Below are 57,671 nucleotides of genomic sequence, written 5' to 3' on the forward strand. Positions count from 1 at the left end.
GCCACCAGCCGCCGCGCCAGATCCGGCGGCAGCGCCTCGCCGCCGCACAGCACCCGGCAGCTTGCGGGTAACGCAGGCCCCTCGTGATCGAGCAGCATCCGCCAGGTCGATGGCGTCGCCTGGATCAGGGAGACGCCGTGCCGCTGCACGATCGCCTTGAGCCGCGCGGGATCATGCGCCGCCGCACGATCGGCCAGCACCACGCAGGCGCCGATCGTCAGCGGCAGCCACAGCTCCATGACCGCGATGTCGAAGGACAAGGAGGTCAGGCCGAGCACGCGGTCGGCGGCCGTCATGCCCGGCTGCTCCGCCATGGTCGCCAGGAAGTTGGTCACGGCGTCGTGGCGGACCATCACGCCCTTGGGCAAGCCGGTCGAGCCCGAGGTGTAAATCACATAGGCGAGGCTCTCGCCGTGAACGGCGACATCGAGATTGCCGGCATCCCCGCCCTCGTCCTGCCCATCGAGCAGCCAGGCCTCGGCCCCGATCTCCGCCAGCACGGCGGCGAACCGATCGTGCAATTCCTGCTGCGTCAGCACCAGCGCCGCGCCGCTGTCGCGCAGCATGTGCGCCAGCCGCTCCGGCGGGTAATCCGGATCGAGCGGCAGATAGGCGCCGCCGGCCTTCAACACGGCCAGCAGCGCGACCAGCATCTCGGCGCCGCGCTCGAGCGCCAGCCCGACCACCACGTCGGCCCCGACACCGCGCTCCCGCAATCGCCGCGCCAGACGGTTGGCACGCGCATTCAGTGCGGCGTAACTCAGCTCCGTCTCGTCGAATACCAGCGCGATCGCTTCGGGTGACGTCCGGACCTGTGTCTCGAATTGCGCGACGATGCCCTTACACGGCACATCTCGGCCCGTGTCGTTCGCCCGTGCGAACAGGACGCCATCCGCGGGATCGCGGGCCGCGATCACGCCGACCGGTCGATCTGCATCGATGCTCAGCGCTTCGATCAGCCGCACGAAGGTCCGCTGTAACCGCGAGATCTGCGCCTCGTCGAAATGCTTGCGTTGATAGTTGAAGACGAGGCGCAGACGCTCATCCGCGCCGACGCTTGCAAACAACGGATAGTTGCTGGTCTCGACGATCCGGGTCTCTCCGACCTGGATCTGCCGGCTCTTTCCGATCAGCGCGTGGTCAACAGGGTAATTCTCGAACACCAGGATGGTATCGAACAGCGGCCGTCCGGGCCGCCCTGCCAAGCGCTGGATTTCGTAGAGCGGCGTCGCGCCGAATTCGCGCAAGGCCAGATTGCGGTCCTGCAATTCGCGCAGCCATGCTCCAACGGTCCGCTGCGGGCTGACGCCGTCGACAACCGGCAATGTGTTGATGAACAGGCCGACCATCTCTTCGGCGCCGGCAAGCTCGGGCGGCCTGCCCGACACGGTCACACCGAAGCAAACCGTGCTCTGCCCGGTATGCTGTCGCAGCAGCTGCGCCCATGCCGCTTGCACCAGCGTATTCATCGTGATGCGCTCGCGCGCCGCAAATTCCTGCAACCGTCCAGTCAATGCAGGATCCAGCTCAAGCGAAAGCGAGCCGTGGCCGGACGATTGCGCTTCTGTCCGTTCGGCCAGGCTGTCCGCCAGGAAACTCGGCTCGTCCAGCCCGGCCATCGCATTGCGCCAGAACCTTGACGGTGCGTCGCTGTCACGGCCCTTCAGCCACGCGATGTAGTCGCGATAGCGGTGCTGCAACGCTGGCAGATGCCCCTGGCCGGTATGCTGCAACACCTCGGCAATCAACCGCGCCGAGCTCCACCCGTCGAGCAGGATGTGATGATGCGTCCAGATTAGCCAATGCCGGTCGTCGCCGAGCCGGATCAGCCGGACTCGCTGCATAGGCGGCCGTGACAGGTCGAACCCGGCGGCCTGCTCCTGGCGTGAGACGTCGATCAGCGCCGCATCCAATTGCGCCTGGTCCCACGCCACCATCCGCGCCCGCCAGTCGTCCTCGACAAAGGGCACGTTAGCCCGCCGATAGACGATCTGCTGCGGCAGGCCGGACAAGTCACGCCAGACGAATCCGGTCCGCAGCACCGCGTGGCGATCACTGGCCGCCTGCCAGGCGCGGCGCAATTTTCCGGCATCCAGGCCGCGGATTTCCGCTGCGACTTGATTGACGTAGAGCCCTTTCTCGCCGTCATGCATCGCATGGAACAACATGCCCTGCTGCATCGGCGACAATGGATAGATGTCCTCGATCTCGCGCCAATCGAGCGCAAGCCTGTCGAGCTCGGCCTGAGCGAGCCCCGACAACTCCACGTCGGATGGTGTCAGGCCGCAGGCACCGCCGGCGCAATGATCGACCAGCTCGCGCAGTGCAGTCTCGTACAACGCGGCCAATCGCTCGACCGTCTCGCGCCGATAGCGCTTGCGGCCGAAACCGAGCGACAGCCGCAACCGGCCATCGCGGACCGAGCCGTTCACGCTCAGCCAGCGTCTCAGCGGGCTCGATGCATCGCGGGATGGACCGGCGCTTTCCGCCGCCATCGTGAACAGCACCGCATCAGCGTCACCGCCATCGATCTGGCCCAGATAGTTGAAGGTAATCTTCGCTTCGGCAACATCTAACAGCGCCGTGCGCTGCTCTTCCGAGCCGAGATACCGCAAGACGCCGTAGCCCAGGCCGCGGCCCGGAATGCCACGAAGCTCCTCTTTCACCGACTTGATCAACAGCGAGGACTCTTGCGAGCCACCGACCAATCGCACGGGAAAGGCCGTCGTGAACCAGCCGACCGTGCGCGAGAGGTCGAGATCGCCGGACATGTGTTCGCGGCCATGCCCCTCCAGCTCGACGAGGACCTCATCCTGTCCAATCCACCGCCAAACGGCGCGTGCAAGGCCGGCGAGAAGAAGATCGTTGATCTGCGTACGATAGGCCGACGGAGCTTCCGCGAGCAGCCGCTGCGTCCATTCGCTTTCGAACGTCAGCAGGACCTCATCGGCATCCGCAATGCGATCGATGCCGGCATGATCGTCATCGCAAGGAATCTCCGCATTCGCGCCGCGGCCGACCCAGTAAGGTAGTTCCGTCGCCAGTTCAGGCGATTTAGCGTGGGCCTGCAAGCGCTGTCCCCACAGCGCGTAGGCGTGGCTCTTCGGCGGTAACGTGACCGTGGCCTTGCCCTGCGCAAGCTGGGCGTAGGCGGACGCAATGTCCTCCAGCAAAATCCGCCATGATACGCCGTCGACCACCAGATGGTGGATCACGATCAGAAACCGCTGGTTGCCATCGGAGACATCGATCCCGACCGCCCGCAGCAGCAACCCGTCGGAGATCGCCAGGCTTGCCTGCGCCGACGATGCCAGCGCCGTCACGGCTTCGCCGTCGGCCGCATGCCGGACCCAGAACAGCGCGTCCGCCGTTGGAGCAGCGCCGTGCTCGGCACGCCAGCCTTCCTGGCCTTCTTCAAAGCGCAGGCGCAGCGCGTCATGATGATCGACCACGGCGGCGAGCGCGCGCCGCATCACGTCCCAGTCGAGGCGATCTCTCGGCTGCAGCAACACCGCCTGGTTCCAATGATTCCGATTTTCAATGTCCTCCGCAAAGAAGCGGGATTGTATGGGCAAGAGCGGATGCGGGCCGGTGACCTGTCCTTGGTCGGCGAGCATTTCCGGGCGCTGCTCGGTCCGCGCCGCCAGCGCCAGCGTTTCCAGCGTCTGATGCTGAAACACGTCGCGGGGCTCAATCAGATATCCGGCGCGCCGGGCGCGGCTCACCATCTGGAGCGAGATGATGGAATCGCCACCGAGTTCGAAGAAGTTGTCGGTGAGGCCGACGGCCGGCCGGCCGAGCAGCTCGGCCCAGATCGTCGCAAAGGCCATCTCGGCCGGCGTGCGTGGTGCCTGATGCTCCGCATGCGCGGAGGCCGTGTCGGGCGCCGGCAGCGCGTGACGATCGACCTTGCCGCTCGGCATCAAAGGCAGTCGCTCCAGCACCACGATTCTCGGTGGCACCATATAGTCGGGCAAGACGGTCGAGAGCGCGGTTCGTAAGCCCGGCTCCTCCAACTCACCCGAGCCGCTGACGTAGCCGACGAGCTGGCGGCCGGCCCCTACCTCTCGCGCCACCACGACTGCGGAGCGGACACCGGACTGCTCGAGCAGCCGCGCCTCGATCTCGCCGAGCTCGATGCGGAAGCCGCGAATCTTGATCTGATCATCCGCGCGCCCGACATAGTCGATCGCGCCATCGGCCCGCCAGCGCGCCAGATCTCCCGAACGATAGAGCCGCTCGCCCGCATCGCCGAAGGGATCGGGAATGAAACGCTCCGCCGTCAACTTCTCGCGCCGCCAATAACCCCGCGCCAATCCCGCCCCGCCTATGAACAACTCACCGGTCACGCCTTCCGGAACAAGGTTGAGATCGGTATCGAGGATACGAACCGTCACGCCGGGGATGGGCCGTCCGATCGGCACGCGCGCCGCACCCTCGTCACGACAGGTCCAGTAGGTGGCGTTGATCAGGGCCTCGGTCGGACCGTAGCGATTGTCGAACCGCACGTCCGGGAATGCCGCGAGGACGCGCTTCATCAGGTCGAGCGACAGCGCCTCGCCGCCGGCAAACAGGCGCTTGAGCGAGGTGCAGCGTGTCGCGCCGGGCTCGGTCACGAAATGCTCGAGCATCTGCGGCACGAAATGCAGCGTCGTCACGTCATGGGCGATGACGGCATCTACCAGAAGCCGCGGCTCGCGATGCGCTCCCGGAGCCGCGATCGCAAGCCGGGCGCCGGTCGCGAGCGGCCATAAAATCTCCCAGACCGAGACGTCGAAGCTGAACGGTGTCTTGTGCAGCAAGGTTTCGCAGGCATCGAGACGATATTCCGCCTGCATCCAGCCGAGCCGGGCCGCAAGCGCGCGATGTGAGCAGGCGACACCTTTGGGCACACCGGTCGACCCGGACGTGTACATCACATAGGCCAGGCTGTCCGGACAAAGCGCCGCGTCGGGATTCCCGGCGGGCTCCTCGACGCGAGCTTCGCCCTCTCTATCGATGGGCCAAGTCTCGGTTCCTGCCTCCACGATCACCGGCGCCAGATGCGGGAGCAACCGTTCCTGGGTCAGCAACAGGGCTGCTCCGCTATCGCGCAGCATGTGGAGGAGGCGATCGAAAGGGTAGTCGGGATCGAGCGGCAGATAGGCGCCGCCCGCCTTCAGCACGGCGAGGACAGAGACAATCAATTCGACACTTCGTTCGATCGCCAGACCAACCAGTCGGTCGCGCCCGATCCCATGGTCTTGCAACCGCCACGCCAGGCGATTGGCGCGCGCGTTCAGCTCGCCATAGGTGATCTGCTGGTCGCCGAAAACCAACGCGATGGAAGACGGCGAGGCCGCAGCACGGGCTTCGATCTGTGCGACAATGCTATCGCTAAACTGCGGAGCCCTTTCGGTACTACCGTTCCAACCGAGCACCTTCTGCGCCTCGTCGGCATCCAGGTCGTCGAGCGCGCCAAGTGGACGAGATGGGTCCACCACGATTCCGGCCAGCAGCCGCGACAGCGAGGCTTGCAAATACCTGATCTGCTTGTGATCGAAGCGGCCGCGGTCATAGCGAAAGCCTAGATTGATGCCGACGGACTTGGCGAACACCGCCACCGTCAGCGGATAATTGGTGATCGAAACCTGCTCGACGCGGCCGAGCCGGCGACCGCTTTCGCTCTCGCCCCGCAGCGCCTGATCGATCGGGTAGTTCTCGAACACGAGGATATTGTCGAACAGCGCGCGCCCGGAGCGGCCCGCGAGGCGCTGAATGTCATAGAGCGGCATCCAACCGTGATCGCGCAGATCGGTGTTGCGGGCCTGGAGTTCGCGCAACCACGCTCCCACTTCAGCTTGTGGGCTGGCCTGATCGACGACGGGCAGCGTGTTGATGAACAGGCCGACCATCTCCTCGGCCCCCCTGATCTCGGCCGGCCGGCCCGAGACCGTCGCGCCGAAACAAACCGCGCGCTGGCCGGTGTGACGGCGCAGCAGCTGCGCCCACGCCCCTTGCACAAGGGTGTTCAGCGTGACGCGCTCGCGCCTTGCGAACGCCTGCAGGCCAGCCGTCAGCTCGGCCGTGAGAAGCAGGTCCAGCGAGCCATTGCCGGGTGCCTCCTTGGGCGCCGGTCCTCCCAGCGCGTCCGCTAGGAAACCGGGCTCCTCCAGCTCCGCTAGCGCGGTGCGCCAGAACAACGCCGATGCCCCGTGGTTCTGCCTTTGCAGCCACTCGATGTAATCGCGATAGCGGCCCGCCACGGCCGGCAACCGCTCGCCACGTTCGTGCTGCAGGATCTCGGCCATCAGACGCGCCGCGCTCCAACCATCCAGCAGGATGTGGTGGTGCGTCCAGATCAGCCAGTGGCGTGCGTCGTCGAGCCGGATCAGCCGGACCCGCTGCAACGGCGCCTGCGACAAGTCGAATGCCTTGGAACGCTCAGCTTGCGAGACACGTGCCAGCGCGGTCCGAAGTCCTTCATCGTCCAAGGCGGCCGCCTGTGCGCGCCAGTCTTCCTCCTCAAATGGCAGATGCACATGACGATAGACCACCTGTTGCGCCGCACCCGACAGCTCGCGCCAGGAAAATCCGGTCCGCAACACGGCGTGCCGCGCGCTGATCTCGTGCCAGGCCGCGCGCAGTCTGCCGGCGTCGAGGCCGCGGACCTCCAGGCCGATCTGGTTGACGTAATTGCCGCTCTCGCCATCACGCAGGGCATGGAACAGCATGCCCTGCTGCATTGGCGACAGCGGATAAATATCCTCGATCTCACGACAGTCGGTCGTCGCGACCAGCGCGTCGAGATCAACTTGGTTCAGATCCGACAACGCGAAGTCCGACGGCGTCACGCCGCGGGCACCACCGGTGCAGTGGTCGACCAGCTCGCGCAAGGCCGCGGCAAAATGCTCCACAAAACGTTCGATCGTTGCCCGTCGGTAACGACCGCGGCCATAGCTGAACGACAGACGCAATTGTCCTTCGCCGACCTGGCCGTTGATGGTCAGCCAGCGGCCGAGCGGCGCGCTTTCGCTGCGCATCGGGCCGGCACTCTCGGGCGCGGGCCGGAATGGTGCGCTCTCGCCCATACTGGAATCGAACTGGCCGAGATAGTTGAAGACGATGCGCGGCTCAGGACATGCCTCCAGCGCGCTGCGCTGCGTCTCGGTGCCGAGATGACGCAGGACGCCGTAGCCCAGTCCGCGGCTGGGAACGGCGCGAAGCTCCTCCTTGACGGATTTGATCAGCGTAGCATCGTCGCTCGAACCACCCGGCAACCGCACCGGAAAAGCCGTGGTGAACCAGCCAATGGTGCGAGACACGTCCATTCCTTTGAAGACGTCCTCACGGCCATGCCCTTCGAGCTCGACAACGACATCCTCGATTCCGCTCCAGCGCGACACCGCCCGCGCAAGCGCTGCCAGCAGGAGATCATTGACTTGGGTGCGATAGGCAGATGGCGCTTCCTTCAGCAGCCGCGTCGTCAATCCCGCGTCGAATGCCAACAGGATGTCCTCACCGTCGGCAACCCTGTCAACGCCGCCATGATCATCGTCGCAGGGAAACTCGGCCCGCGATCCTCTTTCAAGCCAGTAGTCGAACTCGGCCGCCAACTCATCGCTGCCGGCATAGGCCTGCAACCTTGCGCCCCAAGATGCATAGGACTCGCTCCTCGCCAGTGCGATCGAAGCCTCGCCTTGGCGGAGCTGATCGTATGCCGTCGCAAAATCCTCGAGCAGCACGCGCCATGACACGCCGTCAATGACGAGGTGATGCACCACCACCAAAAGCCGCTGGCTGCCGTCCGCAAGCTCCATACCCACCACGCGCAGCAGCGGTCCGGCCAGCGAGAGGCTGGCCTGGGCTTCAGAGGCCACTTTCGTCACCGCGGCAGCGTCCCGGACGTCGCCGCGAATCCACAGCAGCTCCGACGTTGCCGGCGTTATGCAGTAGGTCGCGCGCCAGCTGCCCTCTGCTTCCTCGAAGCGCAGGCGCAGGGCCGCGTGATGAGCAACGAGACCGGCGAGCGTGCGTTCGACGAGTTCCCAATCGAGCCCCGATTTCGGCATCAAAAGGATGGCCTGGTTCCAGTGATGGCGCTCCCCTGCGTCCTCGCCGAAGAACCGCAACTGGATCGGCAGAAGCGGATGCTCGGCGCCCTCGATAGCGCGCTCGGGGACGACATCGCCCGCCTTGTCTTCACGCCGCGCCACCCGCGCCAAATCTTGCAAGGTCTGATGCCGAAAGACGTCACGCGGCTCGATCAGCAGGCCCGCCTGGCGGGCGCGGCCGACCAACTGCAACGAGATGATGGAATCGCCGCCGAGCTCGAAGAAATTGTCCTCGACGCCGATGACGGGCTGACCGAGCAGTTCTGCCCAGATAGCGGCGAGTGCCGTCTCGGTCGGCGAGCGCGGCGCGACGTATGCGGCGGTCGCCAGGAGCGTCTCGGGCGCCGGCAGGGCGTCGCGATCCACCTTGCCATGCGCGGTGAGCGGCAGCCGCTCGAGCCGCACAATGCGAGCCGGCACCATATAATCGGGCAGTTCCGCCGAAAGCGCCCCGCGCATTGCGACTTCGTCGAACGGACCCTCGCCGGCGACATAGCCGACCAGCTGGCGGGTGGTGCCGGCTTCGCGGGCAACGACCACAGCCGATTGCACGCCGGCTTGCCGCATCAACCATGCCTCGATCTCACCGAGCTCGATCCGGAAGCCGCGGATCTTCACCTGGTGATCGGAGCGGCCGACATATTCGATCACCCCGTCGGCGCGCCACCGCGCCAGATCGCCGGTGCGATAAAGCCGCGCGCCCGGCGCGCCAAAAGGATCGGGCACGAACCGCGCGGCCGTCAGTTCGGCGCGCCGCCAGTAACCGCGCGCCAGTCCCTCGCCGCCGATGAACAGCTCGCCGGTCACCCCGACCGGGACGATATTGAGATCTTTGTCCAGAATATAGGCCGAGCGGCGACCCACGGGACGACCGATCGGCGCGTAATTGCCCTCAATCTCTTCGCTGGCATCGACTTTCCAGACCAGGGGGGTCACCACGGTTTCGGTCGGCCCGTAACCGTTGATCAATGTCCGCGGCTTGAGCGCGCGCTTGACCTTGTCGAAGCCGGCCTTCGGCATCGCCTCGCCGCCAAACGAGTAGAGCTCCACGGGTGGCGGATCACCGCGCCAAATCGCGAAGTCGGCGAGCTGTTGGAGATAGGCCGGCGGAAATCCGGCATTGCTGACTCGCTGCCGGCGCAGAACATCGAGTGTCTGCTCGGCCGACCACAAATCAGCGTCGCGCATCACGAGCGCTGCGCCGCAGGTCAGTGCGGTCCAGAGTCGCTCATGGGCACCATCGAAAGTGAAGGACAGGAAGTGCAGTTCGCGCGACCGCCGGTCCATGTCGTAGAGCCCGGCCGTCACCTCGCAATGCATCGCGAACGGACCGTGCTCGACCGCGACGCCTTTCGGGATACCGGTGGAGCCGGAGGTGTAGATCACATAGGCAAGGCTGGTCGCAGCCAGCGCAATCTCCGGATCTCTTTCGCTCTCCCCCGCGAGATCGATCCCACCGAGTAGAACGACCTCGATGTCCGGGGGCGACGGCGTCAGCGCCGAACCATCTGTGTCAACCAGTACGATACGCGCGCCGGCATCGCGCATGGTGCTGACCTGCCGCCGGGCTGGGTGCTCGGGATCGAGCGGCAGATAGGCTGCACCCGTCTTCAAGATAGCGAGCAGCGCCACGATGAGATCCGGCGAGCGTCGTGCCGAGACGCCGACGAGGTCGGCGGGCCCGACACCCCGCCGCATCAGGTGGTGCGCGAGGCGATTGGCGCGACGGTTGAGCTCGGCATAGGTGATTTCATCGTCGCCGAAGATCAGCGCCGTCGCATCGGGCGTTTCGGCCGACAGCCGTGCTACCGTCCGGTGCACCGGCGTGAACGATGCTTCTTTCGTTCCGCCATCCGCATTGTTCCATTGGCGCAGCCTCTCCAGGTCACCTTCGGAGAGCAGCGTCACATCGGCGATCGATTGCGTGTCATCGGCAACCATCGCCTTCAGAATCGTGGTCCAATGCGCGGCCAGGCGCTCGATCGTCGCGCCTTCGAACAGCGCCGTCGCATAGGTGAGGATCGCGCGAATCTCGCCCGATGGCCCCTCGTCGGTATCGAGCGCGAGGTCGAACTTGACCGTATCGACCTTAGTGTCAAGAATCTCGATCTGGAGACCGGTCCGATCGCGCGGATTGTCCGACGCCCGGCGTCGTTGATGATTGTAGAGGACCTGGAAGAGCGGATTCTGGCTCAAGCTGCGCGTGGGCTGGAGGATCTCGAGCAGTCGCTCGAACGGAAGGTCCTGGTTCTCCTGTGCCTCGATCGTGGCCGCATGGACTTCCGCAATGAAGTCCGCCATCGCCGCCTGGCCGTCGACCTGTGTTCGGAGCACCTGGGTGTTGACGAACAAGCCGATCACGTCGCGCGTCTCGTCGCGGTACCGATTGGCAACAGGCACGCCGATGTTGATGTCGGACTGGCCCGTGTAGCGATAGAGCAGCAGCTTGAAACTCGCTAGCATGACAACAAACAGTGTCGTGCGGTGCCGCCGCGCCAGAGCGCGCACCCCATCGGCCAATGCCGGATCGAGCGCAACGCGGCGGGCCGCCCCCGCGAGGTCCGGGATCGCCGGACGGGCTTGGTCGATCGGCAGCTGGAGCACGGTCGGATCGGCGAGACGCCTGGTCCAGTAATCGACCTGACGGGCGCCATCGACCGCACTCATCCAGAGCCGTTGCCAGTCGGCGTAGTCGGCGTAATCGATCTCCGGCTCCGACAGGGCCGGCGTTTCACCGCGTGCGAATGCCGCGTACAGATTCCAGAACTCATCGACCAGCACGCCCATCGACCAGCCGTCGGTGACGATATGGTGCAGGCTGACGACGAGGAAGTGGTCACCCTCGTCCAGCGTCAGCAGCGCCGCGCGCATGAGCGGGCCGTCTTCGAGATCGAACGGCAACGACGTTTCCCGCCGTGCCAGCAAACGCGCCTGGCCTTCGCGGTCATCGCCAGCGAGGGACACCTGCCGCAATACGACGGGCTGTGGGTTGCATATCCATTGCTCGGCAATCTCGCCCTCCTGCCGAAACACGGTGCGAAGCGCAGTGTGGCGGGCGACGAGCGTGTCAAATGCCTGTTGCAGCGCGCCTGGTTGCAGCTTGCCGCGCACGCGCACCGTCGCCGAGATGTTGTAAGCGGCACTCTCCGGGTCCATTCGCCACAGGAACCAGAGACGCGATTGCGCAAAGGACAGCGGCGCACGTTTGCGCTGCTGGCGCACGATCGGCAACATGGCGAGGTTGACGCCCTTTGCCGCGAGCTGCGAGAGGAACGCGTGCTGCTTGCCGGCATCGAGGCGCATCAGGCGCCGAGAGATGTCGCGCAGTTGCTGTTTTTCGGTGGTTGCCGTGTCACTCATCGGACAGTTCGACTTCCTTCAACATGTCGAGCATTGCGGCAATGTCGTCGCCCCGCTTGTCGGCTTGGTTCTCGGAGCCCAGCGCGGCCGCCATGGTTTCAACAGTCGTCATTTCAAACAGACGGTTGAGCGGCAGGTCGTGGCCGAGATCGCGCTTGATGCGGCTGACGAGTTGGACAGCGATCAGAGAATCCCCGCCGAGCTCGAAGAAATTGTCGGTGACGCCGACCTTGGGCTGGCGCAGCAGGTCGGCCCAGATCGCAGCCAGCGCAGCTTCGGCCGGCGTGCGCGGTGCGACATGCGCGGTGGAGGCCTCAAGCTGATCCGGAGCCGGCAGCGCCTTGCGGTCGACCTTGCCGTTCGGCGTCAGGGGCAGTCGCTCCAGCACCACGATCCGCGCCGGCACCATGTAGTCCGGCAGGACGGAGGACAACGTCGTCTTGAGCGCCGCACCATCCAAGGCTTCGCCACTGACATAGCCGACCAGCTGGCGGCCAGCGCCGGCCTCGCGCGCGACCACCACGGCCGCGCGGACGCCCTGCTGCGCCTGTAGCCTCGCCTCGATCTCGCCGAGCTCGATGCGGAAGCCGCGGATCTTGACCTGGTGGTCGGCACGGCCGACATAGTCGAGCACGCCGTCGGACCGCCACCGCGCCACGTCGCCGGTCCGGTACAGCCGCGCGCCGGGTGGACCGAACGGATCGGGGATGAAGCGCTCCGCCGTCAGCGCGCCGCGCCGCCAATAACCGCGGGCCAGCCCGCTACCGCCGATATAGAGCTCGCCGGCAACGCCGACCGGCGCCAGGTTGAGATCAGCATCGAGAATGTGCAGCGTGGTATTGCCGATCGGCCCCCCGAGCAGCGGACGATCGTCAGTCGCATCGAGCCGATGGCGGGCCGACCACACCGTGGTCTCGGTCGGGCCGTACAGGTTCCAGACCTCGCCGGACTGCGCCACCAGCCGCCGCGCCAGATCCGGCGGCAGCGCCTCGCCGCCGCACAGCACCCGGCAGCTTGCGGGTAACGCAGGCCCCTCGTGATCGAGCAGCATCCGCCAGGTCGATGGCGTCGCCTGGATCACGGAGACGCCGTGCCGCTGCACGATCGCCTTGAGCCGCGCGGGATCATGCGCCGCCGCACGATCCGCCAGCACCACGCAGGCACCGATCGTCAGCGGCAGCCACAGCTCCAGGACCGCAATGTCGAAGGACAAGGAGGTCAGGCCGAGCACGCGGTCGGCGGCCGTCATGCTCGGCTGCTCCGCCATGGTCGCCAGGAAGTTGGTCACGGCGTCGTGGCGGACCATCACGCCCTTGGGCAGGCCAGTCGAGCCCGAGGTGTAGATCACATAGGCGAGGCTCTCGCCGTGAACGGCGACATCGAGATTGCCGGCATCCCCGCCCTCGTCCTGCCCATCGAGCAGCCAGGCCTCGGCCCCGGTCTCCGCCAGCACGGCGGCGAACTGATCGTGCAATTCCGTCTGCGTCAGCACCAGCGCCGCGCCGCTGTCGCGCAGCATATGCGCCAGCCGCTCCGGCGGGTAATCCGGATCGAGCGGCAGATAGGCGCCGCCGGCCTTCAACACGGCCAGCAGCGCGACCAGCATCTCGGCGCCGCGCTCAAGCGCCAGCCCGACCACCACGTCGGCCCCGACACCGCGCTCCCGCAATCGCCGCGCCAGACGGTTGGCACGCGCGTTCAGTGCGGCGTAACTCAGCTCCGTCTCGTCGAATACCAGCGCGATCGCTTCGGGTGACGTCCGGACCTGCGCCTCGAACTGCGCGATGAACGACTCTCGCGGATAGTGCGCCCGCGCTCGATTCCACGCCTCCAGCAAAAGCTGGCACTCCTCGGGAGGCAGAATGTCGAGCTGCCGGACCGGCGCGCGCGGCGCGCGGTCAAGCGCCTCAGCTAATTGCTCAAGCGCATGCTGCATCAAGGCACAGATGCGACCGGCCGAAAGCGGGCGGACGATCTGAGCCGTCAGGCCAAGCGCTTGACCGTAGTCTTCGACCGCCAGCATCAAGGGATAATTCGTGCGCTCTTCGCCACCGAGCCATTCGATGCCGGAGCCGCCCCCGTCCGCGGCCAAGTCGGCCCGCATGGCACTGTGGCGATAGTTCAGGATCGAGCTGAACAGCGGTGCCGGTGCGGCGACGCCGCTGCATCGTTGCGCAAGCGTCAGCGCGACGTGCTCATGCGCCATCAGCTCGGTCAGCCGGTCATGTGCATCACGAACACTGTCCTCGACCGCCCTATCATCGAGATCGAGCCGCAGCGGCAAGGTGTTGATGAACAAACCCATGGTGCGATCGCCGCCGGCGCCGGCCTGCATGCGACCGAACAGGACTGTCCCGAACACGACGCGCTCGCACCCGCTGGTTCGCGCCAGCACCTGCCCCCAGGCGAGATGGCAAAGGCTGGCGAGGCTGACACCCAGCCGCCGCGCGTGGGCACGAAGCCTTGCGCTCAGCCCTTCCGGCAGCATCCGCCGGGCTTCCACAACGCCGCCACCATCGCCGTGCACCCGGTCCAGCCCAAACGGCGTGGTCGGCTCGTCGATGTCGGCGAGCATGTCACGGAAGAAGCGCTCATGCTCCGCGGTCGCCGCCGAGCCACGGGCCTGCGCCACCAGATTCCTGAACGGATAAGGCGGCGGCAGTTCGTGACTTCGCCCGCACAAAATCTTCCCGACCTCGTCGTGCATCACTTCCAGCGTGGAGTGATCGCCGATCAGGTGATGCAGCAGGACCAGGAGAAGCCACCGCCCTCGATCAGGATCGGCTGCGACTGCAAAGCGCAGCAGCGGCGGCTGTGCGAGATCGATCCGATGGAACCGCGGGTCGAATCGTCGCGCGAGCTGCTCGTCGGCAGGACCTTCGCCATCCAGCACGACCTCGCTGACAACCAACGGCGCCCGCCGCCAAACCACCTGCGCCGGCGTGGACAGGCCATTCCAGACGATGGACGTTCGCAGAATATCGTGGCGATCGACCACCTGCCGCACCGCGTCGAGATAGCGATCGAGCAGATCGCGGGCGGCAAACGCCATCTGGCCGACCAGCAGATATGGATCGCCTTCCTTCGACATCAGATGATGAAAGAGGATACCGTCCTGAAGCGGCGACAGGCCGTAGATGTCCTGGATGTTGGCGGCGCCGCCGGGAACGCCGGCCACGATGCTGTCGATGTCGGATTGCGTCAACGCGATCAGCGGCAACATTTCTGGCGTGATCGCCGTGGTCTGCCGGGTGATCCGATTGTCCGGAACCTCGGTTTCTCCGCTCCCATCGAGGCTGGCCGCAAAATCCGACAGAACCGGCTTTGCGAAGAGCGTGCGCGCGTCCGCTTTCAGCCCATGCCGCTGCAGCCGCTCCAGCATGCGGACTGCGAGCAGCGAGTGGCCACCGAGTTCAAAGAAGTGATCGTTGCGCCCAATTCGATCGACGCCCAAAAGCTCGGCCCAGACATTCGCGACGACCTGCTCAACATCGCCTCGCGGCGATTCAAAACGGCGCCGTGCAAACGCATCGTCCTCCGGCGCCGGCAGCGCCTTGCGGTCGACCTTGCCGTTCGGCGTGAGGGGCAATGCATCGAGGCGCACGAAGGCCGTCGGCACCATGTAGTCTGGAAGGCACGCCCGCAAATGATTGCGCATCGCGCCGGCAAATTCACCGGCATCGAGCCCAGCTCCGTCACCGCGACGTGCGGCCACATAGGCAATCAGCCGCGTATCGCCGCTACGGTCCCGGTGCACCAGCACGACGGAATCGGCCACGTCGGCGTGCTCGTTGAGTCGAAACTCGATCTCGCCGAGCTCGATGCGGAAGCCGCGGATCTTGACCTGGTGGTCGTTGCGGCCGAGAAACGCGATATTGCCGTCCGGCAGATAACGCCCGAGATCGCCGGTGCGATACATGCGGGTATCCTCATCGCCGTGGAAGGGATCGCGCACGAAGCGTTCCGCCGTTAGATCGGGCCGGTTGAGATAGCCGCGCGCAACTCCGACGCCGCCGATCCAGATTTCGCCCACCGCGCCGAGCGGAACAGGCCTCCCGAACCGGTCCAGAAGATAGATCCGCACGTTCGGCAGCGGCCGGCCGATCGGCGCCACGTCGCCATCGAAGGCCGGCGGCCGCAGCCAGCTCGTGGCGCAGACCGTTGCCTCCGTGGGACCGTAGCCGTTGACGACGGCGACACCGGGAGGCAATCCCTTGATCAGCTCGGCCTTGGGCAATTCACCGGCCAGGACGAGGACCCGCAGCGAGACCAAGCGGTCGAGATCGGTCCGCCCGTGCAGCATCGCCGGCGGCAAGGTCGCATGCGTGATCGCGTTGTCCGTGAGATAGCTGAATAATGCCGATGTGTCCTGATGCTCGCGCGGGTCAGTCAGAAAAAGGGCGGCGCCCGAGCAAAGCGCCATGACGATCTCCCAGATGCTGGCATCGAAGCTGAACGAGGCAAATTGCACAACGCGGCAGTGCGAATTGACCTCCAACAGCGCCCGTTGCGCCAACGCCAAGTTCACCAAACCGCGGTGCTCGACCATCACCCCCTTCGGCCGGCCGGTCGAGCCGGACGTATAGATGATGTAGGCGAGGCTTCGCCAAGTCAGTCCTTCGACAAGGCCGCTCGGATCGTATGTCGCCTGCATTGTGCATGCGGAGGCATCCGCCTCGGGATCGACCATCCCAAACGTCCTATCCGGCAACAACGCCCTTCCCGCTTCGTCGGCGATCAGCACACCCGGCTTGGCATCATCGACAATCTGGCGCAGCCGCTCTGCCGGATAGGCGGGATCGAGCGGCAGATAGGCCCCACCCGCCTTCAGCACGGCCAGCAGGCTCACCACCATGGCGACGCCGCGGGGCAGACAAATCGCGACCGGCTGGTCCGGCACCACCCCCAGGGCCGTCAGGCGCCGCGCAAGCCGGCCCGCTCTGGCATCGAGCTCGCCGTAGCTCAGGCGAACGTCCCCGTACACCACCGCGTCGGCGTCCGGCGCCTTTCTCACCTGCTCCGCAAACAATTCGTGAATGCATTGCCCGGCGGGAAATGGCGCGGCGGTTTCATTCCATGCATCGAGAACGCGCCTGCGCTCCTCGGCACCAACGACGTCGATGCGATCGACGACCTGCTCCGCATCGGCAACCATGGCCCGCAGCAAGGACAACAGATAGTCGCGGTGGCGCCTGATCGTCGCCTCGTCGAACAGTGCCGTCGCATAGTTCAGGGAACCGATGATGCGTCCGTCCATCTCGCGGAGACCAAGCTCGAGATCGAACTTGACCTGCTGCAGCGGGATATCGGCGACTTCAGCCTTGAGGCCGGGCAGCTCGAGCGTCCCCGTCTCGTTGCCCTGCCATGCGAACACGACCTGAAAGATCGGCGTCTGCTCCAGTCGTCGCAGCGGCTGAGTGATTTCGACGACCTGCTCGAACGGCAGATCCTGATGATCCTGCGCGGCGAGCGCGGCAGTGCGCACGCGACCGAGCAGTTCGGCCACGCTGGGCTCGGCCGAAAGATCGACGCGGACAGCCAGCATGTTGACGAAGAAACCGATCAGCCCCTCGATCTCCGGTCTGTTTCGATTTGCGGTCGGCGTACCGACGACAATATCCGTCTGCTCCGAGAGCCTCGACAGTACTGCCGCCCAGGCCGCCAGCACGATCATGAACGAGCTGGCGCGATGCGACTGGCCCAGCCGCCGGATGCCCGAGGCCAGCTCGGCATCGATCTCGATCGGCAAGGCCGCGCCGGCGAGCGACCTGACCGGCGGACGCGGCCGGTCCGTCGGCAACTCGAGCACCGCCGGCGCATCCGCCAGTGCCTGTCGCCAATACTCGGCCTGCCGCCGCAATCGCTCGCCCGAGATCCATTGTCGCTGCCAGGCGGCATAGTCCGGATACTGGATCGTCAATGGCCGCAAAGGATCGTCCTTGCCCGCGACGAAAGCCCGGTAGAGCGCACCGAGCTCACGCAGGAGCACGCCGATCGACCAGCCATCGGAGACGATGTGATGCTGGGTCAGCAGGAAGAGATAGTCCCGCTCCTGCGTCCGGATGAGCCGGCCGCGGATCAATGGTCCTGCGGCGAGATCGAACGGCATCGCGGCCTCCTCGCCGCAGAGGCGCGCGAGCTCCTGTTCGCGGTCGTCGCGGCCGCGCAGATCATGTTCGAGCAACAGCACGCGTTCATGAGCAGGCAGCAGTATGACGCGCGGCTGTTCGTCGACCACGCGAAAGACGCTGCGCAGCGCTTCATGGCGCGCAAACAAGCCGTCGATGCTCCGACGCAAGGCTTCGACATCGAGATCGCCCGAAAGCCGCAATGCTCCGCGAATGTGATAGTTGGAATTGGCACCATCGAGTTGCGCCAACAGCCAGAGTCGCTGCTGCGCAAAGGACATCTCCAGTAATCCCTCGCGCGCCACTGTGGGAATGGCGATCGCGCCGCTCCTGTCGGCATTCCTGCCGCGATCCCTGGCCAGCGATACGAGCTTTCTCATCTGCGCGGAATCCAGATCGCGCAAGCTCGGCTTTGCCGTATCGGCCATGCTCAGTGCTCCACTCCGACCAGTTCCCGGAGCTCTTCGGCGTCGAATTCCTGTTCGATCAGCTTGATCGACACGACTCGCGCAAACGATGCCAGATCGGGATGAGCGAATAGATCCGAGACCGCGATCGATGTGCCGATCTCCTGCGAGACGCGGCTGAGCACCCGCACTGCGAGCAAGGAATGTCCACCAAGCTCGAAGAAGTGGTCACTGCGTCCGATCCGGTCGACACCGAGCAGCTCCGCCCAGATCCTGGCGAGTGCGCGCTCGATCTCATCCTCGGGCGCTTCATAGGAGTGACGGGGCGAAGCATCCTCACCCGGCGTCGGGAGTGCCCGCCGATCGATCTTCCCATTGGGGGTGAGCGGCAGCTGCTCCAGCACCGTCACCGTCGATGGCACCATGTAATCGGGCAGAATGGCGGACAGGGCGTCGCGCAAGGTACGGCCATCGAGCGACGGTTCACCGCTGGCATAGGCGAACAATTGCCGCCCGGTCCGGCCCTCGCCCGCCACCACGGCCGCTGCACGGACACCGCGCTGCTCGAGCAGCCGAGCCTCGATCTCGCCGAGCTCGATACGGAAACCGCGGATCTTCACCTGCTGGTCGGCACGGCCGACATATTCGATCACGCCGTCGTCCCGCCAGCGCGCGAGGTCACCGGTGCGATAGAGGCGCATGCCGCTATCGCCGAACGGATCGGGGACAAACCGTTCTGCGGTCAGTGCCGCCTGATTCAGATAGCCGCGAGCCAATCCCACCCCGCCGATGAACAGCTCGCCGGTCACGCCAATGGGAACGATATTGAGCTCGGAGTCGAGGATGTGTGCCGATCTCATACCGACGGGCCGTCCGATCGGTGCGGACTGGCCAAGCTTCAACGTCGTGTCGTCGACGATCCATGCGGTCGGCGCGATCACCGTCTCGGTCGGACCATAGGCGTTGACCAGAAGGTCGACATCGGCAGCATCACGCAGGGCCTTGATCCCGATATCCGACCAGGCCTCGCCGCCGACGATACAGGCCCTGATCGCGAGCCTCCGCTCGCTCTGGCGCAACGCCGCGCTCAATTCGTCCGCATAGGCCGGCGGAAGAAAGATCGAAGTCACCGCATGGCGCGCGATCTCCCCGACGAGATCGTCGATCAAACGGCCGGGCTTGGAGGGCAGCACGAGCGATCCGCCCGTCATCAGCGGCACCAACCATCGTTCATGGGCGATATCGAAATTGATCGACGCCGTCTGGAACTCGCGATCGCGCGACGTCATGCGGTACAGCCGGCCGATCGCTTCACAATGCATGGCAAGCGGTCCGCGCGCGACAGCCACGCCCTTCGGCTTCCCGGTCGATCCCGAGGTGTAGATGACATAGGCCAGACTGTCCGGATGGACTTCGACGTGCAGATTGCCGCTGTCGTCCCGGGTGGGCGCCAATGGCTCGTCGATGCAAAGCGCCTCAACTCCGGTTTCGCGCAGCGCAGGCGCGAGCGGCTCGAGCAGCGCGTCTTGGGTCAGAACCAACGCAGCGCCGCTGTCACGCAGCATGTAGGCCAGCCGTTCGGCCGGATAGTCCGGGTCTAGTGGGAGGTAGGCTCCACCAGCCTTCAGAACCGCGATCAGTGCGATGATCATGTCCGGGCTTCGCGGCAAGGCAATGCCGACCAGCCGATCCGCACCAAGATTGCAGAGGCGAAGCCGTCGTGCGAGCACGTTGGCACACGTGTTCAACTCGCCATAGGACATGCGCTGATCGCCCCGGACAATGGCAACGGCGGAAGGAGCTTGCGCCGCCTGCGCTTCGATATGTGTCACAACGTCGGCACAGAAGGCCGACGGCAAGCCCGCCGCGCCGCTCCATTCGAGAATCCGTCGTCCATCTTGATCAGTAGCCGATCGGAGATCACCGAGCACACGGCCCGCATTCGCTACGATCCGTTCCAGCAGATCATGCAGAATGTCGCGAAGACGCAAGACAGTCGCCTCATCGAACCGGCACCGGTCATAATTGAATTCGATGTTCAGCCTGTCGCGGGCGGCGAACACGGCAACCGCCAGCGCATAGTTCGTCGGCGTCAGATGGGCCACGCGCCCCAGCCGAGGGCCGCCCTCTCGGCCCCGGAGCAATCGCTCGTCGAACGGATAGTTCTCGAACACCAGGATGCTGTCGAACAGCGGCTGCCCTGCATGGCCTGCGAGCCGCTGAATCTCGTAGAGCGGCGTCCAGCCGTGCTCGCGCAGTGCCAGATTCTGTTCCTGCAACTGGCGCAGCCAATCGCCGACAATGGTCTGCGGGTTCGACGCATCGACAATGGGAAGCGTGTTGATGAAGAGGCCCACCATCTCCTCTGAGCCGGGCAATTCGGCCGGTCGACCCGATATGGTCACGCCGAACGAGACCGCGGATTGGCCTGAATGCCTGCGCAGCAACTGGGCCCATGCCCCCTGTACGAGCGTGTTGAGCGTCACCCGCTCGCGCTTGGCGAACGACTTCAGACGCTCGGTCAGCCCCGCCGCCACCTCAAGCCCGGTACTGGCGTGCCCGTGGGCCCCGGAGATCTTGCTGATCGCCAGCGCGTTCGCAAGCAATGTCGGCGTTTCGAGCCCTGCCAGCGCCTCGCGCCAGAACCTCTCAGCGCTTTCGCGATCGCGACCCTGCAGCCATGCAATATAGTCACGATAGCCGCCCTGCACGGCCGGCAGCGTGTCGCCGCTGACGTGCTGCAAAACCTCCGCGACCAGCCGGGCCGAGCTCCACCCATCGACGAAGATGTGATGATGGGTCCAGATCAACCAATGACGGTTGTCGTCGATACGTATCAGGCGAACGCGCTGGAGGGGCGGGCGCGAAACATCGAAGCCCCTCTCGCGGTCACGCCGGGATATCTCGCCCAGCGCGGCATCCAGATACACATTCGAGCCGTTGCGCCAGTCCTCTTCGACGAACGGCACCGTCACATGGCGATGCACCACTTGCTGCGGTACGTCCGACAGGTTTTGCCAGACGAACCCGGTCCGCAAGGCGGCATGACGGTCGCTGACCGTCTGCCAGGCGACTCGCAGCCTGCCGGCATCGACGCCAAATAGCTCCAGCCCGACCTGGTTCACATAGACGTCGTTGGCACCGTCACGCAGCGCATGGAACAGCATCCCCTGCTGCATCGGCGAGAGCGGATAGATGTCCTCAATGTTGCGAAGATCCAAGGTCGTCGCGAGCCGATCGAGGTCGGCCTGAGCAAGCTCGGCCAATGGAACATCCGACGGCGTCAGGCCAAACGCGCCGTTGCAGCAATGCGCGACCAGTTCGCGCAGCGCAGCCTCGTAATGCGCCGCCAGTCGCTCGACCGTGGCGGACCGATAGCGCTTGCGTCCATATCCGAAGGACAATTCCAGCCGGCCCTCACGCACGAGGCCCGTGATGTTCAACCATCCGCGCATCGGCGCCGCGTCACTGCGCGAAGGACCCGCGCTCTCCGGGGCGAAGGTAAAGAACTGCGTGCTGCCCATGCTGCCGTCGAACCGGCCCAGATAGTTGAAGACCATCTGCGGCTCCGCCAGCTGCGCCAGAGCGTGGCGCTGCTGTTCGGAACCGAAATGGCGCAGCACGCCAAATCCAAGCCCCCGATTCGGAATCGCACGAAGCCGCTCCTTCACCGCCTTGATCAGCGAGGCCTCGTCGACCGCATCTCTCAGTCGGACCGGGAATGCCGTCGTGAACCAGCCGACGGTACGGGATACATCAGCGTCCGGGAAAATGTCCTCGCGGCCGTGGCCTTCGAGCTCCACCGTGACCTCGTCGTGTTGACTCCACCGTGATATCGCGCGCACGAGCGCGGCCAACAGCAGGTCGTTGACCTGCGTCCGATAGGCGGCGGGCGCCTGTTCGAGCAACCGCGACGTCACTTCCGCGTCGAACACCAAGGACACTTCGCCGCCGTCACCAACGCGATCGACGCCGCCATGGTCATCGTCACATGGCAGCGACGCGCCGGCATTGCAATCAAGCCAGTGGGGTAATTCGGCCGCAATCTCCGCTGTCGCAGCATGAGCATGCAGCCGCTCGGCCCACGAGCTATAGGAATCGCTCTTCGGCGGCAGCTTGATGGGGTTGCCGCAACGTGACTGGTCGTAGGCCGACGCCAGATCTTCCAGCAGGATGCGCCAGGACACGCCATCGACGACGAGATGATGGATCGCAAGGAGTAGCCGCTGGCTGCCGTCCGCGAGGTCCATGCCGACTGCACGCAGAAGAGGTCCTGACGAAAGCCGGAGGCTCTCCTGTGCGGCGCAGGCGAGCGCGGTGATTTCCGTCGCGTCTCCGACATTCGCGTGAATCCACAACAACTCCGATGGCGCCGGTGCCGGTCCCTGCTCGGCCCGCCAGGCACCGTCCACCGGCTTGAACCGCAGGCGCAATGCATCGTGATGCATCACGATGGCCGTAAGCGCGCGCCGCAGCGTCTCCCAATCGATCCTAACTTGGGGGCGCAGCAGGATCGCCTGGTTCCAGTGATCCCGGTGGGCGATATCCTCCGCGAAGAAGCGCGCCTGGATCGGCATCAGGTGACGCATGCCAGACTCGATATCGCCCCCAGTCGGCGTCTTCGCTTCCGGCCTCTCTTTCTTCGCGGTCGTTTCCGTCGATGAGATGGCGACCGTCGCCAGACCGGCAACCGTCTGCTGGCTGAAGATCTGCTTCGGAGTCAGGCGGATGCCGCGCTTGCGCAAGCGCGCGATGATCTGCAGGCTCAGAATCGAGTCGCCGCCGAGCTCGAAGAAATTATCATTGCGGCCGATGCGCTCGCGACCGAGCACCTCGCACCAGACCGCCGCGATCGCAGCTTCAATCTCACCTGCGGGTGCGGCGTAGCCGCCCGCCGCCTCGTCTTCCGACGGCTCAGGCAACGCCCGACGATCGACTTTACCATTGGGCGTCAGAGGTAGTCGCGCCAATAGGATGATGTGCGACGGCACCATATAGTCCGGCACGATCCCAGCCAGCTGATGCTTGATCGCCTCGGCCTGCGGGCCTGCGCCGCTTTCAGGCACACAATAGGCCACCAGTTCCTGGCGTTCGGCGCTCGTCCCGATCGCACGCGGAACCACCACTGCATCATCGATCCCCGGCAGCGCCTTGATGACGCGCCCAATCTCGCCGAGTTCGATGCGATAGCCGCGCAACTTGATCTGATCGTCGGTGCGGCCGAGGAATATCAGCCGGCCAGCTCCGTCGCAGCGGACACGATCCCCGGTTCGGTAGAGCCGCTCACCCGCTTCTCCGAACGGATCCGGCACGAAGCGTTCCGCAGTCTGACCTGCCGCGCCGCGATAGCCCCGCGCCAGCCCCGCGCCGCCGACATAGAGCTCGCCGGTGACGCCTGTCGGAACTTCGTTCAGCGCGTCATCCAGGACATGGGCGCGCAGATTGGCGAGAGGCAGTCCGATCGGAATCGGATTGTCCCCCCGTTCAATCGTGCATTCGTGCGTCACCGCCCCGACGGTCGTCTCGGTGGGTCCATAGTGATTCAGAATGCGGCACTCTGGCCGCAAGCGCCGAACTTCGTCCAACAGTGCGCCATCGCAAGCCTCTCCTCCCAGGATGAGCGCGTCGCGAGGCAAAAGGTCGGCCGACCGCAAAGCCTTCAGGAGCCCTCGCAAATGGCTCGGCACGATCTTGAGAACGTCGACCTCCCCCTCGCGCATGGCCTGCGCGAACGCATCCGCGTCGAACACGGCGTCCGGAGGCAGCAGATGCAGCGTCGCGCCGGACACCAGCGCGCCGAACAGGACGGTGTGGCCGAGATCGGCCGCGATCGTCGACACCATCGCCATGTTCGCCGACGGACGCGGCTCCAGGCGTTGCTGCAGGGCCTGCACGTAATTGGCCAAGCCGCCGTGCGAGACGCTGACCCCCTTGGGCACGCCGGTCGATCCCGACGTATAGATGATGTAAGCAATCTGATCCGGGTGAATCGCCGTGACGACCGGCAGGCTCGACATCTTCTCGTCCACGGCTTCCGCCACTGCATCGAGCACCAGGCAATCGAGCCGCCGCGCTTCGGCCAGTGTCTCACCCGCCGCCAGGACGATGTCGATGCCGCCTTCCTTGAGGATTCGACGGATGCGCTCCAGTGGCCATTTCGGATCCAGGGGGACATAGGCACCGCCGGCCTTCAGCACGCCGAGCAAGGCCGTGACAAAGGCCGGCGAGCGCTCGATCCATAGCGCGACCGGCGTCTCGCGCGTCACGCCCCTCGCGATGAGGACATGCGCAACGCGGTTCGACCTGCGCGCGAGATTCGCAAAGGTCAACTGCTCCCGCCCGCACCGGATGGCTATAGCGGTCTGTCTATCGGCGCTCGATGCGCGGTGAAGGCTGATCACGTCGGTGAAGCCGAACGGCCTCTCCTGCTTTGACACGGTCTGCCGACGCTCATCGTCGATGACGAACTCCGATATTCGGCGCTCGGCATTGTCCGCGATCTGGCGCAGAATCGAACCGAACTCTGCCGCCATCCGCGCGATGGTCGGACGATCGAAAAGATCCGTGGCGTAGTTAAACGTCACCTTCATGCCGACGGCGCCATCGACGACGTCGAGCGCGAGGTCGAAATGAGAACCTGCGAGATCGATGATGTCGATTTGGGCGGAGAGCCCTTCGACGTCGGCGAATCCGCCCGGCGCCGTCATATAGTTAAATTTCGCCTGAAACAGCGGATTGTGGCCACCGCTGCGTTCGGGCCTAAGACCGTCGACCAACATGTCGAATGGAAGGTCCTGATGCGACAGTGCCTCGATCACGGATTCCTTGACCTGATGCAGCAGGTTCGGGAAGCTCGCCTCGCCCTCGACCTCTGTCCGCAGGACCAGCGTATTGACGAAACATCCGATCAGCCGCTCGAGTTGCGTGTGCCGGCGGCCCGCGATCGGCACGCCGACGCGCAGATCGTTCTGCCCGGTATAGCGATGCAACAGCACCTGATATGCACCCAGAAGCAGCATGAAGACGCTGACGCGCTGCTTTCCGGCGACCTTCCGGAGGCGGGCAGCGAGCGCCCCCTCGATCGCAAGACCAACGGTATCGCCGGCATGGCTCTGGATCGCCGGACGCGGCCGATCAAGCGGCAACGCTAGGATGGGATGAACGTCGCCAAGCTTGGCGCGCCAATAGGCAAGCTGCCGATCGCCCTCGCCTCCCGAGAGCCAATTTCGTTGCCAGGCCGCAAAGTCCGCATACTGAATCGTCGGACTCGACGATGCGCCTCCACCTTGACCGATACCGCTGCGATAGAAGGCGGCTAGCTCTTCGAGCAGGACGTCGAGCGACCAGCCATCGACGATGATGTGATGAGCCAGCAGCAGCAGTTCCTGCGCATCGTCCGCGTGCTGAAGCAGCACCGCGCGCAGCAGCGGCCCGTTCACGAGATCGAACGGCTCAGCGAGTTCGGAGCGCTTCAGTGCCTCCGCGCGCTCGGCGCGTTCCCACGCGGAATGGGACCGAAGATCCTCGTGCCGAATGTGAATGCTCATGGCGTCGTGGATGAGTTGCGATCCACGACCGTCCCTCGCGGCAAACGTGGTGCGCAGTATCTCGTGACGACGAACGACCTCGCCGAGCGCACGCGACAGAACAGCATGATCAAGCCGTCCCTTCAGACGGATAGTGCTTGCGACGGTATAGGCGGTCCCGGTGGGGTCCATGTTCCAGAGGAACCATAGCCGCTCCTGCGCATGCGACAGCATCGCGCGATCGGCCGGGGCGGCCCATGCGATCGGCGGCAACGCCGGTCCAGCACCGGCGCCGGCGAGGCCATCGATCCGGCCGGCGAAGGCTGCGAGCGTCGGTGCGTCGAAGAAGGCACGCAGTTCCACTCCCAAGTTCAAGCGATCGCGGATCGCAGCGGCGACCTGACCGGCCGTGATCGAGTTTCCGCCCAGCACGAAGAAGTCGTCCTCGCGATATGCCGCTACGACGCCAAGCGCATCGGACCAGATCGAGGCGACCGCACGCTCCGTGTCGGTCGCCGGCGCCGTCCGGGACGCCCCGCCGCGGCGACCGCCGCTCTCGAACACCATGAAGCTGTCGAGCGTGTTGTCGGCGAGGCGTGCCGCGCAGGCGGAACGCTGCAGCTTGCCGCTCGTGGTCAGCGGCATCCCTTGCGGGTTCAGCAGAACGATCGTAGCTGGATATTCCTGCGTCTGCCGCAGCACCGCTTCGCCGATCGCATGGGCGAGCGCTTCCGGATCGCTGCGCTTGAGCACGGCGCGGCTGAACTCCGCCGCCACGCCGATGGCTTCACGCCCATCCCTTTCGACCGGGAAGGCGGCAACCCGTCCAGCGCGGACGGATTCGACCTCGGCTTCCACTGCCTGCTCGACGTCCGTCGGATAGATGTTCTGCCCGCGAACGATCAGCAGGTCCTTGAGGCGACCGGCTACGACGAGCGCGCCATCGCGAATGAACCCGATGTCGCCGGTCCGCAGCCAACGTACGCCGTCCCGCTCGACAAAGGCCTGCTGCGTGGCTTCAGGATTGTTCCAGTATCCCAGCGCGACGCTGGGACCGCTGACCCAGATCTCGCCCACCTCATCCGCCTTGGCCACGGCCGAGCCGTCGACACGCATGATGCGCGTGGCGTGACCGGCAGCGGTCCGACCGCAAGCCACAAGGTCGGTGCCGGCGCTGGCGCTGGCGATGCGGCCTGCGGCGAGCTCCGCGGTGTCGAGCGAATGGCTGATAGTGTCGGCGGTGAGGTCGCCGGCCGTGACCAGCAGCGTCGCCTCGGCGAGGCCATAGCACGCCGTCAGCGCCCGTCGATCGAATCCGGCTCGCGCAAACCGGGCGCCAAACTTCTCGATAGTGGTCCGGCGGACGAACTCGGACCCCGAAAACGCGAACTTCCACCGGCTCAAGTCCAGCCGGCTGATGGTCTCATCCGAAATTCGGTCGGCGCACAGCGCGTACGCGAAGTCGGGACCGCCGCTCAAGGTGCCGCCGTAACGGTCGATGGTCTCGAGCCAGCGACGCGGCCGCTCGAGGAAATTCCGCGGCGACATCAGGACCCCGGTAGAGCCGGTGAACAACGGATTGAGAAGCCCGCCGATCAGTCCCATGTCGTGATAAAGCGGCAGCCAGCTCACAAAGACGTCGTCCGGCGTTCCGCCCGCGGCCGCTTCGATCGCACGCTCATTGGCCGCCAGATTGCCATGAGAAACACAGACGCCCTTCGGCTGCGAGGTCGATCCGGACGTGTACTGGAGGAACGCGATTGCATCGGCCGCAGGCCTCGTCTCGCGCCACCCCGCTGCGAGTTCGAGCGGGATGGCATCCACGGCGACGATTTGCACGTCGCTCAGTGCCGGCAGAGTTGCTTCGATGACATCGCGAAGGGCCGTCTCGACCAGGATGAAGCGCGGCACCGCATCCCGCAGAATGCCGTGGAGACGTCCTGCATAGCGCTCCGACCCACCCTCCGGCGGATAGGCCGGAACGGCAATTATGCCTGCATACAGGCAGGCATAGAACGCCACGGCATAATTGATGCCGCTCGGAAGCAGGATCATCGCCCGCTCGCCCGCACCGTCCGCCTGCTGCAGGAACGCGGCGAGCGCCCTGATCCGACCATCAAGCGCCGCAAACGTCAGCTCATCGGCGACGTCGTCGCCTTCCAGGAATCGCAACGCCACCTGTTCCGGCCGCAGGGCGGCATGCTCTCGCAAGCGTTCGACGAGGTTTGCTCTATCCATATTCTCGATTCCCTGTCCGGCCGCGAGCCGGAAATCCTCACCGCCCAAATGGCGAGTACCGCCGATCAGCCCTGCCGATGAGCTTCGGCCATTGCGACGATCACCTTGCGCGGCCCCTTGAAGGGCGCACGCGCGTGCGCGGTGAGCATGTTATCGAGCATCACGACGTCGCCGGCCTGCCAGGGAAAGCTGATCTTGTGCTTCTCGAGGACGGCCCGGACGATCGACAACGTCTCATCCTCGATCGGCGAACCGTCGCCGTAGACGACGTTGCGTGGCAGATCGGCTTCGTCGTCGACCACGTCGAGCAGACTCTCGCGCACCTCCGGCTCGAGATTGGAGACGTGGAAGAGATGTGCCTGGTTGAACCAGACCCAGTCCCCTGTCACCGGATGCCGCGCGGTGCCCTGACAGACCTGGCGCGTGCGGAGCTCGCCATCCTCCTTCCACTCGCAGTCGATGTCATGCCGGGCGCAGTAAGCCTCCACTTCCGACTTGGAGTCGGTGCCGAACACCTGCTGCCAATCGACATCGAGGCCGTTGCCGTAGTTCCGCACATACATCACACCCCTTTCGGCAAACCGCTCGCGAATGACCGGCGGCATGTCGCGATAGATGGCGCGGCTGTCGGCAATCGGCGTCTCCCCGCCTTCCAGCGCCGGCTGCATGCAATAGAACCAGATCTTCATCGGCCAATCGCGGGTATAAGCCTGCTCGTTGTGCAGCGGGATATGCTGGTGCGGCGGATATTCCGTGGACGTGTAGACCCCTGAGGTCACCTGCGAACGCGGCGTCGATCCAAACTCGTAGGTGAGCAGCGGATGGCCGAAATCGGCCGCGAACGCCCGAAACGCATCGGGACCGTCGAGCGAAAAATCGCGAAACACGATGCCACCACTGTCGATCAGGTGCCGATCGACGGTCTCGCGCAGCACAGGAAGTGCCTTGCCAAGCGGCTCCCCGACCTGATCTGCCCTCAGCAACAAAGGAAGGGTTCTGCCCTCAATGAGTGGTTGGACGGAGAACGCGCTCATGATCTTCGCTCCGATGCAAATCAATCGACCGACCCGATCGCCGGGCCAGCGCCGCGCCGATCCGCTCGATCAGCTCAGCCTGTTGCGTGTGAATGAAGAAGTGGTGTCCCGGCAGGATATCGAGCGCGAATGAGGCCGAGGTCTCCCGTCGCCAGGCCTCGAGCGCCTCGCGGCCGGTTTCGTCATCCGCTCCGCCAAAGACGTGCACGGGGCATGGCAGCGGACGTCGCGGCCGGTACACATAGGCCCCGCACATCAGAAAATCGGCGCGGAGCACGGGCAGCGCGGATCGCATCAGCTCTGCATTCGACAGCGCCTCGTCGGGCGTGCCCTGAAGATTGCGCAATTCCTGCCTCAGCGCCTCGTCGCTCAGTGGCTCGCGCCACCTGCTGCCGTTGCGAACCGCCGGCGCCTCTGCACCCGAGGCAAAGAGAATCGCCGGAGCAGGCGCGCCGCAATCGAGCAGGGCGTGCGCAAGCTCGAACGCGATCACCGCACCGAGGCTGTGCCCGAACAACGCGTAAGGCCCATTGAGCTGCGTGCCGAGTTCGCCAGCCAGCTGGGCTGCCAACGCGCGGGGATCTGTCGCCAGCGGCTCGTCCATCCGCGCGCCGCGTCCAGGCCATTCCACCGGCCGCACGTCGATCCATGACGGCAGAAGCCTGCGCCAACGCGCATAGAACATGGCGCTGCCGCCAGAGTAAGGCAGACAAAGAAGCCGCATCGGAAGATTTGCTCCGCCGACTAGGCCGGCTGTTGAGGCGCCGTTTCGTCCATGAACTTGCGCAAGCTGAGCGGGCGCATGTCGGTCCACACCTGTTCGATGTGGTCGAGACATTCCTTCTTGCTGCCCGTCTTGCCTACTGCCTTCCAGCCGCCCGGAATCTCCTTGAACGTCGGCCAGATGGAATATTGCTCTTCGTGATTGACGACGACGGTGAAGGTGACGTCGTCCCTGTCGAACACCATCATGGCTCGGTCCCCTCTTCGGAAAGCGAAAGCAGAGACGTTTGACTAGGTCAGAAGCAAACGATGGTCAAAGCAATATCGACGCGACTTTTTTTAAGACCTCAAAACTGGCGACGGATGGACACTATGCAACCTCTGCGCTTGCACGCCAACACACGGGAAAATATCGAGATTTCAGGACAGGCCGCAGATTGCTGCAATTCCAACTGCGCAAGCAGGAACTTTTTGGGCACGACACGATCGTGCGCTGTGCCACACGCGCAGTTCATCGCACTGTCATCAATTGCGACACGCGCGCCATTGCTGACGATAGGAGCAACAGAAAGCCGCCGCGGACAGTATCCGCGGCGGTACGCATCTGAAGCGGCTCGTCGCTCAGAAATTGAACGTCGTCGACAGGAGGTATGTACGCGGGGCACCGAGTGATACTGCGCTGCTGACCGTGCGATACGAGTTCCAATACGCTTCGTTGAACACGTTTTCGACACTGGCGCGAATGATGATCGGCTTGCCGTTCCAGGGCGACAGGAAAGTGTAACGCGCACCAAGATCGACCCGCGTCCACGCAGGAAGCTCCTGTGTGTTCGCATCGTTGGCATAACTCTCGCTCGTGTAAATGAGCCGTCCCGTCATCGTCAGCCCCGGTAGGAACGGAGTGTCCCACTCGGCGCCCAGATTGAGGTTGACCGCCGACACGCCGACAGGGATCTTTCCGTTGTAGTTGACAACAATCGATCCAACCGAGACTGCCTGCCTAACCACTTCTCCGTCGATGAAGGTTACGCCACCCAGCACCCGGAATGTCGGCGTCACCTCACCGAAGGTGAACAGTTCCACGCCTTTATTGCGCTGCTCGCCGCCAAGTCGCCTCGCAGGAAGGGTTTGCCCCGGTACTGCGACCGAGATGATGTTAGGACTGGTGATGTCGAATACGCTCGCCGTAAAGCCGATGCGGCCCATATCGACCTTCATGCCGACTTCCTTCTGCTTGGTCTGAGCAGGAGGAATGATCTCGCCAACGTTCGAGTACGATGTCGTTCCGACTACAACTTCCGGCGCCTTGAGGCCTTCGATGTAGTTTGCGTAAAGCGAGATATTCTCCACGGGCTTGACGATTACTGCATAGCCGGGACTCCAGGTCGGAACGTCAACGCTCGACTTGACAGAGGTGAGCAAGTTCACGCTGTCTACAACAGCTGTCTGCCGCCTCGCCCCAATCACGAACTGAAGCCTGTTGTCGAACATCGACATCGTGTCAGCAACACCGACGCTGGTGAGCTTTGTCCGCGTTTCCAGATTCTGGGCGACTAGAGCGAAGTTCGGGTAAGGGAGCGGCAGCGGATTGTACAGATTCGAATTGACTACCCCACCTGACCTGCCGAACGAGCTGTAGTCGCGCTCGAAAGCCGAGTAGTTAACGGTCAGCAGGTGATTGATCGGGCCGGTGTCCACCGAGGCGCGCAGCCCCACCTCACCGGCATAGTTGTCATATACATCGCGCCCATTGAAGGCAGTGGCAGTCCAGTTGCCGTTCGCGCTCGTGATTCGCGGTGAAGCGTAGATGTAGTCGACCTCACTCTTGTGATATCCGGCCGCACCATACGCAGTTATCGAGTCAGTGAGATCAACTTCACCGCGCGTCATGGCGAATGCATCCCTTGGCTTCCATGTTGCCCAGTCCGGCATGTAATTGGAGCCGGGCTTCGGAAGGGCCGGAACCGGAATGGTGCTGGCGAAAGGAGGACTGCTCGTAAGAGTCAAGAACCGCAACGGCGGCTTCAAATTTTCAGCCTGGTAACCGATATCTGTTGAGAAACGGACACGCTCGCCGCGATAATCCAGATTGAGCACAGCGTTGCCGAAGTGATCGGTTTGCCGGTCGTAAGCGGTCGATCCGCCACGCGCCTCGCCATTGAACCGAACTCCCCATTCCTTATGTTCGCCGTATCGTCGGCTCACGTCCGTCTGCAGTCCGAATTGGGATCTGGATATATAGAGTGCAGTCAGTTGCGTGATGTCGTAGTCGGGCGCGCGCTTCGTCACCAAGTTGATACTGCCGCCATTAGCACCCGCAGGCGGCATACCGCTGAGAAGCACACCCGGCCCCTTCAGAACTTCGACGCGCTCGAGAAAACTAGCCGACGTTGAATAGAAAGGCGCCATTCCATAGAGGCCGTTCATGGCGTAATCGCCACTGTCGTGGTAGAAGCCTCTGATGTAAACACCATCGATGCCGTTGCCCGCGGGCGTCTTCGTCCTAACCGAGGGATCGTTGAAAAGGACGTCGCCGACCGTCCGCGCTTGCTGATTCTTAATCAACTCGGCCGTATAGCTCGTTTGGTTGAACGGCGTATTCATCACGCCGCGATTGCCGAGAAAACCGAGACTTCCGCCGGTTGCGACCTGGCCGCCTGCATAGGCGGGCGGTACGGTGCCGATCGTGCCGGTCGACGGCACGACATAGGGAACGGGCGCGGCCTGGCGCGGAGCCGCCGCGGCGACTGATCTCTGTCCCCGCGATCCGCGCGACGACTGGGATCGTTGAGCCGACTGCCGAACTCTCGGCTTGGGAGCATCGACCGTCACCGGCGGCAGATTCGTTTGCGCAAATGCATGCTGAAAGTCACCCGACGATTCCAGCGACAGCGCCAGATAGCTCACCGCGCCCAGCGATAGCGTACGCACAACTTTCCCAATAGAGAGTTCACGCGTCATTCCTGCACCCCAATTCCACTACAGGTCCCCACGCTTCCTAACATACGCGGGTGCGCCGAGAAGGGATCGGGACCTAGAAGTTATCTAAGGTTGTACGGGAAACCGTCGCGATTGGAGGATCGATGCCGGCCTCGAATGACGTTGTTCAATCTTTGAATGGTTCTATTTTCTAATCGTTCTAATCTCGATCCGGATTCAGCATCTCGGCAAAACTCCGTTTCTCCTTCTCGAATTCGCGATCTATTCGAGCAGGTTGCGTATCGCCCGCATGAATGTTCCTGCGCCAATTCCTATCAGCTCGTCTGCACAGTCATCGTTCCATCCATGCAGACTCGGATGCTTCTCGCCCATCCCAAAAAGAGAACCGCCGCGTTGGATCGCGCACCGAAGCGCCCGAAGTCCGCAGAGCCGCGCAGCGGAAGACGTTGCGCAGAATGTCGCACCCTTCGGAATCGAGTGCGCACCTAAGATGGGCGATAGCGTCGGAGTCATTTGCAGTGATGAAACCCGCCGCGACAGGCGATACCCGCCGGCGGCTGTCATGTCTTGCAACGAGGGGACAGATCGCCGAGCAAACAGAAGTCCCTGCTGCGATTCTGGAGAACGCGCCTGCCCCGCGGCGAGGCGAACATTCGGCCGCTGGAGGGTAGCCAGCAAGCGGCGACCAACCAAACTTTCTGGAGACAGTGGACAAGCAGTGCGGAGGAGAGAATGTCAGTCAATCTTGGCCAAAGATGAGTATTTTGTTCGCCTCCTAACGGCCGCCCACCGTTTGAGCTGCGGTAGCCGTGGGCGAGCCCGACGTCATGTCGCTGGACTGGCGGGACCGGAACATGGGCGCGTCGGCGGCCGTAATCCGCACTTGGACGTCCTTCGGCTTCGCTTGATACGGCGATGACGTGACCAGGACATCGGCGCCGGCCTCGGCATAGGCTGCCGCGTTCGCCGCATCGACGCCACCGGCAGCCGCAATGATCGGACGAGCGCGCGTATAGGCCATGGACGCGATGCGCTTGACCAGCGCGGCGATCTCGACCGGCAAAAACTTCTCGGCCTGGATCACATCGAAACCGGCGACGGCCGCGGCAAGCGCGGCGTCGGCTGTCTCTACTTCGATCACGAGCTTCTTCTCCGGTGCCGCGCGGCGCAGGCGCTCGACCGCCTGAAACAGCGGCAGCTCACCGAGAAAGGCACGGTGCTCAGGAAAGACGAGCACCGTCTCCGAGAGGCCGAGTCGGTGCATCACGGCGCCGCCCGCCTTGATTGCCGCGACCGCAAAGCGCTTGGTACCCGGCACGTTCTTGCGCGTGCAGGCGACCGGAATCTGCGGCGCGACCGCATTCGCTGCATCGACGATGGCGCGCGCCTCGCTGGCGACGCCCGACCAGATTTCGATCAAGGTCTGCGCGACCTTCCCACTCCTCAGCAGGCTTGCAGCCGAACCGCGCGCCTGAAGAATCGGCGCGCCCTGCTCCAGCGTAGCGCCGGATGCGGCGAACAGTTCCACCTCGCAGCCGGCGAGCGCGACGATCGCGGCGGCCTCCTCGGCGAGCGCCAGGACCATCGGCGCACGCGCGGCGAACTGCATCACGCCGATGGCACCGCCGATCCCAAGCGCCTCTGTGGTGAGATCGCCATACGGGACGTCGTCCTCCAGCAGGCGTTCGAGTTCGGCGCGCGATGCAACAGTTGTCATGTCGTGCTTCCCTTCATTGGTGTCGGCTTGCCAACGACGTTGTCGTGAATCCGACAAGGATCATCGGTCCCGCCGCCGCAAGAGGCGGGAAGCCCCCTCTTTTGATTCCATTCCTGCAAGGCGCACACCAGACTGCGACCGCTTATCCGGCACGCAGATTGCTGGGATGCTTCTGGCCGGCGCCTTGCAGCAATCGGGCTGCGCTGGAGCAATTGCCGGTTGCTGGAGATCCTCATGAAGCTGCTTCGCTCGATCGCCATTGTTGCAGGATCGTTGCTCGCATGCGCATCGGCGCAGGCGGCGCAGACCAACGTCGCCGTGGCCGCCAACTTCACCGATGCCGCCAAGGAGATCGCCGCCCTCTTCAAGCAGAAGACCGGGCACGAGTCGCGCTCAACTTGTCGGCATTGCTGCAAAAAGATTCCGTCGCACTTGCACGCTTTGTCATCCACTCCGCGGAATTTGACGTCGGAATGTGCGACACGCCCAGGATCGCAATCGCGGCATTGATCCAGCGCAAACGCGCGACGATTTTTCCGTGACGGGCCGCGGCGCCTCCGATCACACGTGTTGCCCTCCGTTGATCGGTACTTCCGCACCTGTGACGTAGCTTGCCGCATCCGAGCACAAGAAGAAGATTACCTTCGCGACCTCATCGGGCGTGCCGACCCGATGCAACGGGATGACCGGCGCGAGCCGGGCCTCGGTCTCCGGCGACAGGATGTCGGTCTTGATCTCGCCTGGCGCGATGGCGTTAACGCGAATTCCGAATGGCGCATAGTCGTGCGCCATCTCGCGGGTCAGGCACGCGAGCGCCGCCTTCGACGTCGCATAAGCCGTGCCGGCAAACGGATGCACCCGGGAGCCCACGATCGAGGTGACGTTGACGATCGCGCCGGCTGCTCGCTTCAGCTCGTCGACGAGACCCTGCGCGAACAGGATCGGCGCGAGCAGGTTGACGTGAAACACGCTCATCCAGGTATCGACCGGCGTCGTCAACGAGTTCAGCCGGGTGCCGTCGGCCGCCTTGGGTGAAATGCCGGCATTGTTGATCAATGCATGCAGCGGCCCGCCGTGGAGCCGTTCCTTGATCTCGGCGACCGCCCGCGGCAGCGTGCGATGGTCGCTCAGTTCGACCTGCACATGGTTGTCCGTCCCTGAATCCCAGGGACACCGATCGCCGTCGAACGGCTGCCGGGAACAAGTAATGATCCGCCAGCCGGCTTCCGAAAACAGCTTTCCCGTCGCATGACCGATGCCTCGAGACGCACCGGTCAGCACCAGCGTCTTCTGCTCGCCATGTTGCGCGCGCGACCTATCGCCGTGAAATGGACACGCCGCAGCATCCGGCGCCGACGTGCCACTCTGTGCATCATCGCGGTCCAGCAGATCGAGTATCACCCAGAGCTCCTCCACCGCGCCCCGCGGGGCAATACGATGACAACAGGATCAACTTTGCAGGATTTAGGCCACACGCTGCCAGCCAATCGCTGCAGTTTTCGTGGCCGGATGTCAGCTTCGCGACACGTTGAAAGGTTTGCAACAGTCAGGCGTGACGTTTCGGACCAAATGCGGCCGTCTCGGCACATCTCTTCTTCCTCAATGTTGGCCAGCAGTTGAGACCTACTTTTCATTCATTCCAAATGGCCCGGCTCTTGCTCTTTCGGTGGCAAGTGCGATTGCACCTTGCTGCATCTCTGCAACGTGGTTCGAAATGCCCCAGCCAAACGACCACCGCCTCTTTGCCGTCATCCTCGGGACCAACGAGATCGCGTCTGCGATCGGCATCCGGCTCGTGCGTTCTGGTTATTGCGCGGTGCTGTCGCACGATCCCGACCCGCCGGTGATCCGCCGCAAGATGGCCTTTCACGACGCCCTGTTCACCGACACCGCTCAGCTCGAGGACATCGTTGCCGAACGCGTGGACGATGGCATGCAGGTCTACCAGGCCCTGCGCACGCCGGCTCGGGTGTTCGTGACCTGGCTCGGCTTGCTCGACCTGCTGCCAGTTCGCCAGATCGACCTCCTGATCGATGCGCGCCTTCAGAAGAGCCGGATCACACCCGACCTCCGACAACTCGCCCGATTGACCATAGGACTTGGCCCCGGTTTCTCCTCGAGCTTCAATTGCGATGTCGCAGTAGAGACCCGTCCCGGCAAGATCGGGCTCGTCACCGGCAAGCACTGGACCGACGCCGCCGACGGCATGGCGAGCTCCCTTGGTGAGGTCGGCGCGGAACGCTTTGCCTATTCTCCGCTTGCCGGCCGCTGGCGCACCCCCGTCGAGATCGGCACGCGCGTGTACCGCGATCTCGTGCTCGGCCATCTCTCGGGCATTCCCGTGGTCGCGCCCCGGGACGGAATCCTGCGCGGCATCGCCCGCGATGGGAGCGAAGTCCCGGCCGGCGTCAAATTGCTGGAGATCGACCCGCGTGGGCGCGACGCCCAGTGGACCGGAACGGACGACCGCGGGCGCGCCATTGCCAACGCGACCGCTGCCGCCGTCAAGCTGCACACCGGACGACACATCACACAGTGGAATCCGGTATGATCGTCTGTTCCTGCAATGTCATCAGCGATCACGACATCAGGGATGTCGCATCGGCCGATGGCGAGCTTTGCTCGGCTGCGCAGGTCTACGGCTGCCTCGGCTGCACCGTCCGGTGCGGACTATGCTCCCATTCCGTGAAGCGGATTCTCGACGAGCGATCAGCCCGTCGCACACGACTTTTGAGCATGTTGGATCCATAGCGATCCGCGCCCGGCGAAAGAGGACTTGATCCAGGGTCGGCTGCGAGGAGGATCTTTGACGCGGGAGCCTGCTGCACTGCGAAAGCGCTCGCGCCGCAACATTCAAAATGAGACTGCCAGTCAAGCCGGACCAGGCGCCGATGCGTGCGCCGCATTCGACTTCGGATAGCTTCCCTCGAAAGCCGCGGGCTTCGACAGCCACGGGCATCGCGCAGTTCCGCGCGGCAACAAGGCGACGACAAAGGGGAGAAGCAAATGTTGAAATGCAGCGTGGGACTGCTCGCATTGAGCAGCCTGTTTCTTTCGGGCGCGGCGATCGCTCAGGAAAAGATCAAGGTAGGCGTGACGGCAACGCTCGAAGGCACATACACCGTCCTCGGCGAGGACGGCATGCGCGGTCATCAGACGGCTCTCAACGTGCTCGGCAAGAAGATCGGCGACAAGGAACTCGAGTTCATCGTCGCCTCGACCGACGCGACGCCGGACTCCGCCGTGCGCGCCGTGCGCAAGCTGATCGAGCAGGACAAGGTGCAGATCCTGCTGTCGCCGCTCTCCGGCGATGAAGGCATCGCGGTGAAGAACTTTGCGAAAACCCATCCCGAGCTGACCTTCATCAACGCGGCGTCCGGCGCTCAGGAAACGACCTACGTCGATCCTGCCCCAAACTTCTTCCGCTACAACATGGACGGCGCGCAGTGGCAGGTCGGCCTCGGCAAATATGCCTATGAACAGAAGAAGTATCGCAAGATCGCGACCGTCGGCGAGGACTATTCCTTCATCTACACCCAGGTGTTCGGCCTCGTGCTCGAGTTCTGCGGCGCCGGCGGACAGGTCACCAACCGGCAATGGGTGCCACTCGGCACCAAGGACTTCGCCTCGGTCATCGCCGCCCTGCCCGACGACGTCGATGCGATCTATCTCGGCCTCGGCGGCGCCGACGCCGTCAATTTCCTCAACCAGTACCAGCAGGCCGGCGGCAAGGCGCATCTGATGGGCGGGTCCATCATGATCGACCAGACCATCCTCTCGTCCAAGGGCAACGCCAAGAACGCGCTGATCGGAACCATCGCGGCGAGCGGCCAGGCCGATACCTGGGAGGATCCAGGCTGGCAGAAGTTCGTAAAGGCCTATCAGGACGCCTTCCCGCCCAACAAGCGCTTCCCTAGCCCTTCGCTGCTGGCCACCAATTACTATGATTCAACCATGGCGCTGATCCTCGCGCTCCGCCAGGTCAATGGCGACCTCTCCAACAACCAGGCAAAATTCAAGGAGGCTCTGGCCAAGATCGAGCTCGATGCGCCGAACGGCAAGATCAAGCTCGACTCCAACCGCCAGGCAATCGGCACCAACTTCGTTACCGAAGTGGTCGACGACGGCAAGGGCGCCCTGTTCAGCAAGGTTGTGAAGGTGATTCCGAACGTGAACCAGACGCTCGGCTACGATCCGGCGGTGTTCGCCAAGATCGGCCTGCCGAGCCGGACCGTGCCGGAATGTAAGAAGTACTGACGCATCATGCCGGCAACACGCAACCGGGGAGCGACTCGCTGACGCGGGCGCTCTCCCTTGCAATCTCTTCCCGGTTGTTGAACGCTGGCTGAAAAGACAAGAACATTCGGGAGGGGAAGGCATGAGCCGCGCGCTCGCCGTCTTCCATGGCCGGTTCGGTCGGGCGACGGTTTATCAGTTGAACCGCCCTTTCAATATCCACGCCCATCGCGAAGGTCATCTGATCTTCCATGTCGGCGGGATGTCGGCATGCATCGATGTCTCCAACGGACATTATGATCTCACCGAATCGTCCGTTGTCGCCGTCAATCCCTGGGAGCCGCATAACTTCCTGCCTTCCGATCTTGATGGCGGCGCGATCTTCTTCGTGCTGTACGTCAATGCCGAATGGTTTGCGCCCGATGCCTCCGGCAACGACCGGCTGCGTTTCGGCCGCACTCAGTTCAAGCGAACCGCAGCGCTCGACAAGCACATCCGGCGGACCGCGGCGCTGGTATGCGGCGCACCATCGCTCTCCAGCCTCGATTCCGAGCTGCGGCGCCTGATCGATCTCTGCTACGATGAAAGCTGGCAACAGGCCGAGACCGCACGCGATGCGCGCGCCGGCGGCGCGGTGACCGACTTCCGCGTCCGCAAATGCATACGGATGATGTCGGAGAGTCCGGGAGCCGAGATGGAGCTCGACACGATCGCGCGGGAATCCGGCCTGTCGCGACCGCATTTCTACCGTCTGTTTCGCACCCAGACCGGCGTTACGCCGAACCTCTATCTCAACACCCTGATCATGGAACAGGCGCTCGAAGCGCTGGTGGCCAGCGAGGCGCCGATCGCCGATATCGGCTTCGATCTCGGCTTCTCCTCTCAGAGCGGGTTCACCCGTTTCTTCGCCGCCAATGTGGGCATGGCCCCGACCGATTATCGTCGCGCAGCCAAGGTTTTGCGCGCCTGACCGCTGCACGAAAAGATACTCACGATCAAACGTCGCCCTCGGCGCTCGACTAGGATGTGGCCAACGCGATCCCGAGATGATCGCGACCGACGGGAGCGCACGTCCATGGTGAGGCCTGCAGCCGCTGCAAGGCTGTCCGACCTGCATTCAGAGAATCTTCGGCCCGTCGTCCGGTTTAGCGGACGGCGCACATGAGCCGTTTTGTCGAACGCCATCCGGCTTGGGCCCTGATCGCGATCATTGCCGTTGCGATCTTGCTCTGGCTGATCTTCGCAGTCTGGCCACCCGGCCTCGAAGAGGCGATCGGCCGCAAGCGCGTCTTCCTCAACGCAGTCTTCAACGGCATCACGCTCGGAGGCCTCTACTTCCTCGTCGCCAGCGGTTTCACGCTGATCTTCGGCCTGATGCGCAACGTCAACCTTGCCCACGGCTCGCTCTATCTGTTTGGCGGCTATGTCGGCTACGCAATCAGCGCCGCGACGGGCTCCTGGATCCTCAGCTTCATCGTCGCTTTCATCCTGACCGCCATGGTGGGTGTCCTGCTTCAGGTTCTGGTGTTCCGCCGGATGGAGGGACAGGATCTCAGGCAGACCATGGTGACGATCGGGCTTTCGATTGTCTTCGCCGACCTCATGTTGTGGGCCTGCGGCGGCAACTTCTATCAGATCCAGACGCCGAACTGGCTAATCGGCCCCGTGGAGCTGCCGCTGATCACCGCGATCAAGTCTTCCGGCGAGCCGGTCTATCTCAGATATCCCTCGGTACGGCTCGTGATCTTCGCGGCGTCAGTGGTCATCGGCGTGGCGATGTGGCTCGCGCTCAACCGCACCCGGATCGGCATGATCATCCGCGCCGGCGTCGACGATCGCGATATCCTCGCTGCAACCGGCGTGCGCATTCAGCTCGTCTTCGTGCTGGTGTTCGCCTTCGGCGCGGGGCTTGCGGGCATCGCCGGCGTCGTCGGCGGCACCTTCCAGTCGTTGTCGCCGGGCGAAGACATCCGCTTCCTGCTGGCCTCGCTCGTCGTCGTGATCGTCGGCGGCATGGGCTCGATCCCCGGCGCTGCGCTCGGGGCGCTCATCATCGGTCTCGCCGAACAGCTCGGCTCGGTCTACATCCCGACCTACGCCATCGTCGTGACCTTCCTGATCATGGTGCTGGTGCTGGCCATCCGGCCGCAAGGCCTATTGGCGAGGCGCTGAGATGTCCCTCGCCCACGATGCCCGCGTTGCCGTACACCCCCCCGCCACGATGGCACAGCGCGCTGTACGGACATGGCCGGAGATCAACCACCCCGCGACCTGGATCGTCGCCGCCCTTCTCCTGATCATGCCGCTGATTGCCAGCGGCTTCTTTCTCATCGAGATCTTCGCCTCCACCTTGATCCTGGGAACCATCGCGCTGAGCCTGATGTTTCTCGCCGGATATGGCGGCATGGTCAGTCTGATGCAGCTCACCATCGCCGGTTTCTCCGCCTATATGGTCGCCGTGTTCGGCGTCAGCGGCAACGCCAATATCAGCATGGGCTGGCCATGGTGGCTCGCGGTGCCGATGGCGCTTGCGCTGGCTACAGCCTTCGGCACGCTCGGCGGCGCGCTCGCGGTCCGCACCGAAGGCATCTACACCATCATGATCACGCTCGCGATCGGCGCGGCGTTCTACTATTTCACCAACCAGAACTGGGCGATCTTCAACGGCCATACCGGCATCAACACCGTGGCCACGCCGCACTTCTGGGGCGTGAACTGGCGGGCCGACATTCCCTTCTACTACGTCGTGCTCGCGGTCGCCGCGCTCTGCTATTTCGCAGTCGAATATCTCTCGCGCGCGCCCTTCGGTCTCGCCCTTCAGGGTGTGCGCGACAATCCTCGGCGCATGGCCGCGCTCGGCTTCAACGTCAATGCGCATCGCATTGCCGCCTATGCGTTCGCATCCTTCGTGGCGGCGCTGGCCGGCGTGCTCCAGGTCTGGAACTACCGCCAGATCTCGCCGGGGTCGGTCAGCGTTGGCGCCTGCATCGATGTGCTGATCATTGCCGTCGTCGGCGGCATCACGCGCCCGATCGGTCCCTTCATTGGCGCGCTGGTCTTCGTGCTGCTGCGCACCTTCGCGCTCGACTTCCTGGTCAGGCTCGGGCTCGACGGCAATCGTTTCCGCCTGCTGATCGGGCTTGGCTTCCTCGTCATCGTGTTCTGGTCCTCGGACGGTGTCATCGGCCTGTGGCAGCGCTGGCGCCAGCGTCAGCGCGGCGGCGCCCATCGTTCCGGTGGAGGGCACAGCCATGGATAGCGTCGCCCGGCGCCTCTCCGCCGTCGGTGCCGGCGCTGCGCTGGAGCTACGCGGCGTGACGCGCCTGTTCGGCGCGCTGGCCGCGCTGACCGATGTGACCATCACCGTGCGTCCCGGCGAGCGGCGCGCCGTGCTCGGCTCCAACGGCGCCGGGAAGACCACGCTGTTCAACTGCATTACCGGCGACTTCCCGCCCTCCTCCGGCACCATCCGTTTCTTCGGCGAGGACGTCACGCATTTCCCGCCCTATGAACGCATCCGCCGCGGGCTGCGCCGGACCTACCAGATCTCGGCGCTGTTCCCAGGCCTCACCGTGCAGGACAACGTCTACCTCGCCTGCCGCGGCGTCTCGCGCGGGCGCTTCTCGTTCCTGCGACCGGGTCGGAACGACGCCCTGATGCACGCAGCGGACAATCTCGTGCAGGCCGTGCATCTGGCCGCCGTGAAGGACCAGCGCGTGGCTGAGCTCGCGCATGGTCAGCAGCGCCAGCTCGAGATCGCGCTCGCACTTGCCGGGGCCCCGCGCTTCGTCCTGTTCGACGAGCCGGCCGCGGGCCTGTCCCCGACCGAGCGGCAGGAGCTGATCGAAATCCTGACCTCGCTGCCGGCGCATATCGGCTACATCATCATCGAGCACGACATGGACGTGGCGTTGCGCGTCGTCGAGAGCGTCACGATGATGCACAACGGCCGCATCTTCAAGGAAGGCCTGCCGCAGGAGATCCAGTCCGATCCGGAGGTGCAGGAGCTCTACCTCGGAGGCGGCCATGAATGAGGCCCGTCGCACCAGCGCCGCGCTCGAGGTCCGCGGCCTCGACGTCTATTATGGCCACTCGCACGCACTGCAGGGCGTCGATCTCACGCTGGAGAGCGGCGTGTTCTCCGTTGTCGGCCGCAACGGCATGGGCAAGACCACCCTGTGCAAGGCGATCATGGGGCTGGTGCCCGTGAGCGGCGGGTCGATCCGCGTGCGCGGCGGGGACATCACGCGCCGGCCGCCGGCCCAGATCGCCCGGCTCGGCGTCGGTTACGTGCCACAGGGCCGCCGTCTCTGGCGCTCGCTCAGCGTCGACGAGCATTTGCGGCTGGCCGGCGGCCTGCGGCCCGGCGCCTGGACCGTCGATCGCATCTACGAGACCTTCCCGCGTTTGGCCGAACGCAAGGATCATGGCGGCGGCCAGCTCTCCGGCGGCGAGCAGCAGATGCTGGCGATCTCGCGCGCGCTGCTCACCAATCCGCAGCTCCTGATCATGGACGAGCCGACCGAGGGCCTCGCCCCCGTCATCGTGACGCAGGTCGAGGAGATGCTGCTGCGCTTGGGCGAGGACGGCGACATGTCCGTGCTCGTGATCGAGCAGAACATCGGCGTTGCGACCGCGGTCTCGCGCAACGTCGCGATCATGGTCAACGGCCGTATCAACCGCATCATCGATTCCGCGCGCCTTGCCGCAGACCGCGAACTGCAGCAACGCCTGCTCGGCGTCGGGCTCCATGCCGAGCTCGAGGCGGATATCGACGTCGCCCCGTCCGGCCCTGAAGCAAAACCGGCACCGGTGCCACGCCGTGACGGGCCGGTCCGCATCTACATCTCCAACCCGACGCTCCCGACACGATGGTCGCAGCCCGTGCCGATCGCGCGCATCGAGGCCGCCGCCCGCACGGTCTCGACGCAGGTGACGCGGCTCGACGAGACGGCGCGCCGCGAGCGGGAGCCGACAGCGGCACAGACCGGAGGGCCGCCCGTCGTGCTGGTTGTCGGCACGCTCGATACGAAAGGCCTCGAACTGCGCTTCATCCGCGACATCATCGCGGCAAGCGGCCTGCGCACGCGTCTCGTCGATGTCTCGACCAGCGGCAAACATTCCACCTGCGATGTCTCCGCGCAGGAGATCGCGCTCAACCACGCCCGCGGCGGCTCCGCCGTGTTCGGTCCCGATCGCGGGGCCGCCGTGACGGCGATGGCCGATGCATTCGCCAACTGGTTGCGGCGCCAGGGCAATGTCGCCGGCGTGATCTCGGCCGGCGGCTCCGGCGCAGCGTCCCTGGTTGCGCCGGGCATGCGCGCCCTTCCCGTCGGCGTGCCCAAGCTGATCGTGTCCTCGGTCGCCTCCGGCGATGTCGGGCCCTATGTCGGCCCGGCCGACATCACGATGATGTACTCGGTCACGGACGTGCAGGGGCTGAATTCGATCTCGCGCGCGGTGCTGGCAAATGGCGCCAATGCGCTCGCCGGCATGGTCAAGGCTCGGCTCGATGCACGCGCCACAACGGTCCGGGAGGCGGGCCTACCTGCCATCGGTATCACCATGTTCGGCGTGACAACGCCGGCCGTGCAGAAGATCGCCGCCGACCTGCGAGACGATTTCGAGTGCCTGGTGTTCCATGCAACCGGCGTCGGCGGCCGCTCGATGGAAAAGCTCGTCGAGTCCGGCCAGCTCGCCGGCGTCATCGACCTCACCACGACCGAGATCTGCGATCTCCTCATGGGCGGCGTGTTTCCCGCGACGGAAGACCGCTTTGGTGCGGTCATCCGCGGCCGCGTGCCCTATGTCGGCTCGGTTGGCGCGCTCGACATGGTCAATTTCGGCGCGCCCGAGTCCATTCCCGAACGCTATCGCGGCCGCAAATTCCACGTCCACAATCCGCAAGTCACGCTGATGCGGACCACGGCCGAGGAGAACGAGCGCATGGGCCGCTGGATCGGCGAGCGGCTCAACCAGATGGATGGCCCGGTGCGCTTCCTCCTGCCCGAGGGCGGCGTCTCCGCGCTCGACGCACTGGGACAGCCGTTCTGGGATCCGGACGCCGACGCTGCGCTGTTCCGCGCGCTGGAGCGCACCGTGCGGCAGACTGGCAACCGCCAGGTCATTCGCGTGCCCAAGAACATCAACGATCCCGAGTTCGCCGCCGCTATTGTCGGTGCGTTCCGGACCCTGTTCGGCCGCCCCCGGGCACGCCGAAGAGCAGCGAGGTAACCGATGGCCAGGTTTGAACGCGCAGCGCTCCTGAAGACCTTTCGTGACATGGCAAGACGCGGCGAGCCGATCGTCGGCGGCGGCGCGGGCACGGGGCTGTCGGCAAAATGCGAAGAGGCCGGCGGAGTCGATCTGATCGTGATCTACAATTCCGGACGCTATCGGATGGCCGGGCGCGGCTCGCTCGCGGGCCTGATGGCTTACGGCGACGCCAACGCCATCGTGCTCGAAATGGCGAATGAAGTGCTGCCCGTGGTCACCAGGACGCCGGTGCTCGCGGGCGTCAACGGCACCGACCCGTTCCGCGACATGGACGTCTTCCTCGACCAGTTGAAGGCGCTCGGATTTGCCGGCGTTCAGAACTTTCCGACCGTCGGCCTGATCGACGGCACGTTCCGCGCCAATCTCGAAGAAACCGGGATGTCCTATGCGCTGGAGATCGACATGATCGCCAAGGCGCACGACAAGGACATGCTGACCACGCCCTACGTGTTCAGCGAGAAGGAGGCCGCCGCAATGGCGATCGCCGGTGCCGACATCATCGTCTGTCACATGGGGCTGACGACCGGCGGCACGATCGGTGCGCAAACGGCACCTCAACTGAAGGATTGTCCGGCACAGATCGACATCTGGGCTTCGGCCGCGCTGAGCATCAACCCGGACATCCTGGTGCTGGCCCATGGCGGTCCAATCGCGGATCCCGCCGACGCCAATTTCATCATGAAGAACACCCGCCATTGCCACGGCTTCTACGGCGCCTCCTCGATGGAGCGGCTGCCGGTGGAACGGGCGCTGACGGAACAGGTGCGTCAATTCAAGGCGATCGGCGCGCGATAACGCCGAAGGTACGAGGGAGGAATAGATGTCGGGCAATCTGGTCGGTGAATTGATCCTCTGGCTGATCGTCGCGATCGTCGTGATCGTGGTCGGCGTCTACATCGTGAACTGGCTCTACCATCGTTCGTCCAAGGAGACCTCGTTCGTCCGAACCGGCTTCCTCGGCGAACGCGTGGTGATCAATGGCGGCGCCTTCGTGATGCCGTTCATCCACGACTACACGCCGGTCAACATGAACGTGCTGCCGATGGGCATCGTGCGTTCCAAGCAGGATGCCGTGATCACCCGCGACCGCATGCGCGTCGACATCGAGGCCGACTTCTACGTCCGCGTGCAGGCGACCCGCGAGGCCGTGTCGATCGCAGCCGCCACGCTCGGCCGCCGCACCATGGAGCCCGAGCAGCTCCACGCCCTCCTGGCCGGCAAGTTCATCTCTGCGATCCGCTCGGTTGCTTCCGAAATGACCCTGGAGCAGATGCACGAGCAGCGCGGCGAGTATGTCGCGCGCCTCAAGGCCAACGCGACGGAGGCCCTCGCCCAGAACGGTCTCGAACTGGAATCGGTCGCCATCACCGATCTCGACCAGACCGATCTCGAATTCTTCAACCCGTCGAACCGGTTCGATGCCGAAGGCCTGACCCAGCTGATGCAGGACATCGAGGCCAAGCGGAAGCTGCGCAATGACATCGAGCAGGACTCGATGATCAGGATCCGCACCCGCAATCTGGAGGCCGAACGGCAGGCGCTGGAGATCGAGCGCGAGAGCGAGACCGCGCGGCTGGAGCAGGAACGCGACATCGAGATGCGGCGCGCGCTCCAGCGCACGGAAGTGGCCCGCGAGCGCGCACTGCGCGAAACCGAGGCCGAACAGGCGCAGATCTCCGCACGCGAGGCCATCGAGCGCGCCCGCATCGCCAATGAGCAGGCGATCGCCGAGGCCCGCATCGCTTCCGAGCGCGAGACCCGACAGAAGGAGATCGAGAGGACCCGCACCATCGAGGAGAAGGAGCTGCTGGCGCGCGAGGAGATCGAGAAGACCCGCATCGCCAACCAGCGCTCGATCGACACCACCCGCATCGCCTCGGAACGCGAGGTCCGCCAGCGCGAGATCGAGCGGATGCGCACGGTCGAGGAAGCCGAAATCGCCGCGCGTGAGGCGATCGAGAAAGCGCGGATTCAGCAAGACCGCGTCGTCACTGACGCCCGCATCGCCAACGAGGAAGAGACGAGGCGCCGCGAGATCGAGCGCACGCGCGCGGTGGACGAGGCCGAGATCGCTGCCCGAGAGGCCACCGAGAAAGCCCGCATCGCCCAGACGTTGATTGTCAATGTCGAGCGCATCTCCTCGGACGAACGCACCCGCGCGCTGGAGATCCAGCAGGTGCGCACCATCCAGGAGGCCGAGATCGAGGCCCAGCGCGCGGTGGAAGCCGCCCGCATCGCCCGCGAACGAACGCTGGCGGCCGAACGGATTGCCGCCGAGCAGAACACGCGGAAACTCGAGATCGAACGTAACCAGGTGCTCGACGTCGCCGGCATCACGGCGCGCGAGACTACGGAAGCGACGCGCATCGCCCAGGAGGAACGCGTGCGCTCGCTGGAGATCGCCCGCAACCGCGCCGTCGAGGAAGCCGACATCGCCTCGCGCGAGGCGATCGAGGCGGCCCGCATCGCCCAGGAGAAGGCGGTCGCGGCCGAGCGCATCCAGGCCGAGCGCGACACCCGCGCGCTGGAGATCGAGCGGACCGGCGTGCTGGAGGCGGCCGAGTTGAAGCGGCGCGACGCGATCGAGCGCCAGCGGATCGGTGTCGATCTCGCCCTCGAAGCCGAGCGAATCACCTCGTCCAGGGCGCGCGAGGTGCTCAATATCGAGCAGAAGAAGGCGATCGAGATCGCAGACGAGGACCGCGTCATTGCGCTATCGACCAAGAAGTCCGAGCGGATCGATGCCGACCGCCAGGTCCGGCAGGCCGAGATCGTCGCGCGCAAGGAGGTCGAGACCACCGACGTCTCGCGCGAGCAGGCGCTGGAAGCGGCCCGCATCGAACGCCGCCGCGCGATCGAGCAGCTCGAGGTCGCCCGCGTCCAATCGCTGCAGGAGGCCGAGATCGCCTCCCGCGAGGAGGTCGAGCGCGCGCGCATCGCCTCGGACCGCGGCCTCGACGAAGCCCGGATCGGCCGCGAACGAGAGTTGCGCAAGCTCGAGGTCAACCGCGAGAAGGAGGTCGAGACCGTCCTGATGGAGAAGGCCATCGCCATCCATCTGAAGTCGCTGGAAGAATCTGCTGCCAAGGCCTCGGCCGAGGAAGCGCGGATGCGCGCGACGGAAGCCACCGAGCGCGTCGTCACCGCGCGGGAGAGCGAGATCGCCAAGCGGCGCAAGACAATCGAGGTGCTGCTGGCGGAGAAGCAGGCGGAGGAGACCCGGATTGCGGCCGAGGCCGAGCGCGTGCGCGCTACCGTCGAGGCCGAGGCGCAGCGGATGCTCAACGAGGCCGAGAACGTGCTGACCGACCAGGCGCGCTACTCGCTGTTCCGCAGAAAGCTGCTCGACCGCATCGAGGGCATCGTGCGCGAGAGCGTCAAGCCGATGGAGAAGATCGAGGGCATCCGCATCCTCCAGGTCGACGGCCTCAACGGCAACGGAAATGGCAATGGCGGCCGCAGCGCCACCGACGAGGTGATCGACTCGGCGCTGCGCTATCGGGTCCAGGCGCCGCTGATCGACTCCATCCTGTCCGATATCGGCGTCGAGGGCGGCAGTCTCTCGAAAATGCCTGGCCTGATCCGCGAGGCCCGTGACATGCAGGGCATCAAGGAGTCCGCACGCAAGAGTGGCGCCGGAGGCGACAAGCCGGTGGCCACGCCGCCTGCGGCCGAAGGTGGCGAACCGCCGGCCGAGCGCGGGCCGAGGAAGAAGAGCTGAGGTCGCGCCATGGCCCGCGTCTACGTCTCCACCGTCGTCAATGCCCGCAACGACCGCGTCTGGGCGCGGGTTCGCGATTTCAATGGGCTGCCGAACTGGCACCCGGCCATCGCCGAAAGCCGCATCGAGGGCGGCGAGCCTTCCGACAAGATCGGCTGTATCAGGGATTTCCGCCTGCGCAATGGCGACCGCATACGCGAGAAGCTGCTCGGCCTCTCCGATTACGACATGTTCTGCACCTATTCGATCCTGGAATCTCCGATGGGGGTCGAAAATTACGTTGCAACCCTGCGGCTGACGCCGGTCACCGACGGCGACCAGACCTTCATGGAATGGACGGCAGAGTTCGACTGCGCGCCGGAGCGCGAGACCGAGCTCGTCAACAATATCGGCGGCGGCGTGTTTCAGGGCGGCTTCGACGCCCTGAAACGCGTGTTCGGAGGCTAGCCGTGCCCCACATCGTCAAGAGCACGATCCTGAGTGCACCCACCGATACGGTGTGGAGCGTGCTGCGCGACTTCAACGGGCACGATCGCTGGCATCCGGCGGTTGCGACCTCCTCGATCGAACGCGCTCAGGCCTCCGACAAGATCGGTTGTGTCAGGCGCTTCAAACTCAATGACGGTTCCGAGCTGCGTGAACAGCTGCTGGCGCTGTCCGACCTCGAACAGACGTTCAGCTACTGCCTGCTCGATACACCTGTGCCGATGTTCAACTACGTCGCCCATGTCCGCCTGCTGCCGGTGACCGATGGCGACCGGACCTTCTGGCATTGGGAATCCCGCTTCACGACGAAGCCGGAGGACAGGGACCGCATCACCCACATGGTCGCGGAAGACATCTATCAGGCGGGATTCGAAGCGATCCGCCGCCATCTGAAGGAGGCCGCCTAGTCATGGCCGTAACCGTAAAGACCTTTGCCAGTGCCGGCGAAGCAGCCGGCGCACTAACCTCCGATCGCAGCGCACGCTATCTCGGCGGCGGCACGCTGGTGATGCGCGCGCTGAACGAGGGCGACGTCTCGATCTCGACCGTCGTGCGCGCCGACGACCAGGTGCTGACCCGGATCGATGCCTCCGGCCCGCGCGTCACGCTCGGCGCCGGCGTCACCTTTGCGAAGATTCTCGCCGAACGCGACCTCGCGTTCCTGCACGCGCCCGCCCGCTCGATCGGTGGCCCCGCCGTGCGCAACGTGGGCACCGTGGGGGGCAATCTCTTCGCGCCAAACCCCTACGGCGATTTCGCCGTGGCGCTGCTGGCACTCGATGCCACGGTCGCCGTGCAAGGCGGCCTCAGTGCGCGCGATATCGCGATCGAGGAGTTCCTACAATCGCGCGAGCGGCAATCCGGCGGGCTGGTGCTCTCGGTGTCCTGCACCCGGCCGGCGAGCGCGGAAGCGTTTCGCTATCGCAAGATCGCCCGCATCAAGCCGAAGGGCGGCTCGGTCATCACGCTTGCCGCTCATCTGCCGGTCAGCGGCGGCCGTATTGCCGGCGCGCGCATTGCGCTGGGATCGATGGCGCCGACTCAGATCCGCGCCCGGGCCGCGGAGCGCGTGCTGGAAGGACGCGCACTCGATGCCGCGACCATCAGTGCGGCAGCGTCCGCAGCAGCCGAAGGGACATCCCCATCCGACAATGCGCTCGGCAGCGCCTGGTACCGCCGCGAGATCGTCGGCGTGCACCTGCGCCGCCTCTTGTCCGGTCAGGAATAGGCAGAACCGCCATGTCCAAGACCCCTCTGCAATTCCGCCACAACGGCCGCGACGTCGCCATCTTCGTCGACGGCGGCACCAACCTGCTGGTCGCCCTGCGCGAGCTGATCGGTGACATGACGCCGAAATTCGGCTGCGGCCAAGGCGGCTGCGGCACATGCAGCGTGCTGATCGACGGCGAGCTCCACCTCTCCTGCCTGACGCTCGCCGAGACCGTCGCCGGCCGCTCCGTCGAGACGCTCGACGGCCTCAAGCAGGGTCCGAACCTGCATCCGCTCCAGCGTGCGTTCGCCGACAGTTTTGCCGCCCAATGCGGCTATTGCACGCCGGGCATGCTGATGGCCGCAAAAGCCCTGCTCGACCGCAACCCCTCCCCGAGCCGCTCCGACGTGATCGAGGCGATCTCCGGCAACATCTGCCGCTGCACCGGCTACGAGCCGATCATCAATGCCATCCTCGCCGCCGCCGGCGGCCGGGCCAGCGCCTGAGGTGAGACCATGCTGGAACTACGCAAGGACATTTTCGCCGACGAGCGCGACGACAATCTCAAGGAGATCGGCAAGGGCACGCAGCGCCAGGACATGCTCGGCCACATCACGGGCACCTCCAGCTATTTCAACGATCATAAGCTCCAGGGCATGTTGCACCTGAAGGTGCTGCGCTCGACCCAGCCCCATGCAAGGCTGCGCCGCATCGATACCACGGACGCAGAACGCTCGGCCGGCGTCCGCCGGATCATCCGCGGCACCGACGTGCCGGTCAACCTCAACACGCTGCTGAGCCTCATCAACTTCGGCAAGGACGACGAGCCCTCGCTTGCCGTCGATAAGGTCCGCTACAAGGGTGAACCGATCCTAGCCATCGTCGCCGACAGCGAACGGGAGGCGTTCGAGGCGATCGCAAAGGTCAGAGTCGACTACGAACCGCTGCCGACCGTGTTCGACGTCGAGGATGCGCTGAAGCCCGGCGCGCCCGTCGTCAACGAGACCTATCCGAAGAACGCCTTCGTCTATCACGACGTCTACGATCACCAGCGCTTGCGCTTCGGGGATGCCGATGCCGCGCTCGCGACTGCCGATCACGTGCTGGAACAGCGCTACCAGATGTCGCCGATCGAGCACGCGCCGACCGAGACCAACGGCGCGATCGCCGCGCCCGATACCAACGGCCGTTACATCGTCTACACCTCGACCCAGGCGTTGTTCTTCTCCGTCGACACCTGCGCCAAAATTCTGGACGTGCCCTCCAACACGTTCCACTTCATCGGCGGCACCGTCGGTGGCGGCTTTGGTGGCAAGGTGGACACGTTGACCGAGCCTCTCGCCATCCTGGGGGCGATGCTGACCGGGCGCCCCGTCCGCTACGTGTTCGGCCGCGAGGAGGAGATGCAGTACGGCCCGCCGCGCGGCGCCGAGCGCATCTACATCAAGGATGGCGTGATGCGCGACGGACGTATCGTCGCGCGCAAGATCCGCGCCTATTTCGATAGCGGCGCCTATACGCGGCTGTCGAGCTATGCCGCGGTGAAATGCGCCGCGCACCTGCCGGGCCCCTACACCATCCCGAACGTCTATGGTGACGTTTATTGCGTCTTCACCAACCGCACGCCGGCAACCGCCATGCGCGGCTTCGGCGTCACCGCGATGGACTTCGCCATCGAATGCCAGATGGACAAGCTCGCAAACCTCGTCGGCATGGACCCGATGGAGTTTCGCATTCTCAACGCCTACCGGGACGGCGACATGAAGGCGCACCGGCGCGAAGCCAAGAACACGGCGCTGATCGAATGCGTCCAGGTCGCGGCTGAGAAGGCCAAATGGCCGATCCGCGACGAGTTCAGACGCGCCTCCTCGCGCAAGGACGGCGGCGGCAGCCGCGCCGCAATCCCGCCGACACCGACGGATACGCGCGCAAGGCCCACCGCGCCGGCGCAGCAGCGTACGACCTATGATCGCACGCCAGCGAGTGCGAGCCGGGAACCGCCGCGCGAGCCACCCCCGCCGACACCACCACCACCTCCTCCGCCGCGGCCGGCCGCGCCATCCCACGGCGCAACCCGGTTCTCGTCGGTGTTCGGGACAAGGAGACGCTGACATGACCCGGCATCGCGGACGCGGCATGGCGTCGATCAACTATCCCATCGGCATGAACCTTGGTGGCGATCCCAGTCAGGCGCTGGTCCACTCCAACCCCAGCGGCAAGTTCACTGTGGCACTGTCATCGATCGATCTCGGCCAAGGCATGAAATCGGTGACGCGGCAGATCTGTGCCGAGACGCTCGGTGTGCCCGTCGAGGACGTCTATGTCGACACGGCGGATTCCGACACGGGTCCGCACTGCATGGGCTCGTTCGCCTCGCGCGGCACCCATCGCGTCGGCAACGCGGTGATGGCCGCTGCCCGCGAGGCGCGTGGTGTGATGATGGAGGCCGCGGCCGAGGAGCTGGAAGTCAACGCCGCCGATCTCGAGACTGACGGGCGCGGCAACATCCATGTCAAAGGCGCGCCACACCGCTCGATATCGACCAGGGACGTCGCCATCGCCGCGCAATTCAAGCAGGGCAAGACCATCTCCGGACGCGGCATCTTCCTGGTCCCCCTCTCCAACGTCGATCCGGAAACCGGCGAGATGTCGCCGGCAACTTGCTATGCGCATGCCTGCCTCGTCGCCGAGGTCGAGGTCGATGACGAGACCGGCGAGGTCGCGATGGTTCGGATGGACTCCGCCTACGAGCTCGGCCGCGCGCTCAACCCGCGGCTCGTCGAACAGCAGCTCGTCGGCGGCGCCTGGATGGGCGTCAGTCACGCCCTCTACGAGACCCCGGAACCGTATTACCCAGACCCGGCTCACGGCCCCCGCGACTTCGTCGAATATCTGATGCCCGGCCCGGGTGACATCTGCCCGCACGATATCGCGGTGCTGGAACGCCCTGCTCCCGACGGGCCGTTCGGGGCCAAGGGCCCCGGCGAGATGTGCGCCAACCCGGTCCTGCCGGCCGTTGCGAATGCGATCTTCAATGCGGTCGGTGTCCGCATCGACGATCTGCCGATTACGCCCGAGAAAGTCCTGCGCGCGATCAAGGCGCAAGGCGGCGCCCGGCCGCAGGCGCGGCGCTAGAGGATCGGCCGTGGCGGTTCGCAGCAACATCGTCGGTATCGACAGCCCGGAGGCGCTGGAGAAGGCGCTACGCGCGGCCTATTACCTCGCCGACGAAGGACTGGCGACCGCGGCCTATCTGGGCCTTGCACTCGGCAAGCCGCTGCTGCTGGAAGGCGCGCCCGGTGTCGGCAAGACAGAGGCCGCCAAGGCGATCGCCGCCGTGCTCGGCCGCCGCCTCATCCGCCTGCAATGCTATGAGGGCATCGACGCCTCTTCCGCGCTCTACGAATGGAACTATCCGCGCCAGATGCTCGCGATCCGCCAAGCCGGCGACGAGAGCATCGACATCTATGGCGAGGCATTCCTGATCGAACGGCCGATGCTGGCGGTGCTCCGAGCGCCCGATTCCACTGTGCTCCTGATCGACGAAATCGATCGCGCCGATCAGGAATTCGAAGCCTTCCTGCTCGAATTCCTGTCCGATTTCCAGATCTCGATTCCCGAGCGCGGTACGGTGCGCGCCGCAGAGCGCCCCGTGGTCGTGCTCACCTCGAACCGGACGCGCGACCTGCACGAGGCCTTGCGCCGCCGCTGCGTCTATCACTGGATCGACTATCCCACGGCCGAGCGCGAAGCACGGATCATCATGATGCGTGCTTCCAGCGTCGCGGATGCCACGGCCCGCGCCGTCGTCGCAGCCGTCGAGAAATTGCGACGTGAGCCGTTGAGCAAGGCGCCCGGCATCGCCGAGGCCGTCGACTGGGCCGAGGCCGCGACGTTGCTGCACAAGGGCGGCGCCCGCTGGCCGGATGCATTCAAGCGCTCGATCGGCGTTGCGCTGAAGGACGAGGAGGACCTGCACTTCATCTCGCCGCGGCTCGACGCGATGCTCGCGGAGGCCACGGCATGAACGTCGAGCAACAGCTTCCGCGCGCCGCCCGCGTGTTCGTCGCCTTCGTCGCGCTTTTGCGCGCGAACGGCTTTGCCGTCGCGCCGGAACAGACCACGGCATTCCTCGCCGCGATCGAGTTGCTCGGCCCTCGCAGCCTCACCGATATTCGTCACGCGGCCCTGGCTACCCTCGCTCCACCTCCTGAGCGGCGCGCGACGTTCGACCGATTGTTCGATCTTCATTTCCGTGGCAGCGAGGCGATCGCGAGCAGCGACGAAGGTGAGGACGACGAGACCGTCCGTCTCCAGGAAGAAGGCCGCGGCGACGCGGAGCCGCTGTACTCCGACGAGGCCAGCGAGTCCGGCCTCACCGCAACGCGAACCGAGGCCCTGGTCGAACGCCGGTTTGCAGTCGCCTCCACCACCGACGCACTGCGCCGACTGGGGCGTGAGGCGTCAAGACGCCTGCCGAAGCGGCGCGGCCACCGCCGCCTGCGAGCGAGGCGCGGTCCCTTCGCGGATCTGCGCCGCACCTTGCGCGACAGCATCCGCAGCGATGGCGAGATTTTACGGCTTGGCCACCTGAAGCGGCGGCAGCGGCCACGCAAGATATTGTTGCTGATCGACGTTTCCGGCTCGATGAAGACCCGTACCGAGGAGAACATGAAGCTCGCGCATGCGCTGGTGCAGGCCGCGCCCAATGTCGAGGTCTTCACCTTCGGCACGCGGTTGACCCGCGTCACCCGACCCCTGCGGCTGAAGCGTCGCGAGCAGGCGTTGAACGCGGCCGCCCATCTCGTCAGCGACTGGGACGGCGGCACCCGCATCGGCGATGCGCTGCAGGCCTTTCTCGCCGTGCCACGGTTCGGCAGCTACGCACGCGGTGCCGCTGTGATCATCGTCTCCGACGGGCTCGAACGGGGCGAACCCGACGCACTCCGTGACGCCGTCGCGAGATTGTCGCGACGGGCCTGGCGGTTGAGCTGGTTGACGCCGCTGGCCACAAGCCCGGCTTTCCGCCCGCAGACGGAAGCCCTGATGACCATTGAGCGTTTCGTCGATGACATCGTGGATGGCGGCTCGAGCGTGTCGATCGTCGCGCATATTCTGGCATTGGGACGAAGGAGAGCGGCGTGAGCGATATTGTCGATGGTCATCATCACATCTGGCGGCAAGCCGACCTGCCCTGGCTGACCGGCCCGATGCAGCCGCGCATCTTCGGCCCTTACGAGCCGATCCGGCGCGACTATCCGATCCAGGAATATCTCGACGACCTCAAGGGCAGCGGCGTCACCCGCTCCGTCTACGTCCAGACCAATTGGGCCAATGACCGCTTCGAGGATGAGGCCGCGTGGGTGCAGCAGACCGCGGATGCGCACGGCTGGCCACACGCCATCGTCGCCTACGCCAACCTCGCCGTGGACGATGTGCGCCCGCAGCTCGACCGCCTCAGGCGCTATCCGCTGGTGCGCGGCGTGCGCATGCAGCTGCACTGGCACGAGAACCCGCTGTACCGCTTTGCGGTCCGCCCCGATCTCTGCGCCGATCCCAGGATTCGCCGCAACGTCGCGCGTCTCGCCGATTACGGGTGGAGCTTCGATCTGCAGGTGTTCACGCCACAGATGCCGGAAGCCGCGGAGCTGGCCGACGCCTGTCCCAAGGTGACCTTCATCCTCCAGCATGCCGGCATGCTTGAGGATCTCTCACCGCCTGGCCGCAGCGCCTGGCGCGCCGGCATGGCGCGACTCGCGGCCTGTCCGAACGTGGTCTCGAAGCTCTCAGGTCTCGGCACCTTCATCCATCGCAACGACCCTGCGCACATCGCCGCCGTGCTCACCGACACCGTTGCGATCTTCGGCGCCGAGCGCTGCCTGTTCGGCTCCAATTTCCCGATCGAGAAATTGTGGACCAGCTATCGCGAGCTGGTCGATGCGTTTCGCGCGGCCGCCGCGCCGCTGAGTGCCGTGCAACAGGACGCGATCTTCAGTGCCACCGCGGCGCGCGTTTATCGCCTTTGACAGACAAGAAACAGGACAGGGAGGGCAACGAATGGCGCTGGAGATCAAGATCCTGGACTACGGCGATATCGAGCTGGAATCGAGTTTTCTGGTGCTCGGCCGCGACTGCGGCCGCACCCGCCGCGTCCTCACCCTGGGCTTCCTGATCCTCGGCGGCCCCTATCCGGTCGTGGTCGACACTGGCTACCGCTCCAACCAGATCATGGAGACGCTGGGCATGCGGGGGCTGCAGTATCATGAGAACATGATAGAGAACCAGCTGGCGCGCCACGGCGTCCGCATGGGTGACGTCCGCTTCGTCTGCCACACGCATCTGCACATCGACCACGCCGGCAAGGACGATCTGTTCCCGATGAACACGACCGTCGTGCTCAATCGCAAGGAGCTTGAATATTCCGTCTCCGGCCTGATGCACCCCCAATACCCGGCGCCCGACATCAAGCACCTGATCGACCGCCTGCACACCAAGAGCGCGTTGCGCTTCCTCGACCTCGAGATCACCGGTCCGATCGAGCTGATGCCCGGCGTCTATTGCGACGCCGCCAACGCGCATACTGAAGGCTCGATGAACATCATCGTCCACACCGCCGATGGCATTGCCACCATCTGCGGCGACGTGATCTACGACTTCAACGACCAGATCGTCACACCTTTCCACGAAATCCACGACTGGGAGCCGCGCACCACCGGAAATCACGGCACCAGCAAGCGTGCTGAGAAAGCGGCGATCAAGAAGCTGCTCAGCAATTCGCGCTACCTGCTCCCCGTCCATGACCGGCCCGCCAAGATCGAGGGCGGCCATGTCGTGGGGCGTCTGCATGATCAAGTTCCCGGCCCGCTCGTGCAGTCCCTACCCGCGCGCAACTGGTTTCCAGCCTGAGGTGATCTGAGGTTCTGCCGATGACGCACGTGACCTTGCGCTCCGAATTCGAGACTTTGATCGATCCTTACGCGCCGGTCGCGCAAGTCGGCACCGGCTTTGACTTCACGGAAGGGCCGATCTGGCATCCGGTCGATCACTATCTGCTGTTCTCGGATATGCCGGGCGACGTGCGGCGGCGCTGGGATGCGCGGCGCGGCGTCGTGGAGATCAAGCGTCCCTCCAACAAATGCAACGGCATGACCTATGATGCCGAGCTCAATCTGATCGTCTGCGAGCACGCAACCTCGTCACTGGTACGCGAACGGCCGGACGGGCGACGCGAGGTGCTTGCCTCGCACTTCCAGGGCCAGGAGCTCAATAGCCCGAACGACGTCTGCGTCCATTCGTCCGGCGCGATCTATTTCTCCGACCCCTGGTATGGACGGATGCCCGTCTATGGCGTCGAGCGGCCGCGCCAGCTCGGTTTCCAGGGCGTCTATCGCCTTGTGCCCGGCGGCGAACCGAAGCTCGTGGTCGAGCGAAACCTGTTCGATCAGCCGAACGGGCTGTGCTTCTCGCCGGACGAGAAGCTGCTCTACGTCAACGACACCGTGCAAGCCCTGATCCGCGTATTCGACGTCAACAACGACGGTTCGCTGTCGAATGCACGGGTGTTTGCGAGTAGCAC

At 64.9% G+C, this 57,671-nt stretch carries 30 protein-coding genes and 1 pseudogene (1 of these 31 running past the window's edge); 22 read left to right on the plus strand and 9 right to left on the minus strand.

Going from position 1 to position 57,671, the window contains the following annotated elements:
- From ACYCVF_RS25635 to modD, 8 genes are all read right to left on the minus strand, one after another.
- On the minus strand, window positions 1-11,453 hold an 11,453-nt coding region (locus ACYCVF_RS25635), incomplete at its 3' end, for an amino acid adenylation domain-containing protein (RefSeq protein ID WP_459612940.1).
- On the minus strand, window positions 11,446-18,009 hold the full coding sequence (locus ACYCVF_RS25640; protein ID WP_459600956.1) for an amino acid adenylation domain-containing protein: 6,564 nt from the start codon (window positions 18,007-18,009) through the stop codon (window positions 11,446-11,448). The genes ACYCVF_RS25640 and ACYCVF_RS25635, both read right to left, overlap by 8 nt.
- Before the next feature lie 2 nt (window positions 18,010-18,011).
- On the minus strand, window positions 18,012-27,752 hold the full coding sequence (locus tag ACYCVF_RS25645; protein ID WP_459600958.1) for an amino acid adenylation domain-containing protein: 9,741 nt from the start codon (window positions 27,750-27,752) through the stop codon (window positions 18,012-18,014).
- A gap of 65 nt (window positions 27,753-27,817) precedes the next feature.
- Window positions 27,818-28,786, minus strand: a complete 969-nt coding sequence (locus ACYCVF_RS25650; protein ID WP_459600960.1) for a TauD/TfdA family dioxygenase — start codon at window positions 28,784-28,786, stop codon at window positions 27,818-27,820.
- Window positions 28,755-29,510 carry a thioesterase II family protein gene (locus ACYCVF_RS25655; protein ID WP_459600962.1) on the minus strand — a complete coding sequence of 252 codons (756 nt, stop codon included), beginning with the start codon at window positions 29,508-29,510 and terminating at the stop codon, window positions 28,755-28,757. The genes ACYCVF_RS25650 and ACYCVF_RS25655 overlap by 32 nt, the downstream gene beginning before the upstream one ends.
- Before the next feature lie 20 nt (window positions 29,511-29,530).
- Entirely contained in the window at window positions 29,531-29,758 is a 228-nt protein-coding gene (locus ACYCVF_RS25660) for an MbtH family protein (RefSeq protein WP_459600964.1), read from the minus strand.
- Window positions 29,759-30,130: 372 nt separating this feature from the next.
- The gene (locus ACYCVF_RS25665; RefSeq protein WP_459606672.1) at window positions 30,131-32,470 is read right to left on the minus strand and encodes a TonB-dependent receptor; all 2,340 of its coding nucleotides are present in this window, start codon (window positions 32,468-32,470) and stop codon (window positions 30,131-30,133) included.
- 754 nt (window positions 32,471-33,224) lie between these two features.
- Complete coding sequence (gene modD, locus ACYCVF_RS25670; RefSeq protein ID WP_459606673.1) at window positions 33,225-34,166, minus strand: ModD protein; 942 nt, start codon at window positions 34,164-34,166, stop codon at window positions 33,225-33,227.
- A 234-nt stretch (window positions 34,167-34,400) separates the two neighbouring features.
- On the opposite strand from modD, the pseudogene ACYCVF_RS25675 reads away from it, so the two are divergent.
- A pseudogene (locus ACYCVF_RS25675) lies at window positions 34,401-34,553 on the plus strand (molybdate ABC transporter substrate-binding protein); the annotation flags it as partial.
- A gap of 174 nt (window positions 34,554-34,727) precedes the next feature.
- Here the strand turns inward: ACYCVF_RS25675 and ACYCVF_RS25680 are convergent.
- Window positions 34,728-35,567 carry an SDR family NAD(P)-dependent oxidoreductase gene (locus ACYCVF_RS25680; protein ID WP_459600978.1) on the minus strand — a complete coding sequence of 280 codons (840 nt, stop codon included), beginning with the start codon at window positions 35,565-35,567 and terminating at the stop codon, window positions 34,728-34,730.
- Window positions 35,568-35,880: 313 nt separating this feature from the next.
- Here ACYCVF_RS25680 and ACYCVF_RS25685 point away from each other — a divergent pair, with 313 nt between their 5' ends.
- The 21 genes from ACYCVF_RS25685 to ACYCVF_RS25785 all read left to right on the plus strand — a co-directional run.
- Window positions 35,881-36,717 carry a xanthine dehydrogenase gene (locus ACYCVF_RS25685; RefSeq protein WP_459600980.1) on the plus strand — a complete coding sequence of 279 codons (837 nt, stop codon included), beginning with the start codon at window positions 35,881-35,883 and terminating at the stop codon, window positions 36,715-36,717.
- Window positions 36,714-36,917: a (2Fe-2S)-binding protein gene (locus ACYCVF_RS25690; protein ID WP_459600982.1), complete on the plus strand. Its 204-nt coding sequence runs from the start codon at window positions 36,714-36,716 to the stop codon at window positions 36,915-36,917. Before ACYCVF_RS25685 ends, ACYCVF_RS25690 begins: the two co-directional genes overlap by 4 nt.
- A gap of 255 nt (window positions 36,918-37,172) precedes the next feature.
- Window positions 37,173-38,423 (plus strand): ABC transporter substrate-binding protein, encoded by a 1,251-nt coding sequence (locus ACYCVF_RS25695; protein ID WP_459600984.1) that lies wholly within the window; start codon window positions 37,173-37,175, stop codon window positions 38,421-38,423.
- A gap of 121 nt (window positions 38,424-38,544) precedes the next feature.
- Window positions 38,545-39,372 (plus strand): helix-turn-helix domain-containing protein, encoded by an 828-nt coding sequence (locus tag ACYCVF_RS25700; protein ID WP_459600986.1) that lies wholly within the window; start codon window positions 38,545-38,547, stop codon window positions 39,370-39,372.
- Window positions 39,373-39,563: 191 nt separating this feature from the next.
- On the plus strand, window positions 39,564-40,574 hold the full coding sequence (locus ACYCVF_RS25705; protein ID WP_459600988.1) for a branched-chain amino acid ABC transporter permease: 1,011 nt from the start codon (window positions 39,564-39,566) through the stop codon (window positions 40,572-40,574).
- A 1-nt stretch (window position 40,575) separates the two neighbouring features.
- Entirely contained in the window at window positions 40,576-41,661 is a 1,086-nt protein-coding gene (locus ACYCVF_RS25710; RefSeq protein ID WP_459600990.1) for a branched-chain amino acid ABC transporter permease, read from the plus strand.
- Window positions 41,654-42,436 (plus strand): ABC transporter ATP-binding protein, encoded by a 783-nt coding sequence (locus ACYCVF_RS25715; RefSeq protein ID WP_459600992.1) that lies wholly within the window; start codon window positions 41,654-41,656, stop codon window positions 42,434-42,436. The genes ACYCVF_RS25710 and ACYCVF_RS25715 overlap by 8 nt, the downstream gene beginning before the upstream one ends.
- A complete protein-coding gene (locus ACYCVF_RS25720) occupies window positions 42,429-44,636 on the plus strand; it encodes a Tm-1-like ATP-binding domain-containing protein (protein ID WP_459600994.1) in 2,208 nt (735 codons plus the stop codon). The genes ACYCVF_RS25715 and ACYCVF_RS25720 overlap by 8 nt, the downstream gene beginning before the upstream one ends.
- Before the next feature lie 3 nt (window positions 44,637-44,639).
- Entirely contained in the window at window positions 44,640-45,473 is an 834-nt protein-coding gene (locus ACYCVF_RS25725; protein ID WP_459600996.1) for a phosphoenolpyruvate hydrolase family protein, read from the plus strand.
- Between the two features lie 25 nt (window positions 45,474-45,498).
- Window positions 45,499-48,399 carry a flotillin family protein gene (locus ACYCVF_RS25730; RefSeq protein WP_459600998.1) on the plus strand — a complete coding sequence of 967 codons (2,901 nt, stop codon included), beginning with the start codon at window positions 45,499-45,501 and terminating at the stop codon, window positions 48,397-48,399.
- A 9-nt stretch (window positions 48,400-48,408) separates the two neighbouring features.
- A complete protein-coding gene (locus ACYCVF_RS25735) occupies window positions 48,409-48,846 on the plus strand; it encodes an SRPBCC family protein (protein ID WP_061028345.1) in 438 nt (145 codons plus the stop codon).
- Window positions 48,847-48,848: 2 nt separating this feature from the next.
- Window positions 48,849-49,292, plus strand: a complete 444-nt coding sequence (locus tag ACYCVF_RS25740) for an SRPBCC family protein (protein WP_459601001.1) — start codon at window positions 48,849-48,851, stop codon at window positions 49,290-49,292.
- 2 nt (window positions 49,293-49,294) lie between these two features.
- On the plus strand, window positions 49,295-50,113 hold the full coding sequence (locus ACYCVF_RS25745; RefSeq protein WP_459601002.1) for an FAD binding domain-containing protein: 819 nt from the start codon (window positions 49,295-49,297) through the stop codon (window positions 50,111-50,113).
- Window positions 50,114-50,124: 11 nt separating this feature from the next.
- Window positions 50,125-50,601, plus strand: a complete 477-nt coding sequence (locus tag ACYCVF_RS25750) for a (2Fe-2S)-binding protein (RefSeq protein ID WP_459601004.1) — start codon at window positions 50,125-50,127, stop codon at window positions 50,599-50,601.
- A 9-nt stretch (window positions 50,602-50,610) separates the two neighbouring features.
- Window positions 50,611-52,206: a xanthine dehydrogenase family protein molybdopterin-binding subunit gene (locus tag ACYCVF_RS25755; protein ID WP_459601006.1), complete on the plus strand. Its 1,596-nt coding sequence runs from the start codon at window positions 50,611-50,613 to the stop codon at window positions 52,204-52,206.
- Between the two features lies 1 nt (window position 52,207).
- Complete coding sequence (locus ACYCVF_RS25760) at window positions 52,208-53,230, plus strand: xanthine dehydrogenase family protein molybdopterin-binding subunit (RefSeq protein WP_459601008.1); 1,023 nt, start codon at window positions 52,208-52,210, stop codon at window positions 53,228-53,230.
- Between the two features lie 10 nt (window positions 53,231-53,240).
- Complete coding sequence (locus tag ACYCVF_RS25765) at window positions 53,241-54,122, plus strand: AAA family ATPase (protein WP_459601010.1); 882 nt, start codon at window positions 53,241-53,243, stop codon at window positions 54,120-54,122.
- Entirely contained in the window at window positions 54,119-55,240 is a 1,122-nt protein-coding gene (locus ACYCVF_RS25770; RefSeq protein ID WP_459601012.1) for a vWA domain-containing protein, read from the plus strand. The genes ACYCVF_RS25765 and ACYCVF_RS25770 overlap by 4 nt, the downstream gene beginning before the upstream one ends.
- A complete protein-coding gene (locus ACYCVF_RS25775) occupies window positions 55,237-56,121 on the plus strand; it encodes an amidohydrolase family protein (RefSeq protein ID WP_459601014.1) in 885 nt (294 codons plus the stop codon). Before ACYCVF_RS25770 ends, ACYCVF_RS25775 begins: the two co-directional genes overlap by 4 nt.
- Before the next feature lie 31 nt (window positions 56,122-56,152).
- Window positions 56,153-57,001: an MBL fold metallo-hydrolase gene (locus tag ACYCVF_RS25780; RefSeq protein WP_459601016.1), complete on the plus strand. Its 849-nt coding sequence runs from the start codon at window positions 56,153-56,155 to the stop codon at window positions 56,999-57,001.
- Window positions 57,002-57,021: 20 nt separating this feature from the next.
- Window positions 57,022-57,671 carry the 5' portion of an isochorismatase family protein gene (locus ACYCVF_RS25785; RefSeq protein WP_459601018.1) on the plus strand. The gene runs 925 nt beyond the window's last position, so only the first 650 of its 1,575 coding nucleotides appear in the window; the start codon lies at window positions 57,022-57,024; its stop codon lies off the right edge, out of view.

The organism is Bradyrhizobium cedriense (assembly GCF_054602315.1).

Coding starts and splice junctions, on each gene's coding strand:
- ACYCVF_RS25645 (WP_459600958.1), bottom strand. CDS start 27,752: ATGGATAGAGCAAACCTCGTCGAACGCTTGCGAGAGCATGCCGCCCTG.
- ACYCVF_RS25665 (WP_459606672.1), bottom strand. CDS start 32,470: ATGACGCGTGAACTCTCTATTGGGAAAGTTGTGCGTACGCTATCGCTG.
- ACYCVF_RS25725 (WP_459600996.1), top strand. CDS start 44,640: ATGGCCAGGTTTGAACGCGCAGCGCTCCTGAAGACCTTTCGTGACATG.
- ACYCVF_RS25770 (WP_459601012.1), top strand. CDS start 54,119: ATGAACGTCGAGCAACAGCTTCCGCGCGCCGCCCGCGTGTTCGTCGCC.
- ACYCVF_RS25755 (WP_459601006.1), top strand. CDS start 50,611: ATGCTGGAACTACGCAAGGACATTTTCGCCGACGAGCGCGACGACAAT.
- modD (WP_459606673.1), bottom strand. CDS start 34,166: ATGACAACTGTTGCATCGCGCGCCGAACTCGAACGCCTGCTGGAGGAC.
- ACYCVF_RS25655 (WP_459600962.1), bottom strand. CDS start 29,510: ATGCGGCTTCTTTGTCTGCCTTACTCTGGCGGCAGCGCCATGTTCTAT.
- ACYCVF_RS25700 (WP_459600986.1), top strand. CDS start 38,545: ATGAGCCGCGCGCTCGCCGTCTTCCATGGCCGGTTCGGTCGGGCGACG.
- ACYCVF_RS25780 (WP_459601016.1), top strand. CDS start 56,153: ATGGCGCTGGAGATCAAGATCCTGGACTACGGCGATATCGAGCTGGAA.
- ACYCVF_RS25760 (WP_459601008.1), top strand. CDS start 52,208: ATGACCCGGCATCGCGGACGCGGCATGGCGTCGATCAACTATCCCATC.
- ACYCVF_RS25720 (WP_459600994.1), top strand. CDS start 42,429: ATGAATGAGGCCCGTCGCACCAGCGCCGCGCTCGAGGTCCGCGGCCTC.
- ACYCVF_RS25745 (WP_459601002.1), top strand. CDS start 49,295: ATGGCCGTAACCGTAAAGACCTTTGCCAGTGCCGGCGAAGCAGCCGGC.
- ACYCVF_RS25640 (WP_459600956.1), bottom strand. CDS start 18,009: ATGGCCGATACGGCAAAGCCGAGCTTGCGCGATCTGGATTCCGCGCAG.
- ACYCVF_RS25690 (WP_459600982.1), top strand. CDS start 36,714: ATGATCGTCTGTTCCTGCAATGTCATCAGCGATCACGACATCAGGGAT.
- ACYCVF_RS25650 (WP_459600960.1), bottom strand. CDS start 28,786: ATGAGCGCGTTCTCCGTCCAACCACTCATTGAGGGCAGAACCCTTCCT.
- ACYCVF_RS25705 (WP_459600988.1), top strand. CDS start 39,564: ATGAGCCGTTTTGTCGAACGCCATCCGGCTTGGGCCCTGATCGCGATC.
- ACYCVF_RS25715 (WP_459600992.1), top strand. CDS start 41,654: ATGGATAGCGTCGCCCGGCGCCTCTCCGCCGTCGGTGCCGGCGCTGCG.
- ACYCVF_RS25660 (WP_459600964.1), bottom strand. CDS start 29,758: ATGATGGTGTTCGACAGGGACGACGTCACCTTCACCGTCGTCGTCAAT.
- ACYCVF_RS25750 (WP_459601004.1), top strand. CDS start 50,125: ATGTCCAAGACCCCTCTGCAATTCCGCCACAACGGCCGCGACGTCGCC.
- ACYCVF_RS25685 (WP_459600980.1), top strand. CDS start 35,881: ATGCCCCAGCCAAACGACCACCGCCTCTTTGCCGTCATCCTCGGGACC.
- ACYCVF_RS25710 (WP_459600990.1), top strand. CDS start 40,576: ATGTCCCTCGCCCACGATGCCCGCGTTGCCGTACACCCCCCCGCCACG.
- ACYCVF_RS25735 (WP_061028345.1), top strand. CDS start 48,409: ATGGCCCGCGTCTACGTCTCCACCGTCGTCAATGCCCGCAACGACCGC.
- ACYCVF_RS25695 (WP_459600984.1), top strand. CDS start 37,173: ATGTTGAAATGCAGCGTGGGACTGCTCGCATTGAGCAGCCTGTTTCTT.
- ACYCVF_RS25730 (WP_459600998.1), top strand. CDS start 45,499: ATGTCGGGCAATCTGGTCGGTGAATTGATCCTCTGGCTGATCGTCGCG.